Source organism: Croceibacterium salegens (assembly GCF_009827435.1).
Classification (GTDB): Bacteria; Pseudomonadota; Alphaproteobacteria; order Sphingomonadales; family Sphingomonadaceae; genus Croceibacterium_B; species Croceibacterium_B salegens.
The window spans coordinates 1-57671 of sequence record NZ_WTYM01000045.1 but is presented as its reverse complement, the minus strand read 5'-3'; the positions used below and the strand labels follow the sequence as shown (position 1 = coordinate 57671).

Sequence of the window (57671 nt, the reverse complement as noted above, 5' to 3'; positions counted from 1 at the left end):
CAGCATTTTCACTGCGAATAATCGACCACTGGGGCAACCCCAGCGGGTTGGTCGAGCGCGGCTATTCCGGAAGGTCGATCTTCGACTGGTGGCACCTGCCCGACCGTCTCGATCCGAGGATGATCGACTATGCCCGCGCCGAGGCTTCGATCGGCATCAACGGTGTGGTGGTCAACAACGTCAACGCCAAGGCCTACGTGCTCGAGCCGCGCTACATCGCCAAGCTCAGGCGGCTGGCCGACGCCTGGCGGCCCTACGGTATCCGCGTCTACCTGACCGCGCGCTTCTCGGCGCCGATGGAACTCGGCGCGACCGGCACCGCCGACCCGCTCGACCCGGCCGTGCGCCAGTGGTGGAAGGACAAGGCGGACGAAATCTACGCCGCGATCCCCGACTTCGGCGGCTTCCTCGTCAAGGCCAACTCCGAAGGCCAGCCCGGACCGCAGGACTACGGGCGCACCCATGCCGACGGGGCCAACATGATGGCCGCTGCGCTGGGCGACCGGGGTGTCGTCCTGTGGCGCGCCTTCGTTTACTCGGCCGAGGATTCGACCGACCGCGCCAAACAGGCCTACAACGAATTCGTGCCGCTCGACGGCAAGTTTGCCGACAACGTGATCCTGCAGGTCAAGAACGGACCGGTGGACTTCCAGCCGCGCGAGCCGTTCCACCCGATGTTCGGGGCGATGCCGCACACGAAGCTGATGCTCGAAGGACAGATCACCAAGGAATACCTCGGTTTTGCTACCCACCTCGCGTTCCTCGCGCCGCTGTGGAAGGAGGTCATCACAGCCGATACCGGTCACGGCGGGGTCGTGGCGCAGAACCTCGTCGGCATGGCGGGCGTCGCCAACACCGGATCGGACCGCAACTGGTCCGGTTCGCACTTCGACCAGGCCAATTGGTATGCTTTCGGCCGCCTCGCCTGGGACCCGCGCATGAGCAGCGGCAACATCGCGCAGGAATGGGCCGCGCAGACCTTCAGCCGCGATCCGGGTTTCCTTGCAGAGGTCGTGCCGATGATGCTCGGCAGCCGACAGGCGGTGGTCGATTACATGACCCCGCTGGGCCTCGCGCACCAGATGGGCACCGGCCACCATTACGGCCCCGCGCCTTGGATCTGCGACCTCGCCCGACCCGAGTGGAACCCGTGCTATTACAGCAAGGCCGACGCGGGCGGCATCGGCTTCGACCGCACCGCCACCGGCAGCGACGCGTTGGCGCAGTACGCTCCCACGGTCGCTGCTCAGTGGCGCGATCCGAAGGCGATGGACGAGGACTACCTGCTTTGGTTCCACCATCTGCCGTGGGACTTCAAGACGCAGTCGGGCCGCGCCCTGTGGCCCGAGCTCGTGCATCGCTATGATCGCGGTGTTGCCGAAGTCGACGCCATGGCCGCGACCTGGGCAAGCCTCGCGCCAAACGTTGATGAACAGCGGTTCGAGGACACTTCCGAATTCCTCGCCATCCAGCAGCGGGAGGCGCGCTGGTGGCGCGATGCGTCGATTGCCTACTGGCAGTCGGTCAACCACCTGCCGCTGCCCGAAGGAGCCGCGCCGCCCGCGCATTCGCTCGACTGGTACGAGGCGCTCAGCTTCCCCGATGCTCCGGCCGATTGACGTGCTCAAAAAAAGCCCTTTTGCTGCACCTGCACGCGCCCTAAGGACCTCGCAATGAGCAAGGGCAAAAGCGACGGGGCAGCGCGCAAGATCGGCCGGCGGCACAAGGGTGCGCCGACGATCGCCGATGTGGCGCGCCTCGCAAGCTGTTCGCCGATGACCGTGAGCCGCGTCATCAATGGCGAGGCGAGCGTGCGCGAGGAAACCCGCAGCGCGGTTCTCGAAGCGATCCGCCAGCTCAACTACGCCCCCAACCGCGCGGCACGCAGCCTTGCCGGCGGCGAGCAGTTGCGCGTGGCCCTGCTGTTCGACAACCCGTCGGCCTCCTACCTCAGCGAATTCCTCATGGGCGCGCTCGCGGAATCGAGCCGCGGCGACATCCACCTCGAAGTGCAGAGCTGCGAGACAGTGGCCGATGCCATGATGCTGATGCGCAAGCTGGCCGAAGGCGGTATCCAGGGCTTCATCCTCCCGCCGCCGCTGTGCGATGACCAGAGCGTGCTCGACCTCGTCGGCGAGCTCGGCGCGGTCGCCGTCGCGGTCGGACCGGGCAAGGCCAGCGGGTCCGACGCCGCGGTGATGATCGACGACTTCCGCGCCGCCTACGACATGACCAAGCACATCATCGACCTTGGCCATACGCGCATCGGCTTCATCATCGGCAATCCCGAACAGGTCGCCAGCGGACGGCGCCTCAACGGCTACCGCGCCGCGCTCGAGGATGCCGGAATCGAGGTCGCCGACGAACTCATCGTCCAGGGCCGCTTCACCTATCGCTCCGGCCTCGACGCTGCCGAACGCCTGCTCGCCGCCAAGCCGCGGCCGACGGCGATCTTCGCCTCGAACGACGACATGGCCGCGGCCGTGGTGGCCATGGCGCATCGCCGCCACCTCGACGTGCCCAACGACATCTCCGTCTGCGGCTTCGACGACACCGACATGGCGCGAACGATCTGGCCCGAGCTGACCACGATCCGCCAGCCGATCCGGGAAATGACCGCCTGGGCCGTCAACGCAATCGCCCGCATCGTGCGGGCGCGGCGTTCGGGCGAGCGCCCCAAGCCCGAGCATTCGACGCTTCCCTACACACTGGTGCGCCGGGAATCCGACGCCGCTCCGAGCCTCGCGGCGCAGCACAGCAGCCGCACCGAAGCGCGATGAGCGGGGACGAAAAGCCGCCGCGCCTGCGTTCGCGCGACTGGTTCGACAACGCCGAGCGCTGGGACCAGACGGCGCTCTACCTCGAGCGGTTCATGAACTACGGCGTCACGCCGGAGGAACTGCGCAGCGGCAAGCCGATCATCGGCATAGCCCAGTCGGGCAGCGACCTCAGCCCCTGCAACCGCATCCACCTCGAACTGGCCAAGCGGACCCGCGACGGCATTCGCGACGCCGGCGGAATCCCGATCGAGTTTCCGGTCCATCCGATCTTCGAGAACTGCCGCCGTCCGACCGCCGCGCTCGACCGCAACTTGCTCTACCTCGGCCTCGTCGAACTGCTCAACGGCTACCCCATCGACGGTGTCGTGCTGACCACGGGCTGCGACAAGACCACGCCGAGCCAGATCATGGCGGCCTCCACCGTCGACATCCCGGCCATCGTCCTCAGCGGCGGCCCGATGCTCGACGGCTGGCACGAGGGCGAACTGGTAGGTTCGGGCACGGTCATCTGGCGCAGCCGCCGCAAGCTGGCCGCGGGCGAGATCGACGAGGCAGAATTCCTCGACCGGGCGACGAGCAGCGCGCCGAGCGCCGGGCACTGCAATTCGATGGGCACCGCCAGCACGATGAACGCCGTGGCCGAAGCGCTCGGTATGTCGCTGACCGGCTGCGCGGCTATCCCGGCGCCCTATCGCGAGCGCGGGCAGTACGCCTACCGCACCGGCCGCCGCATCGTCGAAATGGTGCTCGAAGACCTGCGCCCGAGCAATATCCTGACCCGCGAGGCGTTCCTAAATGCCATCGCCGCGGTCAGCGTGATCGGCGGATCGTCCAACGCCCAGCCGCACATCGTGGCGATGGCGCGCCATGCCGGCGTCGAACTCGAGCCGGACGTCTGGCAGCAGCACGGCTACGTCCTGCCGCTGCTGGTCAACATGCAGCCTGCGGGCAAGTACCTCGGCGAGCGGTTCCACCGCGCCGGGGGCGTTCCCGCGGCAATGTGGGAACTGCTGCAAGCCGGAAGGCTGAACGGCGATTGCCTGACCTGCACCGGGCAGTCGATGGCCGAAAACCTCGGCGGCCATGAGAGCCACGACCGCGAGATGATCCGCCCGTTCGGCGATCCGCTGATGGATCGGGCCGGGTTCCTCGTCCTTTCGGGCAACATGTTCGACTTCGGCATCCTCAAGACCTCGGTCATCTCCGACGAGTTTCGCCAGCGTTACCTGTCGCGGCCCGGAGCCGAGGGCGTGTTCGAGGGCCGGGCGATCGTGTTCGACGGGTCCGACGACTATCACCACCGGATCAACGATCCCGAGCTCGGCATCGACGAGAATTCGATCCTCGTCATGCGCGGCTCCGGCGTGATTGGCTGGCCCGGCAGCGCCGAGGTGGTCAACATGCAGCCGCCCGACGCGCTGATCCGGCGCGGGGTCATGTGGCTGCCGACGCTCGGCGACGGACGCCAGTCGGGCACCAGCGACAGCCCCTCGATCCTTAACTGCTCGCCTGAGAGCGCCGTGGGCGGTGGCCTCGCCTGGCTGCGCAACGGCGATGCGATCCGCATCGACCTCAACGCCGGGACCTGCAACGCGCTGGTCGACGCCGCCGAGATCGCCCGCCGCCTTGCCGATGAGCCGCCTCCGCCCGTTCCGGAATCGCAGACCCCGTGGGAAGAGCTGTTCCGCGAGAAGACCGGCCAGCTCGGCGAGGGCGGGGTGATGGAGATAGCGCTCAAGTATCGCGGCACCTCGAAGAAGCTCCCGCGCCACAACCACTGAGCGGGCCGCGGCAGATCAGTCCGCCGAAATCCACATCGTCATCGTCGCCGAACAGCCCGGCGGAAGGGCCGTCATCGCCGCGACATCCCGGTTGAGCGCGTCGGGCGGGTGGCTGACGGGTTCGAGGCACAGCGCGCTGCCGTCGGTAGGCGCATAGAGATGCAGGCCGGAAGCACCGCGCGCGGTCACGGTGATGGTGCCGAGATCGTCCTCGATCGTCACTACGCCGTCCCATCCGGTGAAACAGTGATCGACCAGCGTCGAGGGCAGGAGGGTGCCGGCTTGCCAGTTGGCGAAATGGTCGGGAGCGGCGATCCTGCCGGTCGGGATCAAGGCATCGTCGACTTCGACCATTCCGCTGGATGCGAAGCGCACGCGGGTTTCCGGCCGACGGCGGAAATAGGGATGGAAGCCGAGGCCGCAGGGCATGACTTCGTCCGAACGGTTCGTAACGTCCATGCTCAGCGCCAGCCCGCGCGCTCCGAGGCGAACGCGCTGCTGCGCCTCGTAGGCCCAGGGCCATTCATCCGCATCATGGCGATGATCCAGCCCGCACTTGAAGTCGGCTTTGCTGGCCATGTGCCAGGCACTTTCCCATCCGAAACCGTGGAGGCTGCTCGTTTCCGGAGCGAAGTTCTGCGGCAGACGAACCTCGCGACCCTGCCACGCAAACCGGCCACCGGCAATGCGGTTGCAGTAGGGGACGAGCGGAAAGCAGGCGGCATCGAGCGGGCTGGTGCTGCTTTCCGGCATTGTCCGCAGCACCTCAACGCCGCCCTTGCGCAGGGCCGAAAGCGAACCGCCGATTTCGGGACGCAGCTCCGCTTCCCAGTCGCCCGCGCGGAGTGTCAGCGTCACTGGGTTATCGGCAGCTCGAAGCCCGGCACCGGTAGCGCTCGCGCGTCGTAGGTATTGACCACCGGGCTATCCGCCCAGCCGTAGCGGACACGCGTCGCGGGCTTGCCATCGGCTGGAATCAGGAAAGTGTCCTGCCTTGCGATAGCGTTGGCCCAGCGGCAACTTTCCTGCGTCTCGCCGCACAGTTCCACCGCGAGCGGATAGGGCCCGCTCCACGCGGAGAGCCCGCCTTCGACGCCGGAGAAGCTGACGGTGATCGTGCTACCTTCAAGCTTCGCGCCTTCGGGCATTGGCAGTGGCGTGCCTTCGGCGGCGAGCGCGAGCCGGCGGCCGAGTTCGACCTTGTTCGACGGGTGAATGTCGCGCCAATCGCCGATGTCGATCGCCGTGGCGAGCGCGGCGTTGGGATCGGCCTCGACCGCGTCGAGCTCCTTTTGCCTGATTTCGGCCCAGCCGCTGGCGACCGGTTCACTGGCGGTGGGCCCATAGTTGGCGAGCTGCACGACCAGCATCCGCATGTCCGCGCCGAACTGCCGCCGCCATCCGGCAAAAAGCTCGCGCAACCGGTCCTCATAGCCGGGAAGGCCGACGTCGCTTTCGCCCTGGTACCAGGCAGCGCCCTTCATCGCATAACGGCCGATCGGCGCGATCATGCGGTTGTGCATCACGCCGATACCCGCGTTGGCATCCCATGGCGCGCGCGGCGGCTGTTCGCCGATCAGCCCGTCCGAATATTGCCAGGCGCCGAGCGGGATCGTCGCTCCGCCGGTGGGCGTGAAGTAGAGCCGGTCGGCACCGCTCTGCATGCCGCCGCCGCCCCACGAGTTGCTGCCCGCAAAGACGATCTCGTTATGCCCCGGCTTCAGGAACTCGGCCGGGATGCGATATTTGCGCTCGGTGCTCCAGCCATGGTTGATGCCTACCGGATGGCCATTGACCCAGGTCGCGTCGAGGTCGTCGATTATGCCGATGTTGAGCTCGCCACCTGCCTTTGCCTGCTCGGCAGTGAGCTCGAGCGCGTGGCGGAACCAGACGGTATCGACCACGGCAGGGGCGCCGTCGCCCCAGTCGGTCCACGGGGCGATAGCCGGGACCGGCTTCCATTGCAGCGCATCGGGATCGTTCCACGGCTCGTTGCCTTTGGCCCCGCGCCACCAGGCTTCCCATTTGGGCGCGAAAGTCGTCACGGCGGCGAGCGGGTCTTTCCCGTATTCCTCTAGCAGCGCCATCTGGTCGGTGCCGTAAAGCGCGCGACCGGCTTCGGGCGTGACCCAGGCGCGGATCTGCGAGCCGCCCCAGCTCGAATGGACTGCGCCCTGCGGAATACCGGTCGCGGTGCGCAGGTCCTTGAGCATGTAGTAACAGGCGGCAGAGAAGCTGCCTGTCGTCTCGCGTGAGGCCTTTTGCCATTCGACCTTGCCGCTGAATTCCTTGACCGGCCGCGCGGCGGTATCGAGCGGCACGGTCAGCATGCGCAACAGCGGGTCGGCGCTCACCTGAATATTGTTGTAGCCGTTTAGCCCGGCAGCGACCGTGAAGGCCATGTTCGACTGGCCCGAACAAAGCCAGACGTCGCCGACGAGCAGGTCGGATACGATCGTCGAGCTGCCGTCGGCACCGTTCACGGTGAGGGCAACAGGATCGCTCGATGCGGCGCGCGCTGGGAAGGTGAGGGCGAATGTGCCGTCCTTCGCCGCGGTCGCAGTTGCCGTCGCCGTGCCGAGCGTGGCGCTGAGCTTTTCGCCCGGCGCGGCGGTCCCTTCGACCACCACGGGGCGGTCGCGCTGGATCACTGCGTGGTCGGTCCACACGGGCGTGAGCACCGGCGCGGCGCTGGCCGCCCCGGCAGTTGCGAGAGCGGCGAGCGCCAGTCCGGTTCGTATCATCCGAGTTTCACCTTGGGTGTCGCGAAACCCGCCACGGGGCTGTCGAAGGACAGCAGGTTGCCCGCCGCCGGGAACTTGGGCGCGTCGGCCGGTTCGAGGTTCTTGGTCGCGGTCGTTACGTAGGCGGTTCTGAAGTCCGCCCCGCCGAGCGCCATCTTCGTGATGTCGCGCGCCGGCAGCTTCACCGACGCGACCAGCTTGCCGTCGGGCGAATAGCGGGCGACGTGCGAGCCGAAGTAGAGGCCGGTCCAGACATGGTCCTCGACATCGACGATCGGGCCGTCGGGATAGGCGTCGGGGAAGTCCACCGAGGTGTCGACGAAGGGCCGCGCCTCGCCGACGCCGCTCGCGGACAGGTCCGCGACCAAGATCTTTTTCGCAACCGTGTCGGTGAAATAGATTCGGTCGCCCGAGCCGCTCACCGCGGGACCGTTGGTGATCGAGATTCCGCTGGGACCCGCCTGGCGGATTTCACCCTTGTCGAAGACGTAGAAATTGCCGCTCGCGTGCTCTTCGGCGTCGTCCATCGATCCGAGCCAGACGCGGCCCCACGGGTCGGAGCAGGCGTCGTTGAGGCGGTTGCCTGCGGGTTCGCCGGGCACGGCCATCAGCCTCTCGAATTTCTGGTGCGCCGGATCGAAGGTGTAGAGCCCGTCCTTGAGGCCGCACAGCAACAGGCCGCCTTCGGCCGGGAGCGCCCAGCCGATCTGGCCCGGCGCCTCGGCACTGGCGTTGCTTCCGGTCGCGGGGTCGAAGTGCCAGAGCAGGTGGCGCTTGATGTCGACGAACCAGACGAGCTGGCGGTCGGCGTCCCACAGTGCGCCTTCGCCCAGCTTGAAGCCGGGCTTCAGGACCTCGCGAACTTCGGCGTTTATCTCCATCCGGCATCGACCCAGTAGTTGTGACCCGTGCAATAGCGGGCATCGTCGCTGGCGAGAAACAAAGCCATCGCGGCAATGTCGACCGGCTGGATGCGCCCGTCGAGGCATTGCTGGGCGACGATCTCCGCCTCGCCCTCCGGCGTGTACCACTTCATCTGCCGCGGCGTCTGCACGTTGCCGGGGATGATCGCGTTGACGCGGATGTTCTCGCGCCCGAATTCGCGCGCCAGGCTGCGGGTCAGGCCTTCGATGGCCGCCTTGGCAGTCTGGTAAAGCGTGAGCTCGGGCAGGGCGAGGTGCCACGAGATCGAGCCGAGGTTGATGATCGACCCGCCCCCGGCCTTGACCATGTGCGGATGCACGGCCTTGGCGGCGAAGAACTGGTGCTTGAGGTTCACCGCCATGCGATCGTCCCAGTATTCTGGCGTGACCTGCTCGACGCTGTGACGGTCGTCGTTGGCGGCATTGTTGACCAGCACGTCGCACCCGCCGAGGCGGTCGGCGAGCTTGTTCACCTTGGCGCTGTAGTCGGCGCAGTCGGTGATGTCGCAGTTGAGGAAGTACGGCTGGATCGGCGCATCGGCCAGTCGCGCGACCAGAGCCTCGCTGGCGTCGGTCATCACGTCGACGAACGCCACGGCCGCGCCCTGGCGCACGAAGCCCTCGACGATCCCCTCGCCGATGCCGCTGCCGCCCCCGCTCACGATAACGCGCTTTCCGGCGAGGCTGGGATAAACAGCCATGGTCGACGCCGGTTGCATTACACCTTCGGCCAAGTGCTCAATCCCCCGTGTAAACTGTCTTGATCTGCGTGTAGAATTCGACCGCCGCAAAGCCCTGCTCGCGCGGCCCGTAGCTCGAGCCTCGCGTGCCGCCGAACGGAACGTGATAGTCGACACCGGCCGTGGGCAGGTTGACCATCACCATCCCGGCGCGGACGTTCTTGCGGAAGTCGCGGATCTTCGCGGCGTCGTTCGAGACGATGCCGCTGGAGAGCCCGAAATCGCCCATGTTGGCGACGGCAAGCGCCTCTTCGTAGTTCTTGACCCGCACCGTCGAGACGACTGGCCCGAACACTTCCTCGCAGTTGATGCGCATGTCGGGATTGGTGTCGGCGATCAGCGTCGGCTGCATGAAGTAGCCGGGCGTTTCGGCATCGACCTTGCCGCCGCCAGCGGCCAGGCGGCCCCCTTCGCCGGTGGCGATGTCGACATAGCGCAGGTTCTGTTCGAACTGGCTGTCGCTCGAGGCCGGGCCGACCTGCGTCCCTTCGGCCAGCGCCGGGCCGACCTTGATGCTTTTGGCCCGTTCCGCCAACGCGGCAACGAACCTGTCGTGGATGGCATCTTCGACGATGACTCGGCTCGACGCCGTGCAGCGCTGGCCGGTCTGGAAGAAGCCGCCGTCGGCAGCAATAGCCACGGCCTTGTCGAGGTCGGCGTCGGCCAGAACGACCAACGGGTTCTTCCCCCCCATTTCGAGCTGAACCCTCGCATGGCGCGCGACCGCCGCCTGAGCGACTTGCGACCCTACGCCTTGCGAGCCGGTGAAGCTGATTGCGGCCACGTCGGGATGATCGACGAGGGCCCGGCCGACACCGCCACGGCCGAGAACGAGATTGAACACGCCCGGCGGAATTCCCGCCTGGTCGAGCACCTCGGTCAGCGCCGCAGCGATCGCCGAAGTGATGTTCGCGGGCTTGAGCACCACGGTATTGCCAAAGGCCAGCGCCGGGGCGGCCTTCCACACCGGGATGGCGATCGGGAAGTTCCACGGGGTGATCAGGCCGACCACGCCGAGTGCTTCGCGATAGGTCGCGACATCGAGGCCGGGACGGGTCGATTCGAGCGTCTGGCCATGGCGGCGAAGCGCTTCGCCCGCAAAATACCGCAAGATGCGCGCGGCGCGCAGCGTCTCGCCGATGCCTTCGGCACGCGTCTTGCCTTCCTCGCGGGCGAGCAGTTCGCCGATCTCCGCCGAGCGGGCGAACAGTGCCTCGCCGGCCTTGTGGAGCACGTCGCTACGTACTTCGGGCGATGCGCTCGCCCAGCCGGGCTGCGCTTCCTTGGCTGCCGCTACGGCACTGGCGACTTCAGCGTCGCCGCCGTCGGGAAAACGGGCGACGACATCGTCGGTGTTCGAGGGGTTGCGGCTTTCGAGCGCTCCATCAGCGCCGGTCCATTGCCCGCCGATGTAATGGCCGAGAGTCTGGGTATCCATGGTATTTCCTAAATCCTGCCAATGAGCCCGCGCGAGGCGAGGTTGCGCACGAAAGCACCGATGCCGAGTTCCCACGGCGGCGCATCGCGCGATGTCGTTACGGTGTTGGTCAGTTTGCCGATCCGCTGCGAGGAAATCGTCACGCGGTCGCCGACCTTATGTGTGAAGCCGCCACCCGGTGTGTCGCGGTCCTGCGTCGGTGCGAACAGCGTACCACAGAACAGTACGAAACCGTCCGGGTAATGGTGTTCCGAAAGCGTCTGCGCGACGAGGTCGAGCGGATCGCGGCTGATCTGGCCCATCACGTTGGTGCCTTCGAGCCGGTAGCCTTCCGGCCCTTCGATCAGCAGGTCGACATTGGCCTGTCGCACGTCGTCGATGCCGAAGCCGTCGTCGAACAGGCGGATGAACGGGCCGATGGAGCAGCTCGCGGTGTTGTCCTTGGCCTTCGACAGCAGCAGCGCCGAGCGGCCTTCGAAATCGCGCAGGTTGACGTCATTGCCGAGCGTCGCCCCGACGACTTCGCCATGGTGGTCGACGACCAGCACAACCTCGGGCTCCGGATTGTTCCAGGCCGAATCCGAGCGGACTCCGATCTCCGCGCCCGCACCAACGGTCGAAAGCACCGGAGACTTTGAAAATACCTCCGCGTCGGGACCGATGGCGACTTCCAAGTACTGCGACCACATGCCTTCATCGATCAGCGCCTGCTTGAGTTCGGCCGCCTCGGCGCTGCCCGGGACGACCGAGCGGATGCCGGAGCCGACCTTGTCTTCGAGCATCTGGCGGATTTCCGCCGCCTTGCCGGCATCGCCGCGCGCGCGTTCCTCGATCACCCGCTCGATCGCCGAAAGGGCGAAGGTGACGCCGCAGGCCTTCACGCACTGCAGGTCGACCGGGGAGAGCAGGCCCCAGCCTGCGGGCAATCCGCCTTCGACCGGGCCAAGGTCGCGGCCACCATCGAAGGCACGGCGTTCGACCGCGCCGGCGACGCTCGCGACGGTCTCGGTCAGGTCGAAAATCCGCCCTCCGCGAAGGGCAATAACGCAGGGTCCCTCAGGCGCGAGGGCACGGCCGATAAAACGACCGGACGCGTAGTCCGGCGGCAGGATATCCTGCAACGCTTGGCCCATTTGTAGTTCTTGCCCTCTCCTGTGATAGCGCTACCATAAGAGCGAGAACTGGCGAGGGCAAGGGCGTTCGTTTGCCCTTGGAGAGGATTTAGAATGCGTGCATTGAAGGTGACGGCTGCCGCGCTGATGGCATTCGCGGCGACACCTGTGGCAGCCGGTCCGGTGGCCACGTTTTCGGACATCGAGTACCGCGCCCAAGGCCCGGCTCCGACAAATCCAGGCATGTATCGCAACCCCATCCTGCCGGGCTTTCACCCCGATCCGTCGACGGTTCGCGTCGGAGACGACTTCTACCTCGTGACGAGCACCTTCGGCTGGTTCCCCGGCATCCCGGTGTTCCACAGCCGTGACCTGGTGAACTGGGAACTGATCGGTCACGCCATCGATCGGCCCGGAATGCTCGACCTGTCGAAGATGCGCGCCGTCGCCGACGGGGTCTATGCCCCGGCGATCACCTGGCACGACGGCACGTTCTACATCTTCAACACCTGCGTTCGCTGCGGTGGCAACTTCTACGTCACGGCAAAGGATCCGGCCGGGCCGTGGTCGGACCCGGTCTGGGTGGAATTCGACGGAATCGATCCCTCGCTGTTCTTCGACGACGACGGCAACGTGTGGGTGATCAACAACGACCTGCCCGAAGGCGGCGAGACCTATTCGGGCCACCGCGCGCTGTGGGTCCAGCAGATCGACCTTGCGAAAGGCCGGATGTTCGGTCCGCGTACGATGGTGGTGAACGGCGGGGTCGATCCATCGACCAAGCCGGTCTGGGCCGAGGGGCCGCACATCTTCAAGAAAGACGGTTGGTACTACATCAACGATGCCGAGGGCGGCACGGCGGAGAACCATTCGCAGACCATCTGGCGTTCGCGCAACGTGACCGGGCCTTACGTGCCGGGGCCAAACAACCCGACGCTGACCCAGCGTGACCTGCCTGCCGACCGGGCTGACCGCGTCGAGGCGACCGGCCATGCCGATCTGTTCGAACTGGCCGACGGTTCGTGGTGGACGACCTTTCTGGCCACGCGGCCCTTCGCCGGGCAATCGACGCTGCTTGGGCGCGAGACCTACCTGCTGCCGGTGACGTGGAAGGATGGCTGGCCGACGATCCTTCCCCCCGGCGCACCGGTGCCGCTCGAGGCGAAACGTCCCGGCCTTCCGGCGGGCAAGCCAGTGGATTGGCGCGCCTGGCGCGAGGACTTCCGTGGTGCGCGCCTCTCGCCCGAGTGGATCCAGCTTCGCAATCCCGCGGACGAGCAATGGTACGTGCTCGACCGCGAACGCGGTGCCCTGCAAGTCGTGGCCGGGACCGATGCTGCGAGCACGTTGGCGAAGCCGCACTTCCTCGGACGCCGGATGCGCGACCCTGTGGCGCAGTGGACCGCCCGCGTTGCCTTTGCGCCAGAGGCGCAGGGCGACCTAGCGGGCCTGATGGCCTTCGCCAGCGAGGAGCACTTCCTCGTCGCCGGGATCGAGGGCGACAAGGGCGGCGGGTACCTCGCGGTGCGCTATCGCAACGGCAACGAGGACCCGGCGAACGGGGCGCTGGTGGCCCGCGCTGATCTGCCGACAAACGTCGAATCGGTCGAACTCAAGCTGGCGATCGATCGTGGCACGGCGCTGGTCCAGTGGCGCCCCGCCAGTCAGTCCGCCTGGCGGGCGCTGGCGAGCGACATCGATGTCGAGCGCATGGCCTCGATCCACACCGGCCTGTTCACCGGGGTGACGGTTGGCCCCTATGCCTACGCGGCGCACTGATCATTCCTCGGTCTTGAAAACGTATACCGGACCGATATCGACCACTTGCGGTGCTTCGGCGAAGTGGAGCGCGATTGTCGCCTTTCCTGCCTCGATCGCCTCCGTCGCCGTGGTGCGTACGCGGATCAGCTGCCAGCTTGGGCCGACCTTGAAAAGGTTGTCGGCAAACCCGGGGTAAGGCGGTTCGCTGCTCTGCACGCGGATACCGACGACAGCGTTTCCGTCGGCCGTCTGCGCACTTTCGCTGCGCGCGGCGATGGCGACCAGCAGGTGATCACCCGCCGCGATACCCTGGTCGAGTCGTATCGAAGTGCCTACGTCCCACCGGTTCTCGCCTTTTTCGGTCACCGTGAAGCGCGTCGCCTTGCCCAGCCAGATCGCCTGGTTTTCGAGTTCGGTGAACGCGCCCGGCGGGCCCGAATGACCCCAACCGCGCTGGTCTGGACGGAGCAGGAGTTCGCCGCGCGTTTCGCGCAGCGGGGGCGGCAGCTCGAACTGCGCCGAAAGCGAGGCGAGGGCCTGCTCGTTCGGCGAGGCCGGGGCGGGCGCCGCGCCGACAATCTTTGCCGCGCCTTTCACGACGATCGTCTGGCCGATCTCGATGGTCTGTTTCGCCGCGCCGAGCTGCAAGGTAACGACCCCGGTGCGCCGCGGAATACGAACCGTCGCCGTGGCGCTGACCTCATGCCATTCCCACTTGCTACCGAGCTTGACCGTGTTGTCGCCGAAGCCGGGCCATGGCGAGACGTTGTCCTGCACCCGCACCCCGACCGTTCCCTGCCCGTCTTTGGTCGCAGCCTCGACGGCCCGGCCCCAGAAACCGATGGTCACCGTTTCCCCGCGCTCGATATTGCCTAACAGAGGAACGTAGGCCTGCACGGTCCATGCGTCGGGCGAGGCAGCGCCGATGGCAAAACGCTTGGCCGCGCCGCCACCTGGTATCGCGGGATCGGCAAAGCCTTCCGACTTGTAGTTCGCGCCTTGTTCGGCCCAGTCGAGCCGCGTGGGGTCGTTGAGCAGATCGCCCGTCAGTTGCGCGTCGAGCTCCTTCAGTTTGGCGCTCAGGTTCTGCGCGTTGGCTGCCGGCGCAATGAGGGCCGCTGCCACGAAGCTCGTGACGATCGCCTTCCAGGTCATGACTTTTGCTCCCCCCTTTTTCTTGTCGTTATTTCTCCGGCAGGCCGAACGCCTCCAGCATGCCTGGAATCCACCTGCCTGCCTTCTGGTCGTAAAATGGGAAGGTGTTGGTGTAGGCCCAGGCGCAGACCCCGATCCCGGTGGGGGCGAAGGCCTCGCGTACGGCGCGGTGATAGGCGGCGCGCTGTTCGGGCTCGATGTAGCCCTCATAGGCGCCGGTTTCGCCCATGAAGGGCACCTTGCCGGTGCGTTCGACATAGGCGCGGATCTTGTCGACGTCGCGCACCAGCCTCTCGGCATCGGCCGCGTTGCCGTAAACGCGGCCTACCTTGGGCGGCGGGTCTCCGGCCCAGGTCGCGCCCTGGTGAGTGAAGTCGAACGGCTCGTAATAATGGAACGTCGGGTAGACGTTGTCATCGTCGGGCAGTTCGAGCGTCGCCAGTGAATCGATCCCCGACCAGTTCTCGCCGCCGATGATGACCGGACGGTCCGGGTTGCTCTCGCGGATCGCGGCGAGCGAGGGGTTCAGCGTGGCCAGCAGGTTGGCGTTGGTCAGGTTCTTGTGCGGCTCGTTCTCGATCTCGAACCACAGGCGATCGGTCGGTCGGTCCGCGAAGTGCTTGGCGACCTGCCTCCAGATCGCTGCGAGCTTGGCGGAATTGGCCGCGGGATCGTCGTCGAGCGCTTCGAAGTGGTGGTCGTTGAGGATCACGTTGAGCCCGGCGTCGAGCGCCTGGCCGACCGCGGTGTCGACCTGCGCCATCCACTTCGGGTCGATGGCATGGCCGAGATCGTCGGCGGTCTTGTCCGACCAGCGAACCGGCAGGCGGATGGTCTTGAACCCGGCGGCAGCGATGCGTGTAAAATCGTTCGCTCCCGCATTCCTGACGCCTTCGGGTCCGAACCTGCCGACCTCGAAGCTGTTGCCCATGTTGATGCACAGTCCCACCGGCAGGCTGTCGGCGGCGGAGGCAGGGGCGGAGAGGGCCAGCGACGTGGCGGCGACAAGGGCGATCAGGTGCTTCATGGCTCTCTCCGGTTATTTGTTCGGCGTCAGTGTGAAGACTGCCGTGTCGTGCGGTCCGACGGTGACCAGCTTTGTATTGACGGTTGTGCCGGCGGAGGCGCCCGTCCATGCATCCGTGAGGGCATAGGTGCGGGTGGCGAAGGCGGGATCGCGCCCCTTGGCGTCGTCGCGCAGTTCGCCGTGCGTCCAGTCGATAGCGACCTCGCGCGGTTCGTCGGATCGGTTGAGCACGGCGATGGCCCAGCGCTCGCCCGCCATCGGCTTGGCCCAGACCTCGGTTGCCGGCGTGGCGCGCCAGCGCAGTGCGGGGATACCGAGCGGGTCCTGGTCGATCGCCACGATCCTCGGATTGGTCAGGATGGCGGCAATCTCCGGCTTCATGTCGGGCACGTCGGTGCCCATGATCAGCGGGGCGGAGAGCATGGCCCACATCGCGAAGTGGCTGCGGTTTTCGGCCAGAAGCGGCAGGTTGCCGACCTCCATCATGTCGGGATCGTTCCACCCGCCCGGGCCGGAATAGGCGCGCAAAGGCACCTGCATGTCGAGGATCGGCAGGATGCCGTGGCTCAGCCAGTTGCCGTGGCCGAGTTCGCAGTCCCAGCAGTTGGTGATGTCGCCGGTGGTGCGCCACAGGTGGCCGTACTGCTTGCCCCACAGCCACGGCTTGTTTTCACCCCATTCGCAGATCGAGAGGATCATCGGCCGCCCGCTCGCGGCGATCGCCTTGCTCATCGTGGCATAGGCCTCCAGCGGATTGCGCTTGGCCTCGCCTTCGCCGGTGTTGCACCAGTCGTACTTGACGTAATCGACGCCCCAGCGGGCGTATTGCGCGGCGTCCTGGAATTCGTGGCCCTGGCTACCGGGCTTGCCGCCGCAGGTCTTCTCGCCCGCGTCGGAGTAGATGCCGAACTTGAGCCCGCGTTGGTGCAGGTAGTCGCCGAGCGCCTTCAGGCCCGAGGGGAAGCGCTGCGGATCGGGCTGGATATCGCCATGCGCATCGCGCGCGCCGTGCCAGCAATCGTCGAGGGTGACGTAGACGTATCCCGCATCCCGCAGCCCGTTCGACACGATGGCGTCGGCGGTGCGCTTGATCAGCGTTTCGTCGATGTTGCAGCCGTAGTGGTTCCAGCTGTTCCAGCCCATCGGCGGGGTCAGCGCCAGGTCCGGTGCCTTCTGCGCCGCTGCCGGTTCTGCGAGAAGGCCAGCGAGGGCGCAAAGGAGCAATGCCAGCAGGCGCATCAGTAGGCCTCCGTCAGGTCGCAGAAGTCCTTGCGCGGCTTGCCCGGCGCCATCGCCGTGGCTGTCTCGCCGAACTCGATCTGCTGCGGCTTTGCGACAGTCCATCGCTCCCACTTCGGGCGGGCCGTGGAGATCGCGGTCTTGCCGTTAGGATCGCCGGCCACCGCCAGCGCGGCCCAGTAATCCTGCATGTTCACACCGCCGCCGACCGGCTTGCGCTCGAACACCCAGCCGATCTCGAAGGCGTGGCTGGTCAGGCCCCCGTTCGGGCCGACATCGAACTGGTAGCGCCAGGTCGGGTAGTCGTTCTCGGCCAACAGGTCGGCGAGGTGGTCGGTCGGGCAATGGAACAGCGCGTCGGAGATGATCCGCGTGGCGATCTTGCCGCGTCGCGGGTCGGCCTTTTCTATCCGGTAGAGCTCGAGCGCCGCTGCACCATGCTCCCCGAACATCGCCTTCGCGTAAGGCGGCAGGTTGGCCTCGTCGAACTGCTCGTTGGAGAACTCGACCTTGTTGGTGCCGAGGATCACCGGCTTCGGCTTGTTCGCGGCGATCAGCTTGTCGGGCGCCGCCGGCAGGACCTTGCCGTCCACGGTGGTGTGCAGGAAGATCATCGCGTTGCCATTGGGCGGATCCTGCAGCTCGTCCTCGATGGCGAAAATCGCGACCGGCGACAGCGCACGCATCTGCTCTAGGCTATTTCCTGTGCCGGCCTTGTCGGAGAACTGCTTGCCCATCGCTTCGGCGTCGGCGAGGCTGCGGAACGGAAGGCCGAAGCCCGGCGTGCCGCTCTCCATGATCGCCTTGTGGAACAGGCCCTGCGCCGCGGGCGCGGCGAGCAGTAACGACACGTCCTGCGACCCGGCGCTCTCGCCGTAGATCGTCACGTTGTCCGGATCGCCGCCGAATTTCGCGATGTTGTCGTGGACCCATTGCAGCGCGGCGATCTGGTCCATCAGCCCGTAGTTGCCGCTCGACCCACCCTGTTCGGCGGAAAGCGCCGGGTGCGACAGCCAGCCGAGCGCGCCGAGGCGATATTGCACGCTCACCGCGACCACGCCCTGCGCGGTAAGGTCCGAATCCGCCGGCCCGCCGCTCGCCCCGGCGCGGTTCGAGCCGCCGTGGATCCAGACCATGACCGGGCGCTTGCCGGTAAGGCTCGAAGTCTTGACGTCGAGCGTCAGGCAGTCCTCGCTGGCGTGGAGCCACTGCGCGCGGTTCCATTCCGAGCTTTCGAGGTGCTGCAAGCAGGCGGGGGCGACAGCAGTTGCATCGCGCACTCCCTGCCAGGCCACCACCGCCTGCGGCGGTCGCCAACGCAGCTCGCCGGTTGGCGGGGCGGCGTAGGGGATGCCGCGAAAGACAGACACATAGGTCTCGGCGGCTGCATGGCCGACGATCTGGCCGCCGGGTACATCGACTGTGACTAGCATGTCTTGCGAAGCAACCGCTGGTGCAGAGACCAGCAACGCTGCCGCAAACAACACCCTCAATTGCATGGCAGGACCTTCTCCGCGTCGGTGCCCAAACGCACCTCGGCAAGGGCATAGTCCGCCGGGCCGGTCGTTTCGAGGATGAACGGCGCGGTGACCTTGCTCATGTCGGCGCCCTTGCCGGCGAAGCATTTGAGCTGAAGGCCATAACGAACGAACGAGTTGGTCACCGGCAGCGTCACGGGTTCGCGCGAACCGCAACCCGATCCGTCGCAGCGCAGCGCCAAAGCCGCCTTGGCGGGCGCCTTGCTCACCTTGACGGTGAACAGGACCATCACGTCGCCATTGGTTTCGCGACTGAGGTTGAGCGGGTCGTGGCTCGAAACCGCCAGCGCAGCGCCGCCGTCGCTGACCACGATCCGGCGAGCGCCCTCCTGCACCGCCGCGTCGGTGGCGGTGATGTGCGCGCGGCCGCCGATCGCATCGGCAGGGACAGTGGTGATGCGCTTTTCCTCGCCGCGGTCGATGTTCCCGAGCACCAGCGACCAGCTCGAAGCGGGGACGCCCTTGGTGAAATAGACTCGCGCATCGCCGGCGCTGCTCTCGTCGATCTCGGCCAAGGCCTTCCACGCCGCGCGCGGCGTGGCGTAGGTCAGGCCGTAGCCGAACGGGTAGAGCGCGCCGTCGGCCATGTCCGGCGTTTTCGGCCAGGCCGCCGGGAGCAGGCCGGTGAACTGGAACCGCGGCTTGCCGGCGGCATCGCCGATCAACACGTCGGCGAGGCCCTTGCCGCCTTCGGTGCCGGGCAGCCAGGCCACCACGAAAGCGTCGGCGGCGTTGAGGGCCGGGTTCACGTAGAGCGGGCGACCGGTGATCATCACTGCGACAACCGGGATACCTTGGGCCTTGAGCTTCTTCATCGTGGCGTAGGGCCCGGTGAGGTCGGCATCGAGCGCCAGCGTCGCCCGGTCGCCCTGGAATTCGGCGTAGGGCTTCTCGCCGAACACGACTACGGCGGCGTCGGGCTTCTGGGTGAAGCTGCCGTCGGGCGAGAGCACGGCGCTGCCGCCGCCGGCTTCCGCCGCTTGCTTCAGGCCCGCCCAGAGCGAGGTGCCGCCGGGGAACATCGCGTTGGTCAGCCCGGTGCCCTGCCACGAGATTGTCCAGCCTCCGGAAGCCCGGGCAATATCATCGGCTCCGTCACCGGCGACGAGCAAGCGCGCACCCGCCTTGAGCGGCAGCACGCCCTGGTTCTTGAGGAGGACGAGCGACTTGCGCACCGCTTCGCGCGAAATCTCGCGGTGTTCGGGCGAGCCGAGCACCTTCCAGTCGCCGGCCAGCGGGCGGTCCGATGGCTTGCCGGCCTCGAACAGGCCGAGCCGGAACTTGACGCGCAGAATCCGCGCCACGGCATCATCGATCCGCTCCATGGGGATTTCGCCCGCCTTGGCGCGCTTGAGCAGGTCCTCGTAGACCCCCTTCCAACTGTCGGGCGCCATGTACATGTCGAGCCCGGCGAGCAGTCCCTGCGGGCACGAGTTGTTGGTGCAGCCTTCGACCTGCCCGTGCGCGTTCCAGTCGGACACGACGAAACCGCCGAAGCCCATCCGGTCCTTGAGCACGCCGGTGATCAGCGACTTGTTGCCGGTCAGCTTCTTGCCCTGCCAGCTCGAAAAGCTGACCATTACCGTTGCGACGCCGTTCTGGATCGCCGGGCCATAGGGCAAGCCGTGGATGTCGCGCAGGTCCTCTTCGGAAATCTGTGCATCGCCCTGGTCGACGCCGCCCTTGGTCCCGCCATCGGCGAGGAAGTGCTTGGTCGAAGCAATCACCTTGTCGTGCGCCAGCAGGTTGGTCTCGTCGGGCGTGCCCTGCAGCCCACGGACCATCGCACCCACGTAAGAGGCGACGAGCTTGGGATCGGACGAGTAGCCTTCGTAGGCGCGACCCCAGCGGTAGTCCTGCGGCACGGTGACCGTGGGCGCAAAGGTCCATTCCTGGCCGGTCACGCGAATTTCCTTGGCGGTCGCAGCGCCGATGCGCTCGATCAGCGCCGGGTCGTGCGCTGCGCCAAGGCCGATGTTGTGCGGGAAGATCGTGGCGCCGATGATGTTGGAGTGGCCGTGAACCGCGTCGGTCCCCCAGATGACGGGGATGCCGACCCCGCCGTCGCTCTTGTCGACCGAAGCGAGGTAGAACCCATCGGCCGCCTTGAGCCAGTCGGGCGCGGGCGAAAGGTCGTTGCCGTTGGGGCCGCTGTTGCCGCCGACGAGGATCGAGCCGAGGTTGTACTTGCGCACGTCGTCCGGGGTGACGCAGCACAGGTCGGCCTGGACGAGCTGGCCGATCTTTTCCTCGAGCGTCATGGTCTTGAGCAGGTCGGCGATCTTCGCCTCGACGGCTGGATCCACCGGCACGGGGTATTTGTACTCCGGCCAGATTTCGGGATGGGCGGTGCCGTCACCCTCGGCCGAAGCCGTGCCGCCAGGCGCAGCTTCCCGCGAACACGCGTTGAGCGTTAAAGCGGCGACGAAGACAAGTGCGAGTCGCATTGGACGATTCAAGACAGTTTCTCCCCCTCGTGCCGCGTATTCCATTCACCGGAATTGCCGCATCTCGGGGGTTATGGTAGCGCTATCATTGCCTGATGGGAAGAGGGGGCGAAATGGTAAGAGTAACATCACCGCTTTGTGACAGACGCACTGCGCTGGCCGGGATTGCCGCCGTGGGACTGGCCGGATGCAGCGGCGCGGGCGTCGCGAGTTCCAAGGCCAGCAGCTTCGTGACGGTCGATGGAACGCGCTTCAGTCGAGGCGGCGAATGGTACCGCTACACCGGAACCAACGCCTGGTACCTCGCCTGGCTCGGCAGCGACACGAAGTACGGCGACCGGGCACGGCTGGGCCGCGAACTCGACCGGCTGAAATCGATCGGCATCGGCAACGTGCGGCTCCTCGCTGGCGCTGAGGAAAGCCCTGTCAGGAACAGCATCAAGCCGGGTTTCGAGACGCAGGACGGCACGCTCAACACCGCGCTGCTCGCCGGGCTCGACGTGGCCATGGCCGAACTCGGCAAGCGCGGCATGACGGCGGTGCTCTACTTTACCAACAACTGGGAATGGTCCGGCGGGATGATGAGCCGGCTCTACTGGCAAACCGGCAAGTACAAGGACATGAACGATCCGGCCGATCCCTGGCCGGCGTTCCCCGATGCAGGCAGTGCGTTCTACGCCAATTCGGCCGCTATCAAGCGCTTCTTTGACTATGTGAAGATGCTGGTCGGGCGGACCAATTCGGTCACCGGGGTCGCCTACAAGGACGATCCCACGCTGATGGCTTGGCAGCTCGCCAACGAGCCGCGCCCGGGCGTCTCGCCTGCGGTGATGCAGGCGATCCTGCCGGCCTACAACAAGTGGATCGACGACAGCGCCGCGCTGATTCGCTCGCTCGACCCGAACCACCTCGTCTCGCTCGGGATGGAGGGCACCATCGCGACCAACGGCGACACCGACATCGTCGTGCGGGCGCACCAGAACATCGACTACATGACCGGGCACATCTGGCCGCTGAACTGGGGATGGGTCGACGGCAAGGACCTCGCCGGCACGTGGGACAGCGGCGCCGCCAAGGTGGCCGACTACATCGACACCCACGTCAAGCTCGCCGTCGATGCCGGCAAGCCGCTGGTGTTCGAGGAATTCGGCTTCCCGCGCGACGGGGAACTTTACGACCCGTCGGTGACGACCACCTTCCGCCAGCGCTACTACCGCATGATCTACGCCGCCGCCGAGGCCAGCCTTGCCGCGAACGGTCCGGTCCAGGGCACCAACTTCTGGGCGTGGAACGGCGAGGCGCGGGCACAGCATCCCGACCACCATTTCGTCGCAGGCGAGGACACCCAGTACATGGGCGATCCGCCGCACGAGCCGCAGGGCTGGTACGGAAACTTCGATACCGACGAAGCAATGATTGCGATTATCTCCCAACATGCGAAGAGCTTCGCCACGGCCTGACGGGGGCGGCCGGACACGAAGTCAGGAGAGGATCGCTTCCTTGGTCACGGCCCTTAGGGACCGCCGCGCAGCATCGGTATTCGTGCTCGGGGTGATCGCTGTCACTGCCGGCGTGGCATTGCATTTGCCGATGTTCATGATGGCCCAGGACATGGGCTACCGGCTCTACGGCATGCCGATGGGCCAGGAGATGGTCTGGGGCATGGCGCTGATCATCGGCGGGATCGGCATCGCGGCCTACGGCTTGCTGCCGAGAAACGTCGCCGAACAGGTCGCGGCCTCCCGGGAGATCGTCGTTTCCCCGCCGGAAGACCTGCCGCTGACGCCGGCGCACTGGCGGCTGATGCTGGTACTGGTGATCGCGCTGGTCATCGACGTGATGAAACCGTCGAGTCTCGGCTTCACCATCCCCGGCATGGTCGACGAATACCGGGTCGGCAAGCAGCTGGTCTCGCTCGTGCCGCTGTCGGCCTTGCTCGGCACGGTGACCGGCTCGGTGCTGTGGGGGCTGATCGCGGACGTCTACGGGCGCAAGGCCTCGATCCTGCTTTCGGCGGTGGTCTTCGTCGGCACTTCGATCTGCGGAGCGATGCCCTCGCTCGCCTGGAATATCGCCATGTGCTTCATCATGGGCCTTGGCGCCGGGGGGATGCTGCCCGTCACCTATGCCCTCCTGGCGGAAATGATGCCCTCGAAGCACCGCGGTTGGAGCCTCGTGCTGGTCGGCGGGCTCGGCTCGGTCGGAGGGTACTTCGCGGCGAGCGGCCTGTCGGCGGTGCTCGTGCCGACGTTCAGCTGGCGCGTGCTGTGGCTTGCCAACCTGCCCACGGGACTGGCGCTGGTGCTGCTCGGGGGATTGATTCCGGAGTCTGCCAAGTTCCTGCTCGCGCGTGGCCGCAAGGACGAGGCGCGGAAGGTCATGGCGCTGTTCGGTTCCGAGGCGAGGCGCGGTCCGATATCGGAAACGGTGCAATTCGCGAAGGCCGGAGCCGGGGCGCTGACCGGTCGCGCATTCGTCGGCAAGTTGCTCGCGCTCAGCCTCGCCGCGACCTGCTACGGCCTGATCAACTTCGGCCTGCTGCTCTGGCTTCCTGCCGACCTCGTGGCCAAGGGTTACAGCATGGAGCTGTCGAGCAGCCTGCTCGCCAAATCCGCGCTCATCGCACTGCCGACCATCTTCATCGCCGCATGGGGCTACAGCCGATGGAGCACGAAGGGTTCGGTCATTGCTTCGCTTGCCGTGACGGTCTTGGGGCTCCTGCTGGTCTTGCGACTGGAACTGGCAGGCACTGGCAGCCCGGTCATCCCGGTCGCCCTGCTGATCATCGGCACCAACGCGCTGATTGCGATGCTGCTGCCCTATGCCGCAGAGAGTTTTCCGATGCGCATCCGCGGCCGGACCACAGGCGTCGTCGCGGCGTGCAGCAAGGGTGGGGGGATGCTGGCGCAGGTCCTTGCGGTTCTTGCGATGGTCCCCGCGCTGGGCGCCGTGTCGATAATCGTGGTCCTTCCGACTGTCGCGGCGCTGTTACTGGTGGCGTGGTTCGGACAGGAAACCCGTGGCCGAGACCTGCGCGACCTCGACCCCGACGGTCACACCTTCGACGGGACGGGCATCTAGTTTCGTAACGGCGCGGCGATGCGGTCGGCGATTTGCCCTACCCAGCCGGACTTGTCGTCCCACAGGTGCATGGTGTTGGTGTATCCCCACGCGCAGCTGTCGACGCCGATCGAAGCGAAAGCTTCGCTCAGCGTTTCGTAGAATTCCTCGCGCGCCTGAAGTGGGCGGCGTTCCCACGCACCGTATTCGCCGACGAACGGAACCCGGCCGGTGCGCGTCATGTAGTCTTGCACCTTGGCGAGATCGGCGCGGATCAATGCCAGGTCTTCGGGCCGCCCGAAATCGTTGCGGCTGTTGGGCTTGAGCCACGGAGCCTTGTCGAAGCCGAAATTGACCGGCGAGTAGTAATGGAACGTCGGTACGACGTAGGGGTCGTCGGGGAACGGGCTGGTCAGCATCGCGTCAAGCCCTGCCCAGTCAGGCCCGTCGATCACGACGATCCTAGTGGGGTTGGTCTTGCGAACCTCGGCGAGCGCCGGTTCGAGCACAGACAGCAGGTTGTCGGCTCCGAACTTGTCGTGCGGCTCGTTCATCAATTCGAACACCACGCTGTCGAGCGCATCGGCAAAGCGTTCGGCTACCTGTCGCCACAGCGCGGCGAAACGCGGCGCCTGGCCGGCCGGATCCTCATCGAGCTCGATGTAATGGTGCAGGTCGACGATGACCTTGAGATCGCGCGCGGTGGCGAGACTTACGACCTGCGCGATGCGATCCATGAACACCGGATCGATGGTGTAGGGCGGCACTTCAAGCGCGTGGGCGTTGAAGCGCACTGGCAGCCGGATCGCAGTGAATCCCTTGCTCGCGATCCGCGCGATGTCGGCATCCTCGAATTCGCGGCCCCAATAGCTGCGGTCGGGCGGCGTATCGAACATGTTCGACAGGTTGACGCACTTGTCGAGAGCGAGAGCAGGGCCGACGCGTGGCACGGCTGCGGGGGCTGGTGTGAATACGCCGGCGAGGTCGAGATCTTCACGGGCGTTAGCTGCCGAGGGAAGACCGGCCAGCAACGCCAAAGCAGGCAAGACCGCCTTACCGAGCAGTTTCCGCCTCCAGAAAAGCCTTCTCGGCAGGGCTCGGCCGCCAGTTGGACGCGATCGGCGCATTGTCGCCGAACAACGCCGGGACAATCCCGTCCACCCCCTGCTTGCGCCAGGTCGTTGCCAGTTCCTCCTTCAGCGGATCGTCCACGAAAAGCCCGTCGCGGACGTGCCGCAACCAAGCGGCGAGGGCGGTCAGGGTGGCAATCGGCTTATTGCTGCGCGTCTGGTGCACCGCGAGGCTGGCGAGCCAGCGCTGCGGGATTTTCTGGCTGCCGTCCATCGCGATCTGGGCGAGGCGGTGGTTAAGCGCCGGGTTGGCGAACCGTTCGAGCAGGGCCTTGGCGTAGGCATCGAGGTCCTGACCGGGCGCCGGCTCAAAGCTTGTCGCCGCTTCATCCCGCATCAGCCGTTCGACCAGCGCTCGTAGCTCGGGATCGGCGATGGCCTCGTGGACGAACTCGTGACCACGCTCCAAACCAAGGTATGCCATCGCTGAATGGGCGCCGTTGAGCATCCTGAGCTTGGCGGTTTCGTACGGCGCGACGTCGGCGACAAACTGGGCCCCATAATGGTCCCAGCCGGGTCGCGGACCGGCGAACCTGTCCTCGATCACCCACTGGCTGAACGGTTCGGTGAAAACCGCGCCCTCGTCGCGCAAGCCGATGCGGCTTGCGAGCGCGTCGATATCGGCGTCTGTCGTCGCGGGTACGATCCGGTCGACCATCGCGTTCGGACAGTTGCATTCGCTCTCGAACCAGCCGAGCGCGTCGGGCGATTTCGCCACCAGGTACTCGCACATCAGCCTGCGCAGTGTATCGCCATTGGCCGGCAGGTTATCGCAGCTCAGCAGGGTGAGACCGGGAATGCCCGCCTGCCTGCGCTCCTCGAATGCGCGCGTCAGGTGAGGGTAGAAGCTCGCTTCTGCCAGCCCGAGGTCGAGTGATCCATCGGCCGCACGGGCATAGCCCTTCTCGGTGACGGTGAAACTGACGATATGGGTGGAAGGGGCGATCAGGCCGATTGCCAGCCGCGCATCGCTGCGTCCTGCCACCAGCACGTCGCGTACGGCACCGGCGACACGCGTCACGTCCTCGCCCGCCGCGCGCTCGGTCAGCGTGTAGAGTCCGCCTTGCGGGTTGAGTTGCCTAGCGACGGCATCCGAACGCAGCGAGACGCCGGTAATCATCCAGTCGCGCTCGCCCGCCGACATTGCGGCATCCGTGTACCAAGCCAGATGCGCGCGGTGGAACGCGCCGATGCCGAAGTGGACGATGCCGACCTTCTGCGCGTCGCGGTCGTAGGCGAAGCGGGCGACGTTCGGCGGCAAGCGATCGAGCGTGTCGGGATCAAGCCTCACAGCTTGTAAGCCGCTTTCGCCAGATCGTAGGCCAGTGCCCGCGCCACCTCGTGCGCCTCGTCGAGTTCGAGCCGGTGCTCGGCGACCAGTTCGGCGAGGAAGCCGCAGTCGATCCGCCGGGCGAGGTCGTGGCGCGCCGGGATCGAGAGGAAGGCGCGGGTGTCGTCGTTGAAGCCGACGGTGTTGTAGAATCCCGCGGTTTCGGTGGTCATGCGGCGGAAGCGGCGCATCCCCTCGGGGCTGTCGTGGAACCACCACGCCGGGCCGAGGCGCAGGCAGGGGTAGTGACCGGCGAGCGGTGCCAGCTCGCGGGCGTAGGAACTCTCGTCGAGTGTGAAGAGGATCAGCGTGAAGTCGCGAGAATTGCCGAACCGGTCCAGCAGCGGCTTGAGCGCTTCGACGTAGTCGGTGCGCATCGGGATGTCGGCGCCCTTGTCGCGGCCGTGGCTGGCGAACAGCGCGGCGTTGTGGTTGCGGAAGCTGCCGGGGTGTATCTGCATGACCAGCCCGTCGTCGAGGCTCATCGCGGCCATCTCGGTGAGCATCTGCGCCCGGAACAGCTCGGCATCCCACTCGGAGAAGTCGCCGCCTACGATCCTCCCGAACAGCGCCTCGGCTTCAATGGGCGACAGGTCGGCTGTGCGCGCAGTCGGATGCCCGTGATCGGTCGAGGTCGCGCCCATCGCGGCGAAGAACGCACGGCGCTTGCGGTGTGCGGCAAGGTAGCCTTGCCAGCTAAGGCAATCCTCGCCGGTCAGTTCGGAGAACTTCGCAAGGTTGCCGGCGAACCCTTCGAACTCGGGATCGACCACCGGGTCGGGGCGGTATGCAGTGACGACCCGGCCGGACCAGCCGCTCTCGCGGATCGTGCGGTGATGCTCCAGCGTGTCGAGCGGGTTTTCCGTCGTGGCGATGACCTCGATGTTGAACCGTTCGAACAGGGTGCGGGGCCGGAAGGCATCGGTCGCCAGGGCCTCGGTGATGGTGTCGTAGTAGAGGTCCGCCGTCTCGCCTTCGAGGCGCACCTCGATCCCGAAAACCTCGGTAAAGACCCAGTCGAGCCAGATGCGCGAAGGCGTCCCGCGGAACAGGTGGAAATTCTCGGCGAGGATGCGCCACGCGACGCGCGGGTTGGCGTCCGCGCCGATACCGAGGTCCTCCAGCCGCACGCCCTGCGAATAGAGCATGCGGAACAGGTAATGGTCGGGCTGCAGCAGCAGTTCGGCGGCGTTGCCGAACGGCTGGTTCAGAGCGAACCACGACGGATCGGTGTGCCCGTGCGGGCTGATGATCGGCAGGTCGCACACTTCGCCATAGAGCTCGCGCGCGATGCTCCGCACCGCCGGGTCGGCCGGAAACAGGCGATCGTCGTCGAGCTTGAGCGGCCGAATTGTCCCATCTCCCGTGTTGACCTATTGCCCGCCCCTAGCGCAATGGTAGCGCTAACGGGAGAGGAGTTTCGGGCATGAAGATAACTTCGGCAAGGGTGGTCGTCACCTGCCCGGGCCGCAACTTCGTGACGCTGGTTGTCGAAACCGACGAGGGTGTTGTGGGGATCGGCGACGCGACTCTCAACGGGCGCGAGTTGGCGGTCGCCTCCTACCTGACCGACCATGTCATCCCCTGCCTGATCGGGCGCGATCCGGCGCGGATCGAGGACATCTGGCAGTACCTTTACCGCGGTGCCTACTGGCGGCGCGGGCCGGTGACGATGAGCGCGATCGCCGCGGTCGACACCGCGCTGTGGGACATCAAGGGCAAGGTCGCCGGCCTGCCGCTTTACCAGTTGCTGGGCGGGCGCAGCCGTGACGGGGTGCTGGTCTACGGCCATGCCAACGGCGCTGACCTCGAAGCGACGGTCGACGCGGTCGGCAAGTATATCGACATGGGCTACAAGGCGATCCGAGCGCAAAGCGGCATTCCCGGCATCGACAAGGCTTATGGTGTCGGGCGCGGTGACATGCACTACGAGCCTGCCGACGCGCGCCTCCCGACCGAGACGGTGTGGGACACGCCCAAGTACCTCAACTTCGCGCCAAAACTCTTCGAGAAGCTGCGCGAGACCTACGGTTTCGAGCACCACCTGCTGCACGACGTCCACCACCGGCTGACACCCAACGAGGCGGCGCAGCTGGGCAAGGCGCTCGAACCCTATCGGCTTTTCTGGATGGAGGATGCGACCCCGGCCGAAAACCAGGAGGCGTTCCGCCACATCCGCCGGCACACCACCACGCCGCTGGCGGTGGGCGAGGTGTTCAACACTATCTGGGACTGCAAGCAGCTGATCGAGGAGCAGCTGATCGACTACATCCGTTGCACCGTAGTCCACGCCGGCGGCATCACGCACCTGCGCCGGATCGCCGACCTCGCTGCGCTCTACCAGGTGCGTACCGGCAGCCACGGCGCGACCGACCTCAGCCCGGTGTGCATGGGCGCGGCGCTGCATTTCGACACCTGGGTGCCCAACTTCGGCATCCAGGAATACATGCGCCACACCGAGGAGACCGATGCGGTCTTCCCGCACGACTATGGCTTCGAGGACGGCTTCCTGTTCTGCGGCGAGGCGCCCGGCCACGGCGTGACGATCGACGAGAAGCTGGCGGCGAAGTACCCCTACGACCCGGCCTGCCTGCCCATAGCCCGTCTCGAAGACGGCACCTTGTGGAACTGGTGAGATGCTGGCGGGTCGCAAACGGATCGTCTGTGTGGGCGAGGCGATGGTGGAACTCGCCCCGCGCGGAACGGCATGGGACGTCGGATACGGCGGGGACACGCTCAATCAAGCGCTTCATCTCGCTCGTTTCGGACACGATGTCGCCTATTTCAGTGCGCTCGGAGTGGACCCTTTCGCTCCGCGCATGCTCGGCGACTGGGCGCGGGAAGGGCTCGATACCTCGCTGGTCCTGCGTGATCCCGAACGGGCGACCGGGCTTTATGCCATCTCGATAGATTCTCAGGGTGAACGGCGCTTCACCTACTGGCGCTCGCACAGCGCTGCACGGCAGCTTTTCGCGCATCCGGACGTCAATACGGCCATGGCGCAGGCGGAAGTGGCGGAGGTGCTGGTCTATTCGCTGATCTCGCTAGCGATCCTGCCCGAATACGGGCGCGAGGCGCTGCTCGGGCTGGCGCGCGAGGTGCGGCGGCGCGGAGGCAAGGTCGCCTTCGACGGCAACTACCGAGCGAGCCTGTGGCAGGACATAGGGCTGGCGCAGGTCTGGCGCAGCCGTGCCGCCGGCGAGGCCGATTACGGCTTTCCCACGATCGACGACGAGCGTGAATTGTCCGGGACTGAGGACGCCGACGAGGTCGCGGCGCTGTGGAAAGCGGAGGGCTGCGGCGAGGTCCTGGTCAAGCTCGGCGGCAAGGGCTGCCGCCTTCCGGACGGCGAATTCGTCCCTCCGGCGATGCTGCTCAAGCCGGTCGATTCCAGCGGCGCGGGCGATGCCTTTTCGGCGGGGTACCTCGCCTGCCGCCTGCGCGACGCCAGCCCCCTCGAGGCAGCGCTGAAGGCCCACGAGCTCGCCGGCTGGACGGTCATGCGCGGCGGCGCCATCCCGCCGCGCGACCATGCCGCGCCCTACAGCGGAAGTTCGAGCGCTTCTCCTGAATAGGTCACGCGCTTAGACGCGTCCTGCTCGAACACCGGGCCCTCAGGCCCATCGTGCACCACCACGCCGATCTCACGCGTTGCCGCCATGCCCGGGAAGCTCCCCTCGCGCTTGCCGATGGTGAGCCTGCGCGCCTTGTCGTCCCAGGTTATCGGGATGCGGGCGAACTCGCCGCGGGCGTATCCCATATCGGTGCCTTGGTCCTCGTAGAGCGTGAAGCTGCCGTCGGCGCCGGGGAAGACGTGGATCGTCAGCGGTCCCTGCGGGTCCTGTCCGGTCCACTGCACGACCGGCCCCATCGGCACAATCGACCCGGCGCGGACGAACAGCGGTATGCGCTCGCGCGGGGCTGCCACGGTGACCTGCTGGCCTCCGGCAAGGCGCTTTCCGGTCAACACCTCGATCCAGTTTGCGCCCCCGGGCAGGTAGACCTGGCGCTCCCGCGCCTCGAACTCGGTCGCCGGGGCGACGAGGAGGGCAGGGCCGAACATGTATTCGTCGTCCACGTCCCACGCCTTGCGGTCGGCTTCGAAGTCCATCACCAGCGCGCGCATCATCGTGCCGTCGTTGAAATGGGCATCGGCGCCGAGCGTGTAGATGTAGGGCAGCAGGCGGTACCGCAGCTTGTCGTAGTAAACGAGGCTCTCCATCATCGCCGGGTCGTCCCTGGCGATGATCGGCGTCTCGCGCTGCGGGTATTCGCCGTGGCTGCGGAACAGCGGGCTGAAGGCGCCGAACTGGTACCAGCGGGTGTAGAGCTCGCGCCATTCCGGCTGCGCTTCGGGCAGTTCCTTGCTGTAGCGATCCTCGACCGCGAAGCCGCCGATGTCGTGGGTCCAGTAGGGCATGCCGGCGAGGCCGAGATTGAGCCCGGCGCTGATCTGGTCGCGCAGGTCGTCCCAACGCGCGGCGACGTCGCCCGACCACAGCGCCGACGAGGTGCGCTGAATCCCGCCGAAGCCGCTGCGGGTGAGGATGAAGGGGCGCTGTTTCGGCTCGGCGGCGCGCAGCCCCTCGGCCATCCCTTCGGCATGGACCAGCGGATAGGAGTTGAAGATCGCCGCACCCGGGACGCCGGTGGTGGGCGAGGCCATCTGGTACTTGCGTTCGTCGACCGAGAGGTTCGAGTGCCAGTCGGGCTCGGTCGCATCCATCCACCAGGCATCGAAGCCCATGCCGACGAGCCCGTCCCTGACCTGGCGGAAATAGATCGCGCGCGCCTCGGCCGAATAGGGATCGTAGTAGGTGTTGGCATAGCCGGGCCCGACCCAGTCGAGCTGACCGGCAGCGAGCGGGCGTTCGTAGAGGAAGCCCTTGTCGCGCAGCTCCTTGCCGTTGGCGGTGGTCGGGTAGAACTTCGGCCAGACCGAGATCATGATCCGCGCGCCCTTTTCGTGGACGTCGGCGACCATAGCCTCGGGATCGGGGAAGCGGGCCTTGTCGAAGCACTGGCAGCCCCACTGGTCCTCGGGCCAGTAGAACCAGTCCTGCACGATGTTGTCGATTGGGATTTCCTGCCCGCGATAGGAGTCGAGCACGCCTTCGAGCTGGGCCTGCGTCTCGTAACGCTGGCGCGACTGCCAGAAGCCCCAGACCCAGCGCGGCATCATGCTCGCCTGCCCGGTCAGGCGGCGGTATCCCGCGACGAGCGCGTCCATGTCAGCGCCCGGCACGACGTAATAGTCGATGCTCTTGCCGGCCTCGCTGGCGAAGCTGACCGAATGGCGGTCGAGATCGGGCAACGGATCGGCGTGATAGAGCGCGATGTAGCCGGCGTTGGGTTCCCACTCGACTTTGAGCTCGACCGCCTTGTCAGCGGTCAGGTCCAGTTCGAAATTGTGATACCAGGGATTCCAGTTCTGCCGCCAGCGGTTCAGCACTTCCTTCCCGTTGGCGAAGACCTTGACATAGCTGGACGAATAGAGCCGGAACTTGTGCGTGCCGCTCGTGCTGGGTGTGTAATTTCCGGTCCAGACGACGCGCTGGGTCTGCACCGCATTGCCTGCGGTGTTTTGCCCGGTCGTCGCTGCGACGGTGGCAGCCTTGGCCTCTTCGGGCCAGCGCGCCTGGTCGCGGATGTACTGGTAATTGAGCGTTGCTTCGAGTTGCTCAGCGACGAGCTTATCACCGAGAAAATACTGCGCCCGCCAGCCGGCAGGCCAAGGCTCCGAAACAACGACGGTGTCGTCCTTGGACGGCCTTTTCCCGTCAGCCCTCAGCTCCGTGTACGGCTCAGGATCGCCAACGCGAGTAATCGAGGCGTTGTCCCAGAATATACCGTAGCCGCGCGTCGAAACGAGGTAGGGGAGGGCAATGGCCATGTTGTGCTGGGCGAGTTCAACGTCCTCGCCGTTGTAGTTCATTTGCCGGTTCTGGTGCTGGCCGAGGCCGTAGAGCCCTTCGTCGGTACCGCGGTTGAACTGGACGCGCGTGGCGAGCCAGTCCTGCCCCTCTATCGTGACCGCGGTCAGCCGCCGCGCCGGCGCGTATTCGTCGAGCAACAGCTTTCCGGCGGCGTCGTAGACGGTCAGTCGGCCGTCATCGAGACCGACCAGGGCGCTCGAATGTGGCGTCTGGAGCATGGCCACGGCGCCGGTGGTCGAAAAGGCAGGATCGGCATCGGGCTCGGCTACCACCTGGGCGGTCGAATGCCCTTCGGGCAGCGTATCGGCCACGGTGACGCGGAACGTGCCGTCAGCAAAGGACAGCACCCGTACCTTCTCGCCCGCATCGGTGGTCACGACCATGCCATGCGGCACCTGCTCGGCGCTGCCAGCAAAAGCAGGCGAAGCGCAGGCGGCCAGTACCAGCGCGGCCGGCCGCGACACTTTGCGAAGCACGCTCATTCGACCGTCAAGCACCCCAATTCTCCCCATTGTCGAATCCCCGGTACGCCATCGGGGCGGGTGCTGCCATAAAGAGCATTGACCGGGCCAATGCTACAAGCCAAACGCGACGCATTCCGGCGAGGCCGGCTCCGGGCAATACCGAAAGCGCTGCCCGAGGTCGTCCCAAGCCGTTGAAATGCGGGTATGATGTAATGGTAGCCTGTCAGCTTCCCAAGCTGAACGCGCGGGTTCGATTCCCGCTACCCGCTCCACCTTTTCGACAGTCTTAGCTCTGGCCCTCGGCGCCGGGATGCGCGAAACGGTTCCGGAATGACGGACATTGCCAGTCTCATCGCCGACGATCCCGCCGCTGCGGCCGAGCACTTGCGCGCGGTCGTCGGGCGCGATCCATTCCATGCCGCGGCCCAGCGCCTGCTCGGGCGGGCGCTACGGGCTTTGGGCGAAGACGACGAGGCGGAGGCGGCCGAACTGGCGGCGATCCGCGCGGCGACCCGCGACCCGGAGGCGCTGGAAATCGCCCATGCCCTGTTCGAAGGCGACCTGCAGACTGCTGAGGGACTGCTGCGCCAGCGGCTGCGCGAACAGCCGACTGACGTCGCAGCGATCCGCATGATGGCCGAACTGGCGGCGCGGATCGGCCGGTTGCGCGATTCAGAAGCGCTGCTGCGCCGCGCGCTCGAACTGGCCCCGGGCTTCCTCGCCGCGCGCGGCAACCTGGCGACGGTGCTCTACAAGCAGAACCGTTTCGAGGATGCTTCGGCGGAGCTCGAAGAAGTGCTGGCGCGCGACCCGGCCAGCCCGTCGAACCGCAATCTGCTCGCCGCCGCGCTCGGGCGCATCGGCAACTACGAGGAAGCGCTCAAGCTCTACGGCGAACTGCTCGAAACCTTCCCGGACCACGCCAAGCTGCAGATGAGCCAGGGCCATATGCTCAAGACCGTAGGGCGTCTCGACGAGGGTATTGCCGCCTATCGCCGCGCGTTAGCCATCGAACCGGGACTGGGCGAGGTCTGGTGGAGCCTCGCCAACCTCAAGACCGTGTCGTTCGACGATGCGGACATTGCTGCGATGGAAGCAGCGCTGGCGGGCAATCCTCAACCAGACGACCGGCTGCACCTGCACTTCGCGCTCGGCAAGGCTTACGGCGACCGCCACCAGGCAGAGCCGAGCTTCCTGCACTACGAGGCGGGCAACGCACTGCGCCGCGAGCAGCTGGGCTACGATCCGGAAAGCACCACAAAGCAGGTCGACGAGGTTGTGGCAGTATTCACACCGGACTTCGTGGCCGAACGCAGCGGCTTGGGTGATCCTTCTCCCGACCCGATCTTCGTCCTCGGCCTTCCGCGGGCGGGATCGACGCTGCTCGAACAGATCCTCGCCAGCCATTCGCAAGTCGAAGGGACGATGGAGTTGCCCGACATCCCGGCCATGGCCATGCGCGAGGCGATTCGGGCGGGCGACGAAATGCGCGACTGGCCGCGTGCGGTGGCGGCGATGGCCCCGGCCCGGCTGGCCGAACTGGGCGCCGAGTTTCTCGATCGCACCCGGGTGCAGCGCAAGACCGGCAAGCCGTTCTACATCGACAAGCTGCCCAACAACTGGAGCTACGCCGGGTTCATCCACCTGATCCTGCCCAAGGCGAAGATCATCGACGCGCGGCGCCACCCGCTCGATTGCTGCTTTTCCAACTTCCGCCAGCATTTCGCCAAGGGGCAGGCGTTCAGTTACGGTCTCGACGACATCGGCCGGTACTATGCCGACTACATACGGGCGATGGACCATTACGATGCCGTGCTGCCCGGGCGGATTCACCGCGTGATCCACGAGGACCTGCTCGACGACCCCGAAGGCGAAGTGCGGCGCCTGCTGGAGTATCTCGGCCTCGAATTCGAGGAAGCCTGCCTCGATTTCCATGCCAACACCCGCGCCGTACGCACTGCGTCGAGCGAGCAGGTGCGGCGACCGATAAACCGCGAAGGCGTGGGCCAGTGGCAGGCCTACGAGGAGTGGCTCGGCCCGCTCAAAGCGGCGCTCGGCGACCTGCCAGAGACTTACGCCCGCCACTAGGTCGAGCGCCTTGGCGTGGCCGAAAGGCATCATGTTGCAAGATCGTTGCAACGGGCAACCGAAGTCTATTGCACTGCGGAATCTTTGCGTCAGATTGAAGACTTGGGGACCTTCAGGGAGGTTTTTTTGTCACCATCTTTGATCGGCGGCTCAGGCCGCTTCGCTGCCGCGTTGCTCGCTACTACCGCGATTGCCGTGGCCATGCCCGCACTGGCGCAGGAGGGCGACGAGGCGGGCGACAGTGACGACGTCATCGTCGTTACCGCGCAGAAACGTGAGCAGAACCAGCAGGACGTGCCGGTCGCAATCACCGCGCTGGGCAACAAGAAGCTGGCCGAACTGCAGGTCAAGGAACTGCAGGACGCGGTGAAGTACTTGCCCTCGGTGACGCTGCAGAAGACCAACGAGGGGACCACCCAGATCTATTTCCGCGGCCTCGCCTCGGGCGAGAACGCCAACCACTCGACCTCGCAGCCGACGGTCGGCGTCTATCTCGACGAAATGCCGATCACGACCATCCAGGGTCCGCTCGATATCCAGGCCTACGACTTGGCGCGCGTCGAAGCGCTCGCCGGTCCGCAGGGCACACTCTACGGCGCAAGCTCGATGGCCGGCACGATCAAGCTGGTGACCAACGCTCCAGACATGTCGGGCAATTACGGCGGCGCTGACTTCGAACTCAACACGGTCGCGCACGGCGCCATCGGCGGGATCGCGCAAGGGTTCTACAACGCCAAGATCTCCGACGACGCAGCGATGCGGCTGGTCGGCTGGTATCGCCACGATGCCGGCTACATCGACAACATTCTCGGCAGCCGGACGTACAAGACCTCGGGTATCACCGATACCAACGCCGCGCTGGTCGAAGACAACTACAACGACGCCGACATCTACGGCGCCCGCCTCGCGCTCGGCATCGACCTCGACGACAACTGGACGCTGCGTCCGACCGTCATGGGTCAGGTCCAGAAGGCCAACGGCAACGGCCAGCAGGAACGCAGCTCGGCGGTCACTAAGAAGCTGCAGATGGTGCAGTACAATCCCGAGCGCAACGACGACAAATGGCTCCAGGCCGCGCTGACCATCGAGGGCAAGATCGGCGACTGGGACCTTGTCGCCACCGGCGGCCAGCTATGGCGTGAGACGCACCGCGACAACGACTACTCGGATTACTCGTATTTCTACGATGCGCTGTATGACTACGGCGCCTACTTCTACGACGACAACGGCGACTACATCAGCCCCAACCAGTATATCGAGGCGGTCGGCAAATACCGTCGCAGCTTCGGCGAACTGCGTATCAGCTCGCCGCAGGAGAACCGCCTCCGCTTCATCGGCGGCGTGTTCGCGCAGCGGCAGAAGCACAACATCCTTGAGGACTACATCGTCGACGACGAGACCGACTACTTCGTGGTGCCCGGTACCGAGAGCGACATCTGGCTGACCCACCAGAAGCGCGTCGACCGCGACTACGCGGCATTCGGCGAGCTGAGCTACGACATCACCGACCAGTTCACGATCACCGGCGGTGCGAGGCTCTATAATTACAAGAACTCCCTGGTCGGGTTCTTCGGCTTCAGCGGCAACTTCTCGAGCGGAACCGGTGTGGCAGCATGCTTCGGTCCGGCGATCGTCAAGGGTACGCCGTGCACAAACATCGACAAGGTCACTTCGGACACCGACGCGATCTACAAGGTCAACGCGACCTACAAGATCACCGACGACGCGATGGTCTACGCCACCTGGTCGCAGGGCTTCCGTCCGGGTGGCATCAACCGCCGCGGCACTCTGCCGCCGTACCGGCCCGACAAGCTCGACAACTATGAAATCGGCTGGAAGACCCAGTTCGGACCGCTCCGCTTCAACGGTGCGATCTACCAGGAGGACTGGAACGACATCCAACTCTCGTTCTTGGGCGCGAACGGCCTTTCGGAAGTGCGCAACGCCGGTATCGCCCGGGTGCGCGGCGTCGAAGCGGAGATTGGCTATCGCGAGGGCGGCTTCTCGCTGACTGCATCGGGCAGCTACAACGACGCCAAGATCACGCGGGACTTTTGCGCGATCGCCGTGCCCAGCTTCGACTGCACTGTGGACGTCGACCTCGACGGCAGCGGCGCGATTGACGACGGCAGCGAGTTCAACGCGCTGCTTTCTCCGGCGGGCACGCGCCTGCCGGTCACGCCGAAGTTCAAGGGCAACCTGGTGGCACGTTACACGTTCCCGCTCGGGGACTGGGACGCGCACGTGCAAGGCGCCTTTGCCCACGTCGGCAAGCGGCGCAGCGACCTGCGTACGTTGGAGAATGCCATCAAGGGGATGTTCCCCTCGTTCAACACGGTCGATGCCAGCATCGGGGCGGAAAACGGGACCTTCCGGGTCGAGCTCTTCGCAACCAACCTGTTCGACAGCAACGGCATCCTCGACGCTTCGGTCCAGTGTGTCGAGACGACCTGCGGCGATCCGGGTAACGTCAGCAATACCGGCGGGGTGTTCTACAACTACCCGATCAGGCCGCGTACCGTCGGCCTGAAGTTCGGCGTCGATTTCTGATGATGGGGCGGTGGCCGGCCTAGCCGGCCACCGAATCCAGCCATTTCCCGACAAAGGCATCGGCCTCGGCTGCGCTGAACGGCGCCTGCCCGAGCGAGAGTTCGAGCCACAGCCCGTCGATCAGCGCGGTGAGCGCGATGGCGGCGAGGTGAGGGTCGGCGAGGCAGGGCTTCCAGGCCAGCAGCAGTTCCTGCAATTCGGCGCGAAACTGTCCGTAGACTTCGTCATGGACCGCGGCGACCTGCGCATCGCTGCGCGTCAGGCTCCAGAAGGCGACGAAGGTGGCGAGCAGGTCCGGACTGGCGATCGGCGGGCGGAAGCTGGCCGTCACATAGGCGAGCAGACGCGCGCGCGGATCGCTTCCCGCCTCTTCCACCGCCTGTAGAAGGGCCGCGTCGATGCGATTGCCCGTCCAGCGATACGTCTCGGCAATCGCTTCGGACACGCCGCTGAAGTAGTGCCGCAACAGCCCCGCCGAAACGCCCGCTTCGGCGCATATCGTACGGACCGAGACGCCCGCCGCGCCTTTCTGCGCCAACACCCGGGCACAAGCCTCGATCAGGCTCTGCCGCCGTTCGTTGGGCGCGGCACGCGTAAAGGCGGGTTGCTGGCTCATTCCCCTCTTGTTATACGAACGTATAGCAAGGAATCGGTAATGGCAACGCATCCCGCAAACGATACGGCAAACGACCCGCAGGACGGCTGGAGCCTGCCAGCGTGGACCTATCGCGACGCGGAATTCCATGCGCTTGAACTCGAACGAATCTTCCGCCCGAGCTGGCAGGTCGTGTGCCACACCAGCGACATCGCCGGGCCGGGCGACTGGCACACGCTCGAATACTGCGGTGAGAGCGTCATCGTGGTGCGCGGACGCGACGACGTCCTGCGCGCCTTCACCAACGTCTGCCGCCACCGCGGCTCGCGTCTAGTCGATGGCGTCAGCGGTTGCGCGAAAAAGTTGGTTTGCCCCTATCACGCCTGGACCTACGACCTCGACGGTCGGCTGACCGGCGTGCCCGACAGCGCGAGCTATCCTACGCTCGACAAGGGCAAGTCCGGCCTAGTCCCGGTCGAACTGGAGATATGGCGCGGCTTCATCTTCGTCCGGCTCGAAGACGACGGAGGCCCCTCGGTTGCGCAGATGATGGCGCCTTACGAGGCGATGGTCGAACCCTACCGCTTCGAGGAACTCTCGGCGCTTGGACGGGTCACGCTACGACCTCGCGAGGTCAACTGGAAGAACATCGGCGACAACTATTCCGATGGCCTGCACATTCCCGTCGCCCACCCGGGCCTGACACGCCTGTTCGGCAAGGGCTACGGGGTCGAGGCCGAAAGCCATGTCGACCGGATGTGGGGCGCGATGGTCGATCGGCCGTCCGCCAACTGGTCCGAACGCCTCTACCAGCGCCTACTCCCGCCGGTCCCGCACTTGCCCGAGGAGCGCCAGCGCTACTGGCTCTATTTCAAGATCTGGCCCAATGTCGCCTTCGACATCTACCCCGACCAGGTCGATTTCATGCAGTGGCTACCGGTCGGCCCAACCCAGAGCCTGATCCGCGAAATCAGCTACATCCTGCCCGACGACAGGCGCGAAATGCGCGCCGCACGCTACCTCAACTGGCGCATCAACCGGCAGGTGAATGCCGAGGACACTGCGCTCATCACCCGCGTACAGCAGGGTATGGCGTCGCGCTCGTTTTCGGTCGGCCCACTCAGTGAAAAGGAAGTCTGTTTGCGCAATTTCTGCAGCCGTGTTCGTGACGTGATCCCCGAGGCGAGAAGCGAACAGCAACCTGCCGCCGGATGGAGCCGGGCATGACCAAGCGTTACGACACCGTGATCATCGGGGCCGGGCATAACGGCCTGGTCTGCGCCTTCTACCTCGCCAAGGCGGGCCTCAAGGTTCGCATGGTCGAGCGCCGCGACGTGGTCGGCGGCGCGGCGGTGACCGAGGAATTCCACACCGGTTTCCGCAACTCGGTCGCCAGCTACACTGTAAGCCTGCTGCAGCCCAAGGTCATCGCCGACATGCGGTTGCACGACCATGGTTATCGCGTGATCGAACGACCGATCTCCAACTTCCTGCCGCAGGAAGATGGCGACTACCTCAAGCTCGGCGGCGGGCTGGAGCGCACGCAGGCGGAATTCCGCAAGTTCTCGTTCGCCGACGCAGAAGCGCTCCCGGCCTATTACGATGCGCTGGAAGGCGTGGCCGAAGTGCTGCGCGACCTCGCGCTGAAGTCGCCGCCCAACGTCGGCGAAGGGCTGCGCACGCTGCTCGCCGGGGCATCGCAAGGCTGGGGCATGTCGCGCCTCTCGCTTGAAGCCAAGCGCGACGTGCTCGACCTCTTCACCAAGTCGGCGACCAGCTTCCTCGGCCAGTGGTTCGAGAGCGAGGCGGTCAAGGCCGCGTTCGGGTTCGACGCCGTGGTCGGCAACTATGCCAGCCCCGACACGCCGGGCAGCGCCTATGTCCTGCTCCACCACGTCTTTGGCGAGGTGAACGGCAAGAAGGGTGCATGGGGCCACAGCGTCGGCGGGATGGGCACGATCACCCAGATCATGGCCAAGGTCTGCCGCGATGCGGGTGTCGAGATCACGCTAGAAGCGCCGGTCGACGAGGTCCTGGTCGATGGCGACAAGGTTGCGGGCGTGCGGCTCAAAAGCGGCGAGGAAATCGCGGCAAGCCGCGTCATCGCCAACGTCGGGCCCAAGCTGCTTTATGGCAAGATGCTGCCGGCCAGCGCGCAGCCGGAAGACTTCCGCCGCCGCATGCGCGGCTTCAAGGCCGGGGGCGGCACCTTCCGCATGAACGTGGCGCTGAGCGAACTGCCGAAGTTCACCTGCCTGCCCGAGCCGGGCGAGCACCACCAGTCGGGCATCATCCTCGCCCCGACGCTCGACTACATGGACAAGGCGTTCCTCGATGCGAAGCAGTTCGGGTGGTCGAAGGCGCCGATCGTCGAGATGCTGATCCCCAGCACGGTGGACGACAGCCTCGCCCCTCCGGGCCAGCACGTCGCCAGCCTGTTCTGCCAACAGTTCGCCCCCGAACTGCCCGACGGACGCGACTGGGACGACGAGGAAGACGCCGCGGCGGACACCATCATCGATACCGTGGAGAAACACGCCCCGGGCTTCCGCGCCTCGATCCTCGGTCGCCAGGTGCTCAGTCCCAAGGGCCTGTACCGCAAGTTCGGCCTCGTCGGCGGCGACATCATGCACGGGCACATGAGCCTCGACCAGTTGTGGAGCGCCCGACCGGTCCTCGGCCACGGCGCCTATCGCGGGCCGGTCAATGGCCTCTACATGTGTGGTGCAGGCACGCATCCGGGTGGCGGCGTGACCGGCGCTCCGGGCCACAACTGCGCGCGCGAGGTGATTGCCGACGGCGGGCGGTTCGGGCGCTTCAATCCCACATGAGGACGGGGGAGGGGAGCCGGCTTCCCTTTCGCACCGCAATCTCGCAACAGTGGCGCCATGCCGTCGCTGTTCCTTGCCCTGATCGCCAGCGCGCTCGCCATGCTCGGAACGCGGCAGGCGCGGCTCGTCGCACACCTTTCGGGATTGCTCGGCGGCAATGCCGGGCTGCTGACGGTGTGCTGGATGACCTCTATTGTCACGACGACGGCGGTGGCCTGGGGCGGGTCGGCGCTCGCCCCGCTGATGCCGCCGGCGGGCAAGACGATGTTCGTGGCCGCCGCGCTCGCTGCAGCCGGTCTCGAGCTCGCCTGGCCGATGCGCAAAGCACCGCCGCGCGAGCCGACGCAGTCGCTCGGCGCCATCGCCCTGGTGCTTCTCACGGGGCAGTTGACCGATGCCGCGCGCTTCCTGGTGCTGGCGCTCGGTGTGGCGACGGCGCACTGGCAGCTCGCCTCCGTGGGTGGGGTGCTCGGTTCGGGCGCAGTGCTGACCATGGCATGGTCGCTCGGATCCGAGTGGGAGACCCGCCTGCCGCTGCGCGCGGTTCGGCTGGCGCTGGCCGCAGCTTTCGTGATCGCCGCTGTCGTGGTCGGGATGACCGCGCGCGGCATCATGGGCTGAGGCGATCACTCAAACGCGGATTGATCGGGAAACCGGGGGCCGGGTCTGGCGTATAGTTGGCAATTCCCAACTGGAGACAGACCATGGCAGGCAAGGGCGACAATTCGAAGAAGACAATGATCGATGCGCTGAACAAGACTCTGGCCGATCACTTCGCGCTCTACATGAAGACGAAGAGCTTTCACTGGCACCTGAAGGGCCCGCGCTTTCGCGATCTCCACCTGCTGTTCGACGAACAGGCCACGGCCATCTACGGCATCACCGATGCCATGGCCGAGCGCGTGCGCAAGCAGGACGGCGATACGCTGACTTCGATCGGCGCGATCGCCAGGCTGACCTCGATCAAGGACCAGGATTTGACCGATCTCACCACGGACAAGATGATCAAGGAACTGCACACCGATAACTCGAAGCTGGTCGAAGACTTCAAGGACCTCAAGGACAAGGCCGAGGCTGCCGGCGACAACGCGACCAGCGCGCTGGTCGACGAATGGCAGGACGAAGCCGAACGCCGCGTGTGGTTCCTGAGTCAGGAAATGCGCTGACCCCTCGACAGGTCGGGACCTGCCGCTAAGGCTGGCTGCCATGGCGAAGATCGAGATACTTTCCGGGCTCGACGACCGGGCGATTGCCGAATGGCTCCATACCCGGCTGGAGCGTGCGCTTGCGGCCAGCAATACGCCGGTCGCGATCACGGTGCCCGGCGGCTCGACGCCGTTCCCGGTCTTCCAGCACCTCGTCGAACTGCCGCTCGACTGGTCGCGCCTGACGGTCTGGCCGGGCGACGACCGCGAGGTTCCGGAGGATCACCCGGCGAGCAACACCGGCAAGATCCGCGCGCTTTTCGAGCCCGCCGGAGCCGAGGTGGTCGCGCTTTCGGTGATGGAGCAGGTCCCGCGCTTCGCGCTCGCCTGGCTCGGGATGGGCGGGGATGGGCACATTGCCTCGCTGTTTCCCAACACCGACCCGCGAGCCGACGATCCGCAGCCGATGCGAATGCTCACGCCCGACCCCCTGCCGCCCGAGGCGCCGTTCGACCGCATCACGCTGACGATCCCTGCGCTGCTCAATTCCGACCAGTTGCTTTTCGTCATTCGCGGCGAGGAGAAACGCGCGCTGTTCGAGGAAGCGGCCTGCGGCGGCAACGACCTGCCCATCGCCCGCCTGCTCGCCGCCGCCAACCAGCCGGTGACATGTTTCACCTGATCCCGGCGCCGCTGCATCGCCTGGTCTTGCGCATCGCCTACCGATTGCGCGGACGCTGGCGGCACCTGACGGGAATGCCTCACGACGGCATCTCGGTGATCATTCGAAACTGCGAGGATCATGTCCTGCTCGTACGCCACAGCTACGGCTCGGGCCGGTGGTCGCTACCGGGTGGAGGCCTGCGGCGGGGCGAGGATCCGGAACACTGCGTCCGCCGCGAAATGCGTGAAGAACTCAGGTGCGAGCTTGAGCACATCGAACTGTTCGAGGTCCGCGAACGGATCATGCAGGGGGCACCCAATCGCGGGCATATCTTTTCCGCCCACATCGTCGGCGAGCCCCGGATCGACGGGCGCGAAATACTCGAAGCCGGATGGTTTCGTCCCGACAACCCGCCACATGATACCATCGCCCTGACGCGCGACGAGCTCGGCCGCTGGCACGCGCGTTACAGCAAGGATAGCTGAGCGGTGTCGGGCGGCCGCTCGTCGCCCTCTTCGCCTTCGAGGTTCGACAGCGTCAGGCCCATCAGCCGCACAGGCATCGGCAGCGGCAGCACCTCGTCGAGGATCGTCCGCGAGACAAGCTCGAACTCGGCGCGCCCGGACACCGGCTGCGGCAGCGATTTTGCCCGGGTCATGATCTGGAAGTCGGAAAAGCGCAGCTTGAGCGTAATCGTGCGCCCGCGCGTCTGGTGTTCGTCGATGCGCTCCCAGACGATGGCGATGATATCCTCCAGCGTATCGCGCAGCGCCGAGCCGCTCGAAATGTCCTCGTGGAAGGTGCGCTCGCCGCCCAATGACTTGCGGATGCGGTTGGCGCGCACCGGCCTCAGGTCGATGCCGCGCGCGGCGCGGTAGAGGTAGTCAGCAAAGCTGCCGAAGTTGGCGCGCAGGAACGCGAGGTCCCTGGCCGCCAGGTCGGCCCCGGTCTCGATGCCGAGTTTGGCCAACTTCTCCGCCCCGCGCGGGCCGACCCCGTGAAAGCGCCGCACCGGCAGTCCGGCAACGAACTGCGCCCCCTGGCCGGGCTTGATGACGCAGATTCCGTCGGGCTTGTTCTGGTCGCTGGCCAGCTTGGCGAGGAACTTGTTGTAGCTGACACCGGCGCTGGCGGTGAGCCGGGTTTCCTCGCGGATCTGCTGGCGGATCAGCTCGGCGATGCGCGTGGCGGAACCGATGCCGCGGATGTCGTCGGTCACGTCCAGATAGGCCTCGTCGAGGCTGAGCGGTTCGACGTGCGGGGTGTAGCGGCGGAAGATTTCGCGGATCTGGCGGCTGACCGCCTGGTATTCCTCGAAGCGGTGGCGCACGAAGATCAGGTCGGGGCAGAGCCGCTTGGCGGTCATGCTCGGCATTGCGCTACGGACGCCGAACTTGCGCGCCTCGTAGCTGGCGGCGGCGACCACGCCGCGCCCGCTGGAACCGCCGACCGCAACGGGTTTTCCGCGCAGGTCCGGATTGTCGCGCTGCTCGACGCTGGCGAAAAAGGCATCCATGTCGATGTGGATGATCTTGCGCAGCCCCTGCGCTTCTTCGCCGTCGTCCTCTGCCTCTCCTGCCATGGGGCGTTTGTAGGACGCCCGGCAGTGCCCGTCATCTGCCTGCGAGAAAGAGCTTTGCCGCAGTGCAGCACGGGGCTAGGGCCTCAGGTCCCATGGAATACGCTGCATCTCCACCCGAACAGGCTATCGGCCGGCGCGAGCTGGTCGTGCTGATCGCGCTGTTGATGAGCCTCAATGCGCTGGCGATCGACGGGATGCTGCCGGCGCTTGACGAGATCGCGCACGAATTCGGCGTGGCGGCGGGCAACCAGCGGCAGCTGATCGTTTCGGTCTACCTGCTTGCCAACGGCATCGGCAGCCTCGTCCCCGGCGCATTTGCCGACCGATACGGTCGCAAGCCGGTCATCATGATCGCGTTGGCGTCCTACGTCGTGTTCTCGATCATCGTCGCGCTGTCGGGCGACTTCACCGTAATGCTCATTGCCCGCGGCCTGCAGGGCATGCTCGCCGGCGGCCTCATGGTCGCCCCGGTGGCGCTGATCCGCGACCGCTATGAAGGCGACCAGATGGCTCGGATGATGAGCATGGTCTCGGCTGTGTTCATCATCATGCCGGTGATCGCCCCGAGCATGGGCCAGGCGGTGATGTTGCTGGCCGGCTGGCGCTGGATCTTCGTCAGCCTCGCCATGGCTGCGGCCATCGCTGGACTGTGGACGTGGATACGCCTGCCTGAGACGCTGACCGAAGAGAACCGCCAGACCATCGACGTGCCGGTGATCGTTCGGAACATGAAGGCCGCGCTCTTCAATCGCGCCTCGATCGGATACGTCGTCGGGACTTCGCTGCTCATCGGCGCGGTGTTCGGCTACGTGAACAGCGCGCAGCAGTTGATCGGCGAGCATTTCGGCGCCGGGTCGTGGTTCCCGGTGGTGTTCGGCGGCACGGCAGCGATGATGGCGGTGTCGAACATCGTCAATTCGCGCATCGTCACCCGCTTCGGCGCGCGCCGGGTCAGCCATACCGGGGTGCTGATCTTCATCGCGGTGAGCTGTGCGCAGGTCTGGGCGGCGATCAACCGCGACGGGGACATCTACTGGTTCATCCCGCTGATGGCGACCAACCTGGCGCTGCTCGGCTTCCTCGGTGCCAACTTCGGTTCGATTGCCATGCAGCCCTTCGCCAACATCGCCGGAGCGGCATCGAGCGTGCAGACATTCTTCCGCATGTTCGGCGCGGCGATGGTCGGCATGGTCATCGGACAGAGCTATGATGGCACTGCGCGGCCCTTCGCCTTTGCCTTGCTGACCTGCTCGGTCCTCGCCCTCCTGCTGGTGCTCTACAGCGAGAAGGGCCGCCTGTTCCGCCGCCTCAACAAGCCGTTGCAACCCCACGTGCCGTGAACGGGCCGTTCGACCTCATCGTCATCGGCGGCGGGGTCAACGGCGCAGGCATCGCGCGCGATGCGGCGGGGCGCGGAGGCAAGGTCCTGCTGCTCGAAGCGGGCGATCTTGCCCGTGGAACTTCGAGCGCTTCGACCAAGCTGGTCCATGGTGGGCTGCGCTATCTCGAATACTACGAATTCGCTCTCGTCCGCGAAGCGCTGCTCGAACGCGAGCGGTTGTGGCGCATCGCCCCGCACATCGTGCGTCCGATGCGTTTCGTGCTGCCGGTCGAGCCGGGGATGCGCCCGCGCTGGAAGCTGCGCGCGGGCCTGGCGCTCTATGACGCGCTGGCGATCGGCGGCTCGCTGCCGGGGACCCGCTCGATCCGCTTCGACCGGCATCCGGCGGGCGCGCCGCTCAAGCCCGGGCCGGTGCGCGGGCTCGAATATTCCGACTGCTGGGTCGACGATGCCCGGCTGGTGGTTTTGACCGCCAAGGACGCGGCGAAACGCGGCGCGACGATCCTGACCCGGACACGCGCGACGGCGGCACGGCGCGAGGGCGGACTGTGGACGGTCGAGACCTCTGCGGGCAGCTTCACCGGCGCGGCGCTGGTCAACGCCGGCGGACCGGCGGCGGATGCGGTGGCGCAGCTGGCCGGGACCGAAACCGCCTATCACATCCGCCCGGTGCGCGGCTCGCACATCGTGATGTCGAAGCTGTTCGACCACCCATTCGCCTACATCTTCCAGTTGCCGGACACGCGGATCTGCTTCGCCATCCCGTGGGAGGACGATTTCACGCTGATCGGCACCACCGATGCCGACCACACCGGCCCGCTCGACCATGTCCACGCCGGCGAGGCGGAAATCGCCTACCTGTGCGAGGCCGCGAGCCGTTACTTTGCCAAGGCTTTGAAGCCGTCCGACGTGGTGTGGACCTATGCCGGGGTGCGCGCGCTGGTCGACGACGGCAGCGGGCGGCCCGAAGCGGCGACGCGCGGCTATCGCCTGCCGCTGAGCGAACCGGGTGAGGGCGCGCCATTGCTCGGCGTCTATGGCGGAAAGATTACCAGCCACCGGCATTTGGCCGAAGAGGCGGTCGACAAGCTGGCGCAGCGCCTGCCTGCTTTGGCCAGCCCGGCGTGGACCGCCAGCGAGCCGCTGCCCGGCGGCGACTTTCCGCATGACCGGCAGGCCGACCTGGTCGCCGATCTGCAGCGCGACTACGCCTTCCTCTCCCAGCGCGACGCCCAGCGTATCGGCCGCGCCTACGGTACGCTGGCGCGCGTCTGGCTCGGCGCCGCGCAGGTGTGGGACGACCTCGGCCGCCGGTTCGGCGCCGGGCTGAGCGAGGCGGAGGTCGAGTACCTCAAGGCCAAGGAATGGGCGCAGACCGCCGAGGACGTGTTGTGGCGCCGCACCAAGCTGGGCATGCACATGAGCGATGCCGAACAGTCGGCGCTGGCGGAGTTTATGGGCGGCTAAGCCGCATTCGTCATTGCGAGGAGCCGAAGGCGACGCGGCAATCCGGAGCGGCCCTGTGCCGCCCTGGATTGCTTCGCTGCGCTCGCAATGACGATGTTATTCGTCTTCGCCCGCCTCGACCCGGGCCAGCAATGCTTCCACCTGAACCTGGTCGCCGGCCTTCGCGTTGAGTTCGGCGACCGTGCCGTCGATCGGCGCGGTCAGGGTGTGCTCCATCTTCATGGCTTCGAGCGTGAGGAGCCGCTGCCCCTTGGTGACCCTCTCGCCTTCACTCACCGCGACGGCGATGACCTTGCCCGGCATCGGGGCGAGGATGTCACCATCGTGCGCCGAAGCGATGCCGGTGGCGTCGTTGCGCGCGAAACCGATGCCGAAGCTCTGGCCCCACTCCGTGATGACGACCTTCTCCGGGCCGACTGGCATCGGCATCCACCAGTGTTCCGCCGGTTCGGTGAAATCGACGTCGACCCGGCGGCCGTTGACCTCGAGTTGCGCGGTGCAGCGGGGCGGGGCGTTGAGGCGGAAGCCGGGGATCAGCGGCTGCGGCAGGGGGCCTTCCTCGACAAGCTTCTGCGCCGCGCCGCGCAGCAGCGCCTCGGAGGGCAGGGCCGGCGGGACAAGCGCATCGCCCTTGCGTGCGATGAGGGCGGTATCGAGCCGTCCTGCGGCAACGTCCGGATCGTCGAGCAGCAGCGCGAGGAAGGCGACATTGCAGCGCACCGGCCAGCAACTCGTCTCGATCAGCGCCTGTCGCAGTTCGGCGATGGCATGGTCGCGATGCTCGTTATGGGCGACCATCTTGGCCATCATCGGATCGTAGTAGGGCGTGATCTCGTCGCCTTCCTCGACACCGCTGTCGAGCCGGACGCGGCAATCCTCGGGCGAGAATTCGGTGAGCGTGCCGATGCTCGGCAGGAAGTCGCGCGCCGGATCCTCGGCGTAGAGCCGCGCCTCGATGGCATGGCCGTCGATTTCGAGATCGTCCTGGGCCAGCGGCAAGGGTTCGCCCCCGGCAACGCGCAATTGCCATTCGACGAGGTCGACTCCGGTGATCGCCTCTGTCACGGGGTGCTCGACCTGGAGGCGGGTGTTCATCTCCATGAACCAGATGCGGTCGGCCTTGAGGCCCTCGGAAGCGTCCGCGATGAACTCGATGGTGCCCGCACCCACGTAATCGACCGCTTTCGCGGCGCGGACTGCTGCAGAGCAGATCGCTTCGCGCGTTGCCTCGTCCATGCCGGGCGCAGGAGCCTCTTCGATCACCTTCTGGTGGCGCCTTTGGAGGCTGCAATCGCGCTCGAACAGGTGGACGACGTTGCCGTGCTTGTCGCCGAACACCTGCACCTCGATATGGCGCGGCGAGGTGACCCATTTTTCGAGCAAGACCTCGTCATTCGCAAAGCTCGAGTTAGCTTCACGTTTGCAGGATTCAAGCGCCGGGAGGAAATCGGCGGGGTCGTCGACCTTGCGCATCCCCTTGCCGCCGCCACCTGCGACGGCTTTGATGAGTACGGGATAACCGATTGAATCGGCTTCCTTCCGAAGGCGTTCGGGCGACTGGTCCTTGCCCATGTAACCCGGCGTTACAGGCACACCTGCGTCCTGCATCAGCTTTTTCGCCGCGTCCTTCAGGCCCATCGCCTCGATGCTCTCGGGCGCCGGGCCGACCCACGTAATGCCGGCCGCGATGACAGCGCGGGCGAAGGCCGCGTTCTCGCTCAGGAAGCCATATCCGGGGTGAATCGCGTCCGCCCCGGTTGCTTTCGCCGCGGCGATGATCTTCTCGCCGACGAGATAGCTCTCGGCGGCCGGCGCGGGGCCGATACGCACCGCTTCGTCGGCCGAGCGTACGTGCAGCGCCTTGGCGTCGGCATCGGAATAGACCGCCACCGTGGCGATCCCCATCTCGCGCGCGGTGCGCATGACCCGGCAGGCGATCTCGCCGCGGTTGGCTATCAGGAGCTTTCGTATCATCGGAAACCGGTTAGCTGATGTTATTCGTCATTGCGAGGAGCGAAGCGACGACGCAATCGAGTGCGGTTGCGCGCGCCGCTCTGGATTGCCGCAAGGCCTGCGGCCCCTCGCAATGACGGCCTGTTGTGCCGTCTAGGCCTCATCCGGCAGCGGGGTCATCGGCATCGGGGCGGGCGGGCCGGCCATGCGGGCGGCGGTCATCAGGCTGCCGCGGGTGTGCTTCGGCCAGACCTCGGGCTCGGGCGCGCCGCGAATTGCGTCGACGAAACCGCGCGCGACGAAGCCCAGCTTGGACCATGCGCTGGTGTGGATGCGGTGGTCCCAGGCGTGCGGACCGGCGGCGCGGACCTTGCGGCCGATCGCGCCGTAGATGCCCGCGGCCGAGAGCACCGCCCAGCGCTGGCGAAAGCGCAGACCGTTGGCACCGAAGCGCGCCGCCGCCTCGTGCTGCTCGGCTATGTCGAGCATGCGCGCGACCAGAGCGACCAGCTGTTCGCGATATTCGGGCCGCAGGCGCATTCCGGGCGGGAGATCGGCCTCGGCCTGCCATTCGAGCGGGATGTAGCAGCGCCCGGCGGCATCGTCGTCGGACACGTCGCGGGCGATGTTGACCAGCTGAAAGGCCAGCCCGAGGTCGCAGGCGCGATCGAGCGTTTCGTGGTCTTCGCCCGATACGCCCATGACCTTGGCCATCATCACCCCCACCGCCCCGGCGACGTGGAAGCAGTAGCGCATAAGGTCTTCCTCGGTGCGCGGGCGCCAGCCCTGCGCATCGAGCGCGAAGCCCTCGATCACGTCGTTCGCCTCTTCCTGCGTGAGCCGGCACTCGGCGCTGACCTGGTTGAAGGCGTCGAAGGCCAGTTCGGCGGTCGGCTGGCCCTGCAGCGCCCGTTCGGTGAGGATGCGGATCGCCAGCACGCGCTGCTTTGTGGTGGCGTCGTCGAGCTTGAGGATGCTGGCGCCGTGGTCCTGCCCGTCGGCGATATCGTCGCAGCGGCGGCACCAGGCGTAGAGCAGCCAGACCCGCTCGCGCGTCGCGCGATCGAACAGCTTGCTGGCCAGCGAGAAGCTCTTGCTGCCGCGTGTGATCGACTTCTTCGCCTGCCGCACCAGCGCCGCCCGCTCGCGCCCGCCGCCGACCTGTCGCGGGGTCTGGCGGATGATGCTGGAGGAGACCAGCCGACGGTTGCCGAACCTGAGGATGCGTCCGGCCACCTAGAGATCCTCGGCCTTCATGTGAAAGATCGGGGTGTGCGGGCGATAGGCGGACATCTTGTCGAGCAGCGCATCCAGTTCGGTGTCGTCGATGATGATACCCTGGTGCGCCGGACGGACGAAACCGACTTTGCCCATGTGGCGGTTGAATTCGAGCAAGCCGTCATAGAAGCCGAAGGCGTTGAGCACGCCGACCGGCTTGTTGTGATAGCCGAGTTGCGACCAGCTGACCGCTTCCCACAACTCGTCCATCGTGCCGACGCCGCCGGGAATGGTCAGGAAGCCGTCGGACAAGTCGGTAAAGGCCGCCTTGCGCTCGTGCATGTTGCGCACGACCTTGAGTTCTGTGCAGTCGAAGTTGGCGACTTCGGCCTTGATCATCGCTTCGGGGATCACGCCGATGACCTCGCCCCCCGCCCCCATCGCGCCCGCCGCCACCGCGCCCATCAGCCCGAGCCGGCCGCCGCCGTAGACCACACCGATCCCACGCCCCGCCAGCGTCGCGCCGACGTCGCGCGCCAGTTCGACGTAGCGCGGATCTTCCGGGCTCGCGGAGCCACAGTAGACGGCGAGACGGTTCATTTCGCCAAATCCTCCAGCATCAGCCCGGCGGTCGCCTTGGCGCTGCCGACCACGCCCGGAATCCCCGCGCCGGGATGCGTTCCCGCCCCCACAAGGTAGAAATTGCCGATCACGTCGTCCCTGTTGTGCCCGCGGAAGAAAGCGCTCTGTGTCAGGATCGGTTCCAGCGAGAAGGCGCTGCCGACGTGGGCGTGGAGGTCATGCGCGAAATCGCTCGGCGCGTAGTGAAACTTGGTGACGATGCGGTCGTGGATGTCGGGGATCAGCCGCCGCCCGACCTCGTCGAGGATGCGCTTCTCCAGCACCGGGCCGACCTGGTCCCAGTCGACCGCCAGCTTGCCCATGTGGGCGACGGGGACAAGCGCGTAGAACGTGCTCTTGCCTTGCGGTGCCATGCTCGGGTCGGTCACGGTCGGGTGGTGGAGGTAGATCGAGAAGTCCTGCGGCAGCACGCCGCGAACGTAGATGTCCTCGAGCAGGCCTTTGTACCTCGGGCCGAACAGGATCATGTGGTGCGGGATGCCCGGCCAGCTCCCCTCGATGCCGAAGTGGACCACGAACAGGCTCGGGCTGAAGCGCTTCTTCGCCAGCGCGCGGCCCATCTGTTCGCCGCGCGGGCTGCCTCGTAGCAGGTCGCGGTAGGTGTGGACGATGTCGGCATTGCTGGCGACCGCGTCGAACGCTTCGCGCCAGCCGCTCTGCGCCTGCACTTCGGCGGCGCGGCTGCCGATGGTGTGGACGTGGACCACCGGGTCGCCGAGGCGGACCGTGCCGCCGAGCCGCTCGAACAGCCGCACCATCCCGGCCACCAGCCTGTTGGTCCCGCCACGGGCCCACCACACCCCGCCGTCCTTCTCCAGCTTGTGGATCAGGGCGTAGATCGAGCTCGTGGTCATCGGGTTGCCGCCGACCAGCAGCGTGTGGAACGACAGCGCCTCGCGCAGCTTCTCGTTGCGCACGTACTGCGAAACAACGGAGTAGACGCTGCGCCAGGCCTGGTGCTTCATCAGCGCCGGGGCGGCCCTGATCATCGACTTGAAGTCGAGGAACGGCACCGTGCCGAGCTTGACGTAGCCTTCCTCGTAGACCGCCGCGGCATAGTCGAGGAACGCTTCGTACCCGGCGATGTCGTAAGGATCGAGCTTGCCGATCTCGCCGCGCAGCAGCTTGTCGTCGTTCGAGTAGTCGAAGTTGGTGCCGTCGGGCCAGTTGAGGCGGTAGAACGGCATGACTTTCATCAGCTCGACATCGTCGCGCATGTCCGAGCCGGAAAGGTTCCACAGCTCCAGCAGGCAGCCGGGATCGGTGATGACGGTCGGCCCGGCGTCGAAGGTGAAGCCTTCGCGTTGCCAGTGGTAGGCGCGGCCGCCGAGCTTGTCGCGCCCTTCGACCACCGTCGTCTGCACGCCCGCCGACTGCAGGCGGATGGCGAGAGCAAGACCGCCGAAACCGCTGCCGATCACGCAGGCGCGCTTGTTTGCGAAGGTCATGCGGCATGCTCCAGCGAGGGGCGCGAGGTGGCGAGTGCGGCGATTGCGCGGCGGATCGGCACGGGCGGGCGGCCCCACAGGATACGCATGCGGTCGGCGCGGGTCGAACGGGCGGCGTAGAAGCGCTCCACCAGCTCTTCGTCAAGACCGTAGAAGTGCGAGAACACGCGCCAGCGTTCGTGGCTGCGCGCTGCGCCGAACAGCATCGAGCCGAGCCGGCGGTAGAACTTGGTATCGCTCCAGTGCCGCCGCGCCCGCGCCGCGAGCATCGCCGCCAGCTGGTCGCCCGGCAGGTCGCCGTAACGGGCGACGGCATTCGCCGTCGCGGCGGCAAAGGGCAGGGAATAACTGGTCAGCGGGTGCAGGAACCCGGCGTGCACACCGGCACGGGCAACCCCGTCGACGTCTTGCTCCGCCTGCCAGCGGGAAAAGTTGCCGCCGGTCACCACGGGCAGAATCCCGGTTTCGGAGCTGAGCAGTTCGCCGCGCCAGCCGTGATGCTCGCAATACCGGTCGATCCGGCCCGACAGCTTGCTGCGGTCGAGCTTCGGTTCGTCCTGGTAATAGGTATCCTCGATGAAAAGCTCGTCGGCACCGAGCGGCAAGACGTAGACGAAGTGGTAGCCGTCCTTCTGGTCGACCGTCGCATCCATGATCACCGGGCGGGTCACATCGTGCGGTTTTTCGGTGCGCATGTGACGGCCGAGGAAGACCTGCCAGCCGCCGGTGAGGTGCGGAGTGGGGGTGAAGCCGCGGCAGTCGATCACCGCCCGCGCGCCGACCCAGCCGCCGTCCTCGAGGTAGACTCCGTCGGCCATCAGCGACCTCGCACTGCGGTTCGCCATGATCGTGCCGGGCGCCAGCTCGCGGTTGAGCCCGGCGGCGAAGTCCTCGCTCGACAGCGAGCGATAGGCGGTGTCGAGGTGCCGGACATGGCCGGGAAAGGCGACGTCATAGCCCTTGTCCCAACGCGTCGTGCGGAACGGCCGCATCAGCCACCGGGCTTCGTCGTCGAGATCGCTTTCGAACCAGCTCCAGCGGTGGTTGCCGCCCGGAGTAGCGCCGGTTTCAATCAGCCGGACCGAAATGTCGGGATTGGACTGGCGCAGGGCCAGCGCGATCAGTCCGCCGGCGAGGCCGCCGCCGACAATCGCGATATCGCAGGTGCGTCCGGGCATCGTTGTCGCCTTAGCCTATGGGGATTGCATGGCAACCACCGTGCTTGCACAAGTGCCCCGATGAACCGCCTGCTTCCCAACTCTCGCGCCGTTTTCATGACCTTCGCGCTCGTCGTGGTTGCGGCGGCGATATTGCTGGCGATGGGCCGCAATCCGATCTGCGAATGCGGCACCGTCAAGCTTTGGCACGGGGTAGTGCAGTCCTCCGAGAACTCGCAGCACATCTCGGATTGGTATTCGCCAAGCCACTTCACCCACGGGCTGATCATGTATTTCGTCGCCTGGCTGCTGTGGAAGAAGCTCAGGTTGTTCGGCGGCCGCCCGGCGCGCTGGGCGCTGCCGATCGCGGTTTTTGTCGAGGCGGCTTGGGAGGTGGTCGAGAACACGCCGATGGTTATCGACCGCTACCGCGCGGTGACGGTCAGCTTCGGTTATTCGGGCGACAGCGTCGTCAATTCGATCAGCGACATCGGCTGGATGACGATCGGCTTCCTCGTCGCCAGCAGGATCCCGGCGAAATACAGTGTGGCGCTGGCGGTGTTCCTCGAACTGCTGACGCTCTACACCATCCGCGACAACCTGACGCTCAACGTGGTCATGCTGTTCTGGCCGATCGAGGCGATCCGCCAGTGGCAGGCGGGCGGATAAGCGGCCCGGTTGCACTTGAAACCGGCAGGTGCGGGTTCTAGCGAGCCCGGACCCCCGTTTCCCCGGAGTTTGCCTTGAAGCCGTTCCTGTCCGCCGCCCTGCTTGCCTCCACTATCCTGCTCGGGGCCTGCGCCACCACCGTCGGGAGCGAACCTGCGCAGAGCGTTGCGGCAAGCCCGCACGAGGCGCTGTTCGCGGCCTTCGCCGCGGCGGACGAAGCGGACCTCAAGCTCAACCCGCTCGACGCGCTGAGCCGCGGCGACATGCGCTATGCCGAGCACTTCGGCGATTACGACTCCGATGCATACTATTCAGCGCAGAAACAGAACGCTGAAACCAACATTGAAGCGCTTCATCGCCTCGATCGCGACGCACTCTCGCCGACCGACAAGATCGCCTACGACGTCTTCGCGTGGAACCAGCAGCGAACGTTGGACTCGCTCGCGGACGATATCCTGCCCCTGACCGAAGTGCGCCCGGTCAACCACTACGCCAGCTGGCAGGTCTATTACCCGACCATCGCCAGCGGGCAGGGCAGCGCGCCCTTCGCGACGCTCGAAGACTACGAGGAAAACCTCAAGCGCAACGCCGAATACGTCGCCTGGGTCGACCGGGCGATCGGCCGCATGCGCGAAGGGCTGGCGAGCGGCGTGGTCGAGAGCCGGATGACGATCGACCGCACCATCGAGCAGCTCGACGCCCAACTCGCCGCGCCGATCGAGGATTCGCCATTCTACGGCCCGGTAGGTCAATTCCCCGAGGACTTCAGCGCCGCCGATCGCGAGCGCCTGACCGCCGAATACCGCGCGAACGTCGGCACGATCTTCGCGGCCTACAAGCGTCTCGAGGACTTCCTGAAGCAGGACTACCAGCCCAAGGCGCGCCAAGACGTCGGGCTCTGGGCGATGAAGGGCGGCGACAGGCTCTACCCCCAGCTGATCGAGCGCTACACAACTCTGCCGCTCGATCCCGAGGAGGTTCACCAGACCGGCCTCAAGGAAGTCGCCCGCATCCTCGACGCCATGCGCGAGACGCAGAAGGAGCTCGGTTTCGAGGGGACGCTGCAGGAATACTTCACCTGGTTGCGCACCGATCCGCGCTTCAAGCGCAAGACCGCGCAGGAGAAGATCGACGCCTTCAACCGCATCTCGAAGATGGTCGACGCCAAGGCGCCCGAGTACTTCGCGCACCTGCCCAAGCTGCCGCTGGAGGTCCGCCCGGTCGAACCGTTCCGCGAGAAATATGCCGCCGAGGGCTCGTACAACGAGGGCTCGCCCGACGGATCGCGGCCGGGGATCTTCTACTATTCGACCTACGACCTGCCGGCCCGCACCACGCCGAACGAGATCACGCTCTACATGCACGAGGCCGCGCCGGGGCACCATTTCCAGATCAGTCTGGCGATGGAGAACACCGCGCTGCCCAACTTCATTCGCTTTGGCGGCAACACCGCCTTCGTCGAGGGCTGGGCGCTCTATGCCGAGACGCTCGGTTACCCGATGGGCTTCTACGCCGATCCCGCGGCGCGCTTCGGCACGCTCAACGACGAGATGCTGCGCGCGCTGCGGCTGGTGGTCGACACCGGCATCCACGCAAAGGGCTGGACCCGCGAACAGGCGATCCAGTACATGACCGACAACTCGGCGCTGGGCCTCGAGGACATCCGCGCCGAGGTCGAACGCTACATCGCCATCCCGGGGCAAGCGCTGGCCTACAAGACCGGCGCGCTGACCATCCAGCGGCTGCGCGCCAAGGCCGAGAAGGAACTGGGCGAAAGGTTCGACATCCGCGAATTCCACGATCAGGTGCTGAACACCGGCGCACTGCCGTTGCCGATCCTCGAACAGAAGATCGACGACTGGATCGCTGCGAAGAAGGGTTAGGGAATCCGCCGCCTGCCTGATGCCGCCGGGCGTCGGGATTCAGCGGTTGGAATCAGGGATCTGAACCGCGGGAACCTGGCAGGCGGCAGACGGCGAGGAACGCCCGCCGATAACCATGTTCTTAAGGCTGAAATTCACCTTCTTTCGCTAGGACTTTGTAATTGCTCAAAGTCGGGGAGAGCGACTGAATGCCTGGCGATACCGAACGTACTCCCTCCTGCCATCAGTGCCGCTACTGGGCTCCCAACCTGAGGGAGGAGGTGGCCCGCGAAGGGGTGTGCCGGAAACTGGTCGAGAACCCGAATTACTACGGGTCGCTGGTGACCGAAGCGAGCGACAATTGCGAAGACTGGGCCCACCTCGGAGCATACCAGGACGATACTGGGGAAGCGAAGGAGGATCGCCGGGTTGCCCTGCGCAGCCGCATCAACCTGCCCGCGCGCCTGCAGACGGCAAGTTTCAACCGGTCGGCGTGGCTGGCCGACATTTCCGAATATGGTGCGGGCATCAGCATTCACAATCCGCCTGCCGTGGGCATGCCAGCGCTGCTCAAGTGGAGCATCTACGAAGTCTTCGGATCCGTTGCGTGGTCGAACAACGACTCCTGCGGCCTGAAGTTCGATGCGCCGATCTCAGGTGAAATCGTCCTCGAGGCAATTCGCGAAGGCGCGCTGAAGAACGATCGTTCGGCCGAAACTTCGCGCATCGTCCCCGGCCGCAAGCGGGCCAGCCTGATCAAAAGGGCGACGTATTCCGAGTAGATTGCGAGTTCGAGACTCCGCGCCTCGCCCTGTCTGGCGGCAGCGCTGCAAGCAAAGAATGGCCGCAATTTGGTGACAGGTTGTCCGGCGAGGCGCCGATCGCAACAGAGCGATCGAGCGCATATCGAACACGAGAGGCTGTCATGAGTGACCCAGCAGGGTACCAACCCCTGGCTGGCAAGGTCGCGGTCGTGACCGGCGCCGCCGGTGCCATCGGCAGCGCGACGGCGCGCAAGCTGGCCGAACGCGGGGCCCGGGTCATCGGCGTCGACCATCCATCGGCGGATGGCGGACCGGTGGAAACCGCTCGATGGCCGCGAAGGATTCACCCTGCTGCGCGCCGACGTGACCGTCGAAGCCGAGTCTGTGGTTACGTTGAAAAGTCGCTTGCCCTTGGGTCCCGGATCGACATCTTCTTCAACAATGCCGGCATCGAAGGCACCCAGGCCTCGATCCAGGACTATCCGACCGACGAATTCGTAAGGGTGTTCAACGTCAACGTCTTGGGTGTGTTCCTGGGTATGAAATACGTTCTGCCCCTGATGCAGGCGCAGAAGTCCGGGTCGATCATAAACACTTCTTCGATCGCTGGGCTGATCGGCGCGGCCAACATGTCCAGCTACATTATATCGAAGCATGCCGTGCTGGGCCTGACCCGGACCGCTTCCCTCGAAGCCGCGCCGTTCGGCGTGCGCGTGAATTCCGTGCATCCGGGCTTCATCGAAAGCCGGATGCTGACCGACATCGTGCACAACCTCGGCGTGCCCGGCGCCGAAGCCCTTGTCCCCGCCGTGCCGCTGGGGCGGTTGGGTACGATCGACGACATAGCAATTGCAGTGGCTTTCCTCGCTTCCGATGAAAGCAGCTACGTGACGGGCCATTCGCTGTTGGTCGATCGCGGCAAGACCGTCGGTTGATTGCGCGTTCAGCAAGGCCGCGCTGATTGTCGCTGACGTGACCATGTTGGAATGATGTCCGCAACTGGGTCAGTAGCGGACCGACTAATTTTTGGTCCCAAGGGTCATTAGCTGCCATTCCAGCCAAGAGCCCTCGTGGCCGAAAGGGAGCAAC

The 57671-nt window shown here is 66.1% G+C and carries 44 protein-coding genes and 1 tRNA gene (1 of these 45 running past the window's edge); 23 read left to right on the top strand and 22 right to left on the bottom strand.

Translation table 11 applies throughout. The features are described from left to right. The 3 genes in view from GRI89_RS11535 to GRI89_RS11525 are tightly spaced (at most 54 nt apart) and all read left to right on the top strand, a layout consistent with a single transcriptional unit that may run on beyond the window. Nucleotides 1–1619, top strand: partial view of an alpha-glucuronidase family glycosyl hydrolase gene (locus GRI89_RS11535; protein WP_159795519.1) — the 3' portion only. It extends 487 nt beyond the left edge of the window; only the last 1619 of its 2106 coding nucleotides appear in the window; its start codon lies beyond the left edge, outside the window; it ends in the stop codon at nucleotides 1617–1619. A gap of 54 nt (nucleotides 1620–1673) precedes the next feature. Next, the gene (locus GRI89_RS11530; protein WP_159795516.1) at nucleotides 1674–2780 is read left to right on the top strand and encodes a LacI family DNA-binding transcriptional regulator; all 1107 of its coding nucleotides are present in this window, start codon (nucleotides 1674–1676) and stop codon (nucleotides 2778–2780) included. Next, nucleotides 2777–4561 carry an IlvD/Edd family dehydratase gene (locus GRI89_RS11525; protein WP_159795513.1) on the top strand — a complete coding sequence of 595 codons (1785 nt, stop codon included), beginning with the start codon at nucleotides 2777–2779 and terminating at the stop codon, nucleotides 4559–4561. Before GRI89_RS11530 ends, GRI89_RS11525 begins: the two co-directional genes overlap by 4 nt. A 15-nt stretch (nucleotides 4562–4576) precedes the next feature. On the opposite strand, the gene GRI89_RS11520 is transcribed toward GRI89_RS11525, so the two are convergent. Genes GRI89_RS11520 through GRI89_RS11495 form a run of 6 tightly spaced genes read right to left on the bottom strand, consistent with a single transcriptional unit; the run spans nucleotide 4577 to nucleotide 11539 of the window. Beyond that, nucleotides 4577–5419, bottom strand: coding sequence for an aldose 1-epimerase (locus GRI89_RS11520; protein ID WP_159795510.1), 843 nt, complete (start codon nucleotides 5417–5419; stop codon nucleotides 4577–4579). Beyond that, complete coding sequence (locus GRI89_RS11515; protein WP_159795507.1) at nucleotides 5416–7305, bottom strand: sialate O-acetylesterase; 1890 nt, start codon at nucleotides 7303–7305, stop codon at nucleotides 5416–5418. Before GRI89_RS11515 ends, GRI89_RS11520 begins: the two co-directional genes overlap by 4 nt. Next, entirely contained in the window at nucleotides 7302–8186 is an 885-nt protein-coding gene (locus GRI89_RS11510) for an SMP-30/gluconolactonase/LRE family protein (protein WP_159795505.1), read from the bottom strand. The genes GRI89_RS11515 and GRI89_RS11510 overlap by 4 nt, the downstream gene beginning before the upstream one ends. Further along, nucleotides 8177–8929, bottom strand: coding sequence for an SDR family NAD(P)-dependent oxidoreductase (locus GRI89_RS11505; protein WP_328598222.1), 753 nt, complete (start codon nucleotides 8927–8929; stop codon nucleotides 8177–8179). The genes GRI89_RS11510 and GRI89_RS11505 overlap by 10 nt, the downstream gene beginning before the upstream one ends. Nucleotides 8930–8966: 37 nt before the next feature. Then, nucleotides 8967–10406 carry an aldehyde dehydrogenase family protein gene (locus tag GRI89_RS11500; protein WP_159795499.1) on the bottom strand — a complete coding sequence of 480 codons (1440 nt, stop codon included), beginning with the start codon at nucleotides 10404–10406 and terminating at the stop codon, nucleotides 8967–8969. Nucleotides 10407–10414: 8 nt separating this feature from the next. Then, entirely contained in the window at nucleotides 10415–11539 is a 1125-nt protein-coding gene (locus tag GRI89_RS11495; protein ID WP_159795496.1) for a fumarylacetoacetate hydrolase family protein, read from the bottom strand. 93 nt (nucleotides 11540–11632) lie between these two features. On the opposite strand from GRI89_RS11495, the gene GRI89_RS11490 reads away from it, so the two are divergent. After that, nucleotides 11633–13297, top strand: coding sequence for a glycoside hydrolase family 43 protein (locus tag GRI89_RS11490; protein ID WP_159795493.1), 1665 nt, complete (start codon nucleotides 11633–11635; stop codon nucleotides 13295–13297). Here the strand turns inward: GRI89_RS11490 and GRI89_RS11485 are convergent, their stop codons facing one another. Genes GRI89_RS11485 through GRI89_RS11465 form a run of 5 tightly spaced genes read right to left on the bottom strand, consistent with a single transcriptional unit; the run spans nucleotide 13298 to nucleotide 20685 of the window. Then, nucleotides 13298–14434, bottom strand: coding sequence for a carbohydrate binding domain-containing protein (locus GRI89_RS11485; RefSeq protein WP_159795490.1), 1137 nt, complete (start codon nucleotides 14432–14434; stop codon nucleotides 13298–13300). A gap of 28 nt (nucleotides 14435–14462) precedes the next feature. Then, nucleotides 14463–15461, bottom strand: coding sequence for a glycoside hydrolase family 5 protein (locus GRI89_RS11480; RefSeq protein WP_235913288.1), 999 nt, complete (start codon nucleotides 15459–15461; stop codon nucleotides 14463–14465). A gap of 12 nt (nucleotides 15462–15473) precedes the next feature. Then, nucleotides 15474–16700: a glycoside hydrolase family 27 protein gene (locus GRI89_RS11475; RefSeq protein ID WP_159795487.1), complete on the bottom strand. Its 1227-nt coding sequence runs from the start codon at nucleotides 16698–16700 to the stop codon at nucleotides 15474–15476. After that, nucleotides 16700–18133: a carboxylesterase/lipase family protein gene (locus tag GRI89_RS11470; protein ID WP_159795484.1), complete on the bottom strand. Its 1434-nt coding sequence runs from the start codon at nucleotides 18131–18133 to the stop codon at nucleotides 16700–16702. The genes GRI89_RS11475 and GRI89_RS11470 overlap by 1 nt, the downstream gene beginning before the upstream one ends. Nucleotides 18134–18189: 56 nt before the next feature. Continuing rightward, nucleotides 18190–20685 (bottom strand): glycoside hydrolase family 3 protein, encoded by a 2496-nt coding sequence (locus tag GRI89_RS11465; RefSeq protein WP_201290916.1) that lies wholly within the window; start codon nucleotides 20683–20685, stop codon nucleotides 18190–18192. Between the two features lie 113 nt (nucleotides 20686–20798). Between GRI89_RS11465 and GRI89_RS11460 the strand changes: the two genes are divergently transcribed. Further along, a complete protein-coding gene (locus GRI89_RS11460; RefSeq protein ID WP_159795478.1) occupies nucleotides 20799–22145 on the top strand; it encodes a glycoside hydrolase 5 family protein in 1347 nt (448 codons plus the stop codon). Between the two features lie 40 nt (nucleotides 22146–22185). Next, nucleotides 22186–23766, top strand: coding sequence for an MFS transporter (locus GRI89_RS11455; protein WP_235913287.1), 1581 nt, complete (start codon nucleotides 22186–22188; stop codon nucleotides 23764–23766). On the opposite strand, the gene GRI89_RS11450 is transcribed toward GRI89_RS11455, so the two are convergent. Genes GRI89_RS11450 through uxaC form a run of 3 tightly spaced genes read right to left on the bottom strand, consistent with a single transcriptional unit; the run spans nucleotide 23763 to nucleotide 27557 of the window. Then, nucleotides 23763–24791 (bottom strand): glycoside hydrolase family 5 protein, encoded by a 1029-nt coding sequence (locus GRI89_RS11450; protein ID WP_159795472.1) that lies wholly within the window; start codon nucleotides 24789–24791, stop codon nucleotides 23763–23765. The two genes, GRI89_RS11455 and GRI89_RS11450, sit on opposite strands and share 4 nt — an antisense overlap. Nucleotides 24792–24798: 7 nt before the next feature. After that, entirely contained in the window at nucleotides 24799–26166 is a 1368-nt protein-coding gene (locus GRI89_RS11445) for a mannitol dehydrogenase family protein (protein ID WP_328598221.1), read from the bottom strand. Beyond that, on the bottom strand, nucleotides 26163–27557 hold the full coding sequence (gene uxaC, locus GRI89_RS11440; RefSeq protein ID WP_328598225.1) for a glucuronate isomerase: 1395 nt from the start codon (nucleotides 27555–27557) through the stop codon (nucleotides 26163–26165). The genes GRI89_RS11445 and uxaC overlap by 4 nt, the downstream gene beginning before the upstream one ends. A gap of 74 nt (nucleotides 27558–27631) precedes the next feature. Between uxaC and manD the strand changes: the two genes are divergently transcribed. Further along, nucleotides 27632–28840 (top strand): D-mannonate dehydratase ManD, encoded by a 1209-nt coding sequence (gene manD / locus GRI89_RS11435; RefSeq protein WP_159795469.1) that lies wholly within the window; start codon nucleotides 27632–27634, stop codon nucleotides 28838–28840. Nucleotide 28841: 1 nt separating this feature from the next. Then, nucleotides 28842–29780 (top strand): sugar kinase, encoded by a 939-nt coding sequence (locus GRI89_RS11430; RefSeq protein WP_159795466.1) that lies wholly within the window; start codon nucleotides 28842–28844, stop codon nucleotides 29778–29780. Here GRI89_RS11430 and GRI89_RS11425 read toward each other — a convergent pair. Beyond that, nucleotides 29747–32617, bottom strand: coding sequence for a glycoside hydrolase family 31 protein (locus GRI89_RS11425; RefSeq protein ID WP_328598220.1), 2871 nt, complete (start codon nucleotides 32615–32617; stop codon nucleotides 29747–29749). The two genes, GRI89_RS11430 and GRI89_RS11425, sit on opposite strands and share 34 nt — an antisense overlap. 186 nt (nucleotides 32618–32803) lie before the next feature. On the opposite strand from GRI89_RS11425, the gene GRI89_RS11420 reads away from it, so the two are divergent. The 3 genes from GRI89_RS11420 (at nucleotide 32804) to GRI89_RS11410 (ending at nucleotide 37243) form a co-directional block, all read left to right on the top strand. Further along, nucleotides 32804–32877, top strand: a tRNA-Gly gene (locus tag GRI89_RS11420). Nucleotides 32878–32935: 58 nt separating this feature from the next. Next, a complete protein-coding gene (locus GRI89_RS11415; RefSeq protein ID WP_159795460.1) occupies nucleotides 32936–34693 on the top strand; it encodes a tetratricopeptide repeat-containing sulfotransferase family protein in 1758 nt (585 codons plus the stop codon). 126 nt (nucleotides 34694–34819) lie between these two features. Next, nucleotides 34820–37243, top strand: a complete 2424-nt coding sequence (locus GRI89_RS11410; RefSeq protein ID WP_235913286.1) for a TonB-dependent receptor — start codon at nucleotides 34820–34822, stop codon at nucleotides 37241–37243. A gap of 19 nt (nucleotides 37244–37262) precedes the next feature. Here GRI89_RS11410 and GRI89_RS11405 read toward each other — a convergent pair whose 3' ends face one another. Continuing rightward, nucleotides 37263–37859, bottom strand: a complete 597-nt coding sequence (locus GRI89_RS11405) for a TetR family transcriptional regulator C-terminal domain-containing protein (RefSeq protein WP_159795457.1) — start codon at nucleotides 37857–37859, stop codon at nucleotides 37263–37265. Nucleotides 37860–37898: 39 nt separating this feature from the next. Here GRI89_RS11405 and GRI89_RS11400 point away from each other — a divergent pair, with 39 nt between their 5' ends. From GRI89_RS11400 to GRI89_RS11375, 6 genes are all read left to right on the top strand, one after another. After that, complete coding sequence (locus GRI89_RS11400) at nucleotides 37899–39065, top strand: aromatic ring-hydroxylating oxygenase subunit alpha (RefSeq protein ID WP_159795454.1); 1167 nt, start codon at nucleotides 37899–37901, stop codon at nucleotides 39063–39065. After that, nucleotides 39062–40669: a phytoene desaturase family protein gene (locus GRI89_RS11395; protein ID WP_159795451.1), complete on the top strand. Its 1608-nt coding sequence runs from the start codon at nucleotides 39062–39064 to the stop codon at nucleotides 40667–40669. Before GRI89_RS11400 ends, GRI89_RS11395 begins: the two co-directional genes overlap by 4 nt. Before the next feature lie 57 nt (nucleotides 40670–40726). Further along, on the top strand, nucleotides 40727–41290 hold the full coding sequence (locus tag GRI89_RS11390) for a hypothetical protein (protein ID WP_159795448.1): 564 nt from the start codon (nucleotides 40727–40729) through the stop codon (nucleotides 41288–41290). Nucleotides 41291–41373: 83 nt separating this feature from the next. Further along, nucleotides 41374–41835 (top strand): Dps family protein, encoded by a 462-nt coding sequence (locus GRI89_RS11385; protein ID WP_159795445.1) that lies wholly within the window; start codon nucleotides 41374–41376, stop codon nucleotides 41833–41835. A 40-nt stretch (nucleotides 41836–41875) separates the two neighbouring features. Then, nucleotides 41876–42496 (top strand): 6-phosphogluconolactonase, encoded by a 621-nt coding sequence (locus GRI89_RS11380; protein ID WP_159795442.1) that lies wholly within the window; start codon nucleotides 41876–41878, stop codon nucleotides 42494–42496. Next, nucleotides 42484–42963: an NUDIX hydrolase gene (locus tag GRI89_RS11375; RefSeq protein ID WP_159795439.1), complete on the top strand. Its 480-nt coding sequence runs from the start codon at nucleotides 42484–42486 to the stop codon at nucleotides 42961–42963. The genes GRI89_RS11380 and GRI89_RS11375 overlap by 13 nt, the downstream gene beginning before the upstream one ends. Here GRI89_RS11375 and dinB read toward each other — a convergent pair. After that, nucleotides 42945–44060 carry a DNA polymerase IV gene (gene dinB / locus GRI89_RS11370; RefSeq protein ID WP_159795436.1) on the bottom strand — a complete coding sequence of 372 codons (1116 nt, stop codon included), beginning with the start codon at nucleotides 44058–44060 and terminating at the stop codon, nucleotides 42945–42947. The genes GRI89_RS11375 and dinB overlap by 19 nt on opposite strands. 92 nt (nucleotides 44061–44152) lie before the next feature. Between dinB and GRI89_RS11365 the strand changes: the two genes are divergently transcribed. Both GRI89_RS11365 and GRI89_RS11360 read left to right on the top strand, forming a co-directional pair. Further along, nucleotides 44153–45400, top strand: a complete 1248-nt coding sequence (locus GRI89_RS11365) for a multidrug effflux MFS transporter (RefSeq protein WP_159795433.1) — start codon at nucleotides 44153–44155, stop codon at nucleotides 45398–45400. Next, nucleotides 45397–46869: a glycerol-3-phosphate dehydrogenase gene (locus GRI89_RS11360; RefSeq protein WP_328598219.1), complete on the top strand. Its 1473-nt coding sequence runs from the start codon at nucleotides 45397–45399 to the stop codon at nucleotides 46867–46869. The genes GRI89_RS11365 and GRI89_RS11360 overlap by 4 nt, the downstream gene beginning before the upstream one ends. Nucleotides 46870–46965: 96 nt before the next feature. On the opposite strand, the gene GRI89_RS11355 is transcribed toward GRI89_RS11360, so the two are convergent. From GRI89_RS11355 to crtY, 5 genes are all read right to left on the bottom strand, one after another. Then, nucleotides 46966–48843: an acetyl-CoA carboxylase biotin carboxylase subunit gene (locus tag GRI89_RS11355; protein ID WP_159795430.1), complete on the bottom strand. Its 1878-nt coding sequence runs from the start codon at nucleotides 48841–48843 to the stop codon at nucleotides 46966–46968. 132 nt (nucleotides 48844–48975) lie between these two features. Next, entirely contained in the window at nucleotides 48976–50004 is a 1029-nt protein-coding gene (locus tag GRI89_RS11350; RefSeq protein WP_328598224.1) for a phytoene/squalene synthase family protein, read from the bottom strand. Between the two features lie 54 nt (nucleotides 50005–50058). After that, on the bottom strand, nucleotides 50059–50640 hold the full coding sequence (locus GRI89_RS11345; protein WP_159795427.1) for an LOG family protein: 582 nt from the start codon (nucleotides 50638–50640) through the stop codon (nucleotides 50059–50061). Beyond that, complete coding sequence (locus GRI89_RS11340; protein WP_159795424.1) at nucleotides 50637–52130, bottom strand: phytoene desaturase; 1494 nt, start codon at nucleotides 52128–52130, stop codon at nucleotides 50637–50639. Before GRI89_RS11340 ends, GRI89_RS11345 begins: the two co-directional genes overlap by 4 nt. Next, a complete protein-coding gene (gene crtY, locus GRI89_RS11335; protein WP_159795421.1) occupies nucleotides 52127–53308 on the bottom strand; it encodes a lycopene beta-cyclase CrtY in 1182 nt (393 codons plus the stop codon). Before crtY ends, GRI89_RS11340 begins: the two co-directional genes overlap by 4 nt. Before the next feature lie 60 nt (nucleotides 53309–53368). Between crtY and GRI89_RS11330 the strand changes: the two genes are divergently transcribed. From GRI89_RS11330 to GRI89_RS11315, 4 genes are all read left to right on the top strand, one after another. Next, nucleotides 53369–53956 carry a DUF2585 domain-containing protein gene (locus GRI89_RS11330; RefSeq protein WP_159795418.1) on the top strand — a complete coding sequence of 196 codons (588 nt, stop codon included), beginning with the start codon at nucleotides 53369–53371 and terminating at the stop codon, nucleotides 53954–53956. A 74-nt stretch (nucleotides 53957–54030) separates the two neighbouring features. Next, nucleotides 54031–55839, top strand: coding sequence for a DUF885 domain-containing protein (locus GRI89_RS11325; RefSeq protein WP_159795415.1), 1809 nt, complete (start codon nucleotides 54031–54033; stop codon nucleotides 55837–55839). 188 nt (nucleotides 55840–56027) lie between these two features. Then, nucleotides 56028–56600: a PilZ domain-containing protein gene (locus GRI89_RS11320; RefSeq protein WP_159795412.1), complete on the top strand. Its 573-nt coding sequence runs from the start codon at nucleotides 56028–56030 to the stop codon at nucleotides 56598–56600. A gap of 191 nt (nucleotides 56601–56791) precedes the next feature. Continuing rightward, complete coding sequence (locus tag GRI89_RS11315; RefSeq protein WP_201290915.1) at nucleotides 56792–57517, top strand: SDR family NAD(P)-dependent oxidoreductase; 726 nt, start codon at nucleotides 56792–56794, stop codon at nucleotides 57515–57517. Nucleotides 57518–57671 lie beyond the last annotated feature (154 nt).

Bases quoted from the DNA above. Each gene is read 5' to 3' on its own strand.
- GRI89_RS11530 (WP_159795516.1), top strand. From the start codon at position 1,674: ATGAGCAAGGGCAAAAGCGACGGGGCAGCGCGCAAGATCGGCCGGCGG.
- GRI89_RS11525 (WP_159795513.1), top strand. From the start codon at position 2,777: ATGAGCGGGGACGAAAAGCCGCCGCGCCTGCGTTCGCGCGACTGGTTC.
- GRI89_RS11515 (WP_159795507.1), bottom strand. From the start codon at position 7,305: ATGATACGAACCGGACTGGCGCTCGCCGCTCTCGCAACTGCCGGGGCG.
- GRI89_RS11510 (WP_159795505.1), bottom strand. From the start codon at position 8,186: ATGGAGATAAACGCCGAAGTTCGCGAGGTCCTGAAGCCCGGCTTCAAG.
- GRI89_RS11505 (WP_328598222.1), bottom strand. From the start codon at position 8,929: ATGGCTGTTTATCCCAGCCTCGCCGGAAAGCGCGTTATCGTGAGCGGG.
- GRI89_RS11500 (WP_159795499.1), bottom strand. From the start codon at position 10,406: ATGGATACCCAGACTCTCGGCCATTACATCGGCGGGCAATGGACCGGC.
- GRI89_RS11495 (WP_159795496.1), bottom strand. From the start codon at position 11,539: ATGGGCCAAGCGTTGCAGGATATCCTGCCGCCGGACTACGCGTCCGGT.
- GRI89_RS11490 (WP_159795493.1), top strand. From the start codon at position 11,633: ATGCGTGCATTGAAGGTGACGGCTGCCGCGCTGATGGCATTCGCGGCG.
- GRI89_RS11485 (WP_159795490.1), bottom strand. From the start codon at position 14,434: ATGACCTGGAAGGCGATCGTCACGAGCTTCGTGGCAGCGGCCCTCATT.
- GRI89_RS11480 (WP_235913288.1), bottom strand. From the start codon at position 15,461: ATGAAGCACCTGATCGCCCTTGTCGCCGCCACGTCGCTGGCCCTCTCC.
- GRI89_RS11475 (WP_159795487.1), bottom strand. From the start codon at position 16,700: ATGCGCCTGCTGGCATTGCTCCTTTGCGCCCTCGCTGGCCTTCTCGCA.
- GRI89_RS11470 (WP_159795484.1), bottom strand. From the start codon at position 18,133: ATGCTAGTCACAGTCGATGTACCCGGCGGCCAGATCGTCGGCCATGCA.
- GRI89_RS11465 (WP_201290916.1), bottom strand. From the start codon at position 20,685: ATGCGACTCGCACTTGTCTTCGTCGCCGCTTTAACGCTCAACGCGTGT.
- GRI89_RS11460 (WP_159795478.1), top strand. From the start codon at position 20,799: ATGGTAAGAGTAACATCACCGCTTTGTGACAGACGCACTGCGCTGGCC.
- manD (WP_159795469.1), top strand. From the start codon at position 27,632: ATGAAGATAACTTCGGCAAGGGTGGTCGTCACCTGCCCGGGCCGCAAC.
- GRI89_RS11430 (WP_159795466.1), top strand. From the start codon at position 28,842: ATGCTGGCGGGTCGCAAACGGATCGTCTGTGTGGGCGAGGCGATGGTG.
- GRI89_RS11415 (WP_159795460.1), top strand. From the start codon at position 32,936: ATGACGGACATTGCCAGTCTCATCGCCGACGATCCCGCCGCTGCGGCC.
- GRI89_RS11405 (WP_159795457.1), bottom strand. From the start codon at position 37,859: ATGAGCCAGCAACCCGCCTTTACGCGTGCCGCGCCCAACGAACGGCGG.
- GRI89_RS11400 (WP_159795454.1), top strand. From the start codon at position 37,899: ATGGCAACGCATCCCGCAAACGATACGGCAAACGACCCGCAGGACGGC.
- GRI89_RS11395 (WP_159795451.1), top strand. From the start codon at position 39,062: ATGACCAAGCGTTACGACACCGTGATCATCGGGGCCGGGCATAACGGC.
- GRI89_RS11390 (WP_159795448.1), top strand. From the start codon at position 40,727: ATGCCGTCGCTGTTCCTTGCCCTGATCGCCAGCGCGCTCGCCATGCTC.
- GRI89_RS11385 (WP_159795445.1), top strand. From the start codon at position 41,374: ATGGCAGGCAAGGGCGACAATTCGAAGAAGACAATGATCGATGCGCTG.
- GRI89_RS11380 (WP_159795442.1), top strand. From the start codon at position 41,876: ATGGCGAAGATCGAGATACTTTCCGGGCTCGACGACCGGGCGATTGCC.
- GRI89_RS11375 (WP_159795439.1), top strand. From the start codon at position 42,484: ATGTTTCACCTGATCCCGGCGCCGCTGCATCGCCTGGTCTTGCGCATC.
- dinB (WP_159795436.1), bottom strand. From the start codon at position 44,060: ATGGCAGGAGAGGCAGAGGACGACGGCGAAGAAGCGCAGGGGCTGCGC.
- GRI89_RS11365 (WP_159795433.1), top strand. From the start codon at position 44,153: ATGGAATACGCTGCATCTCCACCCGAACAGGCTATCGGCCGGCGCGAG.
- GRI89_RS11355 (WP_159795430.1), bottom strand. From the start codon at position 48,843: ATGATACGAAAGCTCCTGATAGCCAACCGCGGCGAGATCGCCTGCCGG.
- GRI89_RS11345 (WP_159795427.1), bottom strand. From the start codon at position 50,640: ATGAACCGTCTCGCCGTCTACTGTGGCTCCGCGAGCCCGGAAGATCCG.
- GRI89_RS11340 (WP_159795424.1), bottom strand. From the start codon at position 52,130: ATGACCTTCGCAAACAAGCGCGCCTGCGTGATCGGCAGCGGTTTCGGC.
- crtY (WP_159795421.1), bottom strand. From the start codon at position 53,308: ATGCCCGGACGCACCTGCGATATCGCGATTGTCGGCGGCGGCCTCGCC.
- GRI89_RS11330 (WP_159795418.1), top strand. From the start codon at position 53,369: ATGAACCGCCTGCTTCCCAACTCTCGCGCCGTTTTCATGACCTTCGCG.
- GRI89_RS11320 (WP_159795412.1), top strand. From the start codon at position 56,028: ATGCCTGGCGATACCGAACGTACTCCCTCCTGCCATCAGTGCCGCTAC.